Here is a 56,490-nt window from a genome sequence, read left to right as displayed (position 1 = left end):
GCCGCAATTCCGGTTCCACAGAACGCACGACTGGAGATGAAGATGGAAGCCAATACAGGAACCACTACGGATATAGCGGCGTGCATGACCGGCGACGGAAAGGCATGGCGCCGTTTCGTGTCTGTCTACGCCCCGGTGATCCACAAGGCCGTGCACTATACCCTTCAGTGGAACGGCGGGGATGCCGCCGGGCTCGACGCGCAGGACGTGACGCAGGAGGTCTTCTGCCGTCTCGTCGGCGACGGGTTTCACCTGTTGTCCACCTACGACCCCGCCCGGGCGGGGCTTGCCACTTGGCTGACCGTGGTGGCGCGGTCCACCGCGCTCGATTGCCTGCGTGCGCGGCGCACCGAACGGATGGGGCGGCAGGTGCCCTATACCCCGGAGCTGGAGGAAGAGCTGGCCGGGCGGCTGTGGGCCGAGGCCCCGGCATCGGTCTCGGATGACCGTGGCATGCTGGACCTGCCCCCGGGACTGCTGAGCAGGCGCCAAGGCACGGTGTTGCGGCTGCTGTTCCAGGATGACCTCGATACCGATGAAGTGGCGCGCACGCTGGACATACATCCCAAAACCGTGCGCAGTCTGAAGCAGAACGCCCTTGCGCGGCTGCGCCATCACTTCTGCCTGTGATGCGCGCCGTGCAATGCAAAGGCCCGGAACATTCCGGGCCTTTTCTTTGTGCCAAAGGAAGGCGCCACAGGCAATGCAAAGTAATGCAAAGATACTGTTATGAACGTTAATTGCGTGGTCTTGCGCATGCTTATGGAAAATTGAAAATTAAGAGATCGGATCAGCGATGTCGATAAGGTCAACAAGCATGCGCTGCATGCATGGCAGAGGCACACAAGGATAGTGTATTTTTCATGGAGGAAAACTCATGTCTCTCGTCGTCAACAACAACTTCACGGCACTCACCACGGCCAATACGCTGAACGCAACCTACAGCAAGCTTGAAAAGTCCACCCAGCGCCTTTCGTCCGGCCTGCGCATCAATTCTGCGGCAGACGATGCCGCCGGTCTTGCCATTCGCGAACTGATGCGTTCCGACATCACGGCACTGAACCAGGGCGTGCGCAACGCCAACGACGCCATCTCGCTGATCCAGACGGCGGACGGCGCCATGGAAACCATCGACGAAAAGCTCATCCGCATGAAGGAACTGGCGGAACAGGCCGCCACCGGTACCTACAACTCGGATCAGCGCCTGATCATCGATTCGGAATACCAGGCCATGGCCTCGGAAATCACCCGAATCGCCAATGCCACCGACTTCAACGGCATCTCGCTGCTGAACGGCAACCTGTCCGGTTCGTCCTACGACGGTTCCGGCCTGACGGCCACGGGCCAGTTGCACATCCACTTCGGTTCGGGCAACGACAGCGCGCAGGACTACTACGAAATCCGCATCGGCTCGGTGTCGGCCAAGTCCCTGGGCCTTGGCAACACCGCCAGCGGCAACGGGTCCAGCATCTCTACCCAGCAGGCTGCCCAGGATGCCCTGGAAGCCATCGACAACGCCATCATTTCCAAGGACCAGATCCGCGCCTCGCTGGGTGCCATGCAGAACCGACTGGAAGCCACCATCACCAACCTCGAGACCCAGTCCGAGAACCTTTCCGCCGCCGAATCGCGCATTTCGGACGTGGACGTCTCCATGGAAATGACCGAGTACACCAAGCAGCAGGTGCTGGCGCAGACCGCCGTGGCCATGCTGTCGCAGGCCAACTCGCTGCCGCAGATGGCGCTTTCGCTGATCGGCGGTTAACCCGGACCTTTCGGGGAGCGAGCCGGAGCAGGACGGAACGGTCCACTCTCCGGTTCTGGAGCAACTGGCGGACACACCAACGGCAAGGGGCCGGGCATATGCCCGGCCTCTTTTGCGTGCGCGCACGGGGGCTTGAACAGTCGAACGGCGATCAGCCGGACAGGTTGCAGCCGGGCGGGCAGGCACGCGAAATGCGCAGGAAAAGCCTCGCGAAGGAGGCTTTTCCTGCGCATTTGCGCACGTCCCGGCGGCAGCGGGTGGTCGTGGGCGCCGCCCGCTAGTCTTCCAGCGAGGCCAGCAGGGAATCGATGGTGGTCGACAGGTTGTCGTAGCTGGTGAGCAGGGTTTCCAGGTTGGAATAGCGGGTGCGCAGGCGGCTTTCCACCAGGTCCAGCCGGTCCTCCTCATTGGAGATGGATTCGGCCAGTTGGTCCAGCACACTCTGGTAGCTGTCCTCCATGATCTGGAGGGTGCCTTCGGTGCTGGTCATGTCCTCCAGCGAGTCGACGAGCTGCCCTATCTTGCCCTGCTTCAGGGACACGGTGCCGGAGTATGTGCCATCCGCCGTGTTGTCCACGGTGATGGCCAGGCCCGATTCGTCCTCTCCCGATGCCCCGGTAAGGGTCCAGCCGGAGATGGAGGCGGCGTTGCCGTTGATGTACGCCTCCACGATCTCGCCGTTTTCGATGCGGTACGAGACGTCGTAGTCCCCGGCCTTGGTGGTGCCCGAAATGGCGCTGTCGAAGGAAAAGTCTTCGGAATCGGTGGTGCCCGTCGCGTCGGCGGACAGCAGGTCGGCCACGGCCTCCGGGTCTTCTTCGATGGCCTCGTCCAGTTCGTCGTAGTCGATGACCAAAAGGCCGAAGGTTTCCGAATCCTCGTCGGCGTCGGTGGAGATGCCGATGGTGGACAGGCTGGTGAACAGGTCGCCCGTCTCGGCAGTGGAGTCGTAGTAGGAAAAGCCCACCCCCTTGGTGGCCAGGATGTTCTTCAGGTTGCTCTGGATGAGGTCGAGGCTGGAGTTGCTGGCCAGTACAGACGCCTCGCTGTCATCGTCGTCGTCATCATCGTCGTCGTCGGAATCCGATGCCGTAGCCGTGGAGGTCGAGTCGGACACGGTTCCTTGGTCCTGCAAGTCCATGAGCAGTTGCAGGATGGTATTGATGCTGCTGACCACGGTCTCTATGGCCTCGACCATGGCGTCGGTGTCCAGTTCCACGGTCACCGTGGCGCCGTCATCGTCGGTGGTGGACTTGAGTTGCAGGGTCATCCCGTCGATGACGTCGTCGATGGTGTTGGTGCTGCGCTCTATCCATTCGTCGTCGGCGGCGGGAAAGCCGTCCACCTTGATCTGGGCGTTCTGGGCCTGCTGGGTGTTGGTGAAGGCGTCCGGACCCATGGCGTCGAAGCCGGTGTCCTCGATGGTCACGGTGTTGTCCGCGCCAAGGTCCATGCCGCGGATTTGCAGGTGGTAGGCGCTGCCCTCGTTGATGACGCTGGCACGCACGTCGCTGTTGTTGCCGCTGGCGTTGTTGATGAGGCTGGCGAATTCCGAAAGGGTGGTGCCGGCCGGTACGTCGATGGTGTACGTCTCGTCGTTGTAGGTGAACGAGAAGGTCTGGTCGGTGTCGGTGATGGAGGTGTCGGTGGATGCGTACCCGTCGTCGCTGCTCCAGATGTCGTTCTGGGCCAGCTGGTTGATGACCACGCTGTGCGACCCCGCCTCTGCGTCGTTGTCCACCGAGACGGTCAGGCTGGATTCGTCGGACGAGGTGCCGGACTTGGTGAGGAAGTCGGAGGCGGAGTCGTACTCTTGCAGGGTCTGGTACAGCGTGGTCATCTGGGTTTCCAGATCCTCCACCGCCGCCAGTTTCTCCTCGTACGCGGTCTCCTTCTCGGTCATGCTGTTGTAGCGGTATTCCTCCACGGCCATCTGGGCCTCGATGATCTCGTCCCAGTCGGTGCCGGTGTTCAGGCCGGTGAAGGTGATGGAGCCGGACCAGTAATCGGACATGAGGGCCTCCGTGGCTGCCGGGGGTCTGGAGCGGAGTGGCGCCGGGCGGTACGGGCGGACGCCTGCTAGGGACTGCCTGGATATGAACTACAGGTAGTCGAGCAGGCTCAGCTTCATGACGGCGGACTGGGTGCTCAGCACCGCTTCGTAGATGGTGGTGAGCTTTGAAAGTTCGGTGGCCAGTTCGGTGGTGTCGGCGTCCACCACGTTGCTCACGGCATTCTCGGCCGTGGAGGTGAGCAGGGTGTTGGCCGTTTCGATGTGTTCCAGGCGTATTTCGCGCGCCCCGATGTCGCTGGCGGCGGAAAGCATCTTGGCCTGGCCCGCGGTGATGGCCTCCAGGCTTTCGGCGATGCCTTCCTCGTTGTTGGTCTCCAGATAGCCGATGAAGTCGCCGATGGCCTCGAACAGGTCGTCGTCGCCGGTGCCGGTGTAACTTTCACCATCCGCGCTGTAGAGCCCGCCGAAGACGTCCAGCCCGCAGCTGTTGATGGCGATGCTGGTGGAGGTGGACACGCGGACGTTGAGGTCTGTTGCGTCGGACGTGATGGTGAAGGTGTCGCCCGCCGCAAGGGCGTTGCCGCCGCCCGCGGAAAGTTCCAGGGTGCCGCCGGGCACGGTCAGGGTGCCGGTGTCCGAACTCTGCACGTCCGACCAGTTGAGCCCCCCGTCGGTCGAATAGCTGTACGAAACGGGACCGGCCACCGTGGTGTCGCCCTCTATGCGCACCACCACCGAGCTGTCGAAGGTGCCGGTGGGCGTGGCGGTGACATCGGTGTTGCTCTGGGCGGTCACCTGCGCGCCGTCGTCGGCATCGCCGGTGTAGATGGCTGCCGGGCGCACGGTGATGCGCGTTCCCGCGCTGGTGTCGTCATCCGATACGGCGGTGACGCCGGTGCCGTCCTGCATGTTCACCGTAACCCCGTCGCAGGACAGGGTGGTTTCGCCTGCGGCCAGGGTGGCATCTGTCCAGGTGTCGCCGCCGTCCGTGGAGTAGCGGTAGGTGATGGCGTCCGTCCCCACGGTGCCGTCGCTGGTGAATTCGACGCTGACGCTCTGGTCCGCCTCGCCGTCCACCGACAGTACCGCGCTGCCCGCGCCCGAGGCCAGGGTGGCGCCGGTTACCGTGGCCCCCAGGCCCAGGGTGTAGGCCGTACCCCCGGAATCGCGCCCGGCGAAGATGGACTGCCCGTTGTACTGGGTGTTGGCATACGTGATGAGCTGCTCGTACAGCCCCCGCGCCTCTTCGGCGATGGCCTCGCGGTTGGCGTCGGTCAGGGTGCCGGTGGCGGCCTGTTCGGCCAGTTCGATGAGGCTGGTGAGCGCCGTGCTGGCATCGCCCAGGGTGTCGTCCGCCAGCGAAAGCCAGCCCTTGGCCGTGTCCACGTTGCTCTGGTACTGGGTAAGCTGGCTGATCAGCGTGGAATTGGTCAGGGCCACCTCGCTTCCGTACGGGTCGTCCGAGGGGCAGTTGATACGCTGCTGCGTGGCCATCTGGATGGTCGTGCGGTTGATCTCCGATTGCAGCCTGGTCATGTATTTCAGGGAATTGTCGTACGTCATGCTTGTTGAAATGCGCATGGTGAACTCCTGGAAGGAATGGCGGAGCGTGCCCGGCTAATCCCGCAGCGAAAGAATGGTGTCGAACATCTCGTTGGCCACCTGGATGAGCTGCGCGGCCACGCTGTAGGCCTGCTGGTACTTGGTGAGGTTGATCAGTTCCTCGTCGGTGTTCACGCCGGAAAGGGACTGTTGCAGGGTGTCGGCGTTTTCGGCCAACGCGCTGTAGTAGGTGTACTTGCGGGCAGAGGTGTCCACGTCGGTGCCCACGTCGCCCACCAGCGCGGCCAGGTGCTCGCTGAGGGTCTGCGAGGTGGATGAGCCGTACGTGTCCAGGGTGACGTCGGTATCGGCCAGCGCGGCAAGATTGTTGGCGCAGGTGGAATCGCCGGAAAGCACCTCGCCCGAGGCGTCCACCACGGCGGCATTGACGCGATTGGGGTCGTTCAGCACCGTGTCGGATACGGCGATGTTTCCCGCGTCGTCGCCCGAGAAGAAGGTGTTGATGCCCAGTGCGGCAAGCAGGCCCGAGGTGTCGCCCGCGAACTGGAACGACATGCCGTCCGCCGCCGCGATGCTGAGCTGCCCGTTGCTGATGCTGGCCGTGAGCTGGCCGGAAAAGGTGGTGTTGATGGCGTCGGCCACGTCTTCCAGGCTGTCGGACGCGGGATCGATGGCGATGGAGGAGAGGGTTTCCACCTCGCCGGTGTCGTCGTCGTACACCGAGATGGACAGGGTGCCCGAGGTCAGCCGGTCGGCGTAGGCAAGGCTGCTGTCGCCGAGTGCTTCCGTGGTGTCGTCCACGGAATTTTCTGCGGTGGCGGACGAGAAGTTGGTCAGCCCCGCGCCCTGGCTGTGCACGTAGTTGACCTGCCAGGCCAGTTCCTCGGCCAGGGCGTCCAGTTCGTCCAGATACTCGCCCACGTACTGGTCGCGCGTGGCCAGCAGCCCGGCCAGGCTCCCGCCCGTGAGACGGTTGTTGCTGTCCGATGCGGTGACGTCGATGGGGGTGATGTTCACCTTGCTGGAGGTGGTCTCGTACCAGTACACCCCCGATTTCGCCATGACCGTGAAGTCGTCGCCCACGGCCAGCGTGCCGCCTGCCGTCGCAGTGGAATCCGTTGCCGAACCGAACCAGATGGATACCCCGTCCACGGTCACCTTGTCGTCCGCACCCGATGCCGTGAACAGCAGGGTGTTGCCGTCGTCGTCGGTGAGCCAGGTTTCCCCGCCGTCCAGAGATACCTTGTAGGTGGCGGCGCTGGCCGAACCGTCCGCCGAGCCGGAGGTGACGAACTCTATGGCGATCTCGTTGCTGCTCTCGCCCTCGAAATAGACCTGCCCGTCGAAGGTGGAGGCGGATGTCAGCGACTGGGTGGCCTGCGGCCCTTCATAGGCCAGCGTGTAGGTCACGTCGTTCTGCACCAGGGTCTGCCCCGCCGCAGTATATACGGTGGCCTGCCCGTCATCGCCGTAGACCACCGAAAGGTCGAGATAGGTGGAAAGTTCGCGCAGGGTGGTGGCCTGGCTGTCCATCAGGGTGGCGTTTTCCGGGTCTGCGGCCAGCTGCGAGTTGAGGTCGGCCAGGGTGTCCAGCAGGTCGTTGATGTCGTCCACCTGGGTTTCGATCTGGTCGTTCAGGTCGTCCTGCACCGCTTCCAGGCTTTCACTGGTGGAATTGATGAGCGTGGTCAGCGTTTCGGCGTAGCCGGTCAGTTCGGTGCGCGCGGCTTCGCTTTCCGGGTCTGCGGCCAGCGCGTCAAGGCTGGTCCAGAAGGCGTCCAGCGCGGTGGACAGGTCGTAGCCTTCGTCGTCGCTGTCGTCGAACAGCGACTCGATGGACGAGAGCGAGGAGGTGATGGTCTCCCACATGGAAGAATCGGAACTGTACGACAGGTACTGCGATTCCACGGTGTAGCTGAAGTGCCGGGTGATCTCGGAAACTTCCGCCCCGGAACCGTAGGTGATGCCCCCGCTGCTGGTGGTGGGGCCCGTGGTGTACTGCACCGTCTGGCGCGAATAGCCCTCGACATCGGCGTTCGAGATGTTGTTGCTGGTGACGGAAATGCCGATCTGGGCGTTGGAAAGCGCGCTGGAGCCGATGTTGAAGATGGAACTGAGCGAGGACATGGCGCGTCCTTACGGGCAGGCGGGCAGGCCCGTGCGTTGCGGTGTTGGCCCCCCGGCCCCCCCGGACGGAGACGGGCGGTGCCGGGGGGCCTGCCCTGCGAACGGCACGTCAAGGCTCGACGACGCCTTGGCGCGTGCCGCTTGGGCCAGGGGCTGTTTTCCAAAGCAGGGATTTCGTCCGTTGGCGAGGAAAACAAGCCAGCCATGAGGGAGCATACTCTTCTCGTATTCGACCGATATGGCGGGCGAAGTTTGACGACGCCAACGGGCGAAAGGACAATTTGGAAAACAGCCCCTAGCGCTTCAGGCCAAGGGCAGTCTGGAGCATTTCGTCAACGGTGGTGATGACCTTGCTGTTGGCCTGGTAGGCGCGCTGCATCACGATGAGGTCGACCATCTCCGTAGAGACGTCCACGTTGGATTCCTCCAGCTTTTCACCGTAGATGCTGCCATAGATGCCCTGCCCTGCCCGGCCGATGTTGGCCGTGCCCGATTCGCTGGTGGCCGAGTACAGGTTGCCGCCTTCCAGTTGCAGGCCTTGGTCGCTGTCGAAGCTGGCCAAGGCCACGATGAACAGCGCCTGGGTCTGGCCGTTGGAGTAGGTGCCGTAGATCACCCCGCCCTCGTCCACGTAGTAGCTGGTCAGGTAGCCGGTGGCGTAGCCGTCCTGGCTGGAGTTGTCGGTGCTGTTGGCCGAATCGTTGCTGGAGGTGCGGTCGGTGTCGTAGGCCGTGGAGGTGAACCCGAACAGCAGCGTGCTGTCCGTGCCGATGTCCGCCGCGCTGGTGACGGTGGTGTCCCAGCTGTCGGTGATGGATTTGGCCGACAGGCCGAAGTCCAGTTCTATCTGGATGGCGTCCGCCTCGTCGGTGGTGCTGGCGTTGTCCGAGCCGGAGAAGTTGCAGGCGAACACCGGCAGGCCGTCGGTGGAAAGCTCCGCCAGGGTCCAGTTGGAAAGGTCGGTCAGGTCGCCGGTGGCCGTGGAGTCGAGCGTGAAGGCCGTCTGCGAGACCAGCGCGCCGGTGGAATCGAAGGTCAGCGTGCCCGCCATCAGCAGCCCGGCGGCGGATGTGCCCGACACGCTCTGGCCGTTGATGGTGCGCACGTCCTCGCTGGGGTCCATGGTGACGATGTATTCCCAGGTCGTGGAACCGCTGGTGGAGTCTTCCACCTGGTCGAAGTACACGGTCAGCTCATGGGCGGACCCGGCCTCGTCGTACACGGTGATGGTGGTCTGGTACTCGTACTTGGTGGTGCCCAGCGGGTCGTCGGCGCTGCCGTCCCATTCGGTGAGCAGCGAGAAGTACGGGTCGGTGGTGGAGGTGGAGTTGTCGTCGCCGTCCGAGTCCAGGTTCACCACCAGCGAGACGTTGGTGGTGGCGGAGGCGGGCGAGGTGCGGCTTTCCAGCTGGATGTCGCCCAGGGCGCCGGTGGTTGACGGGTCGCTGGTGGTGGCCGTGTCCGGGTCAACCGCCCAGCCCTGCACCTGATAGCCTGAGGAGTTCGTCAGATAGCCTTCGTCGTCGAAGGTGAAGTCGCCCGCGCGGGTGTAGAATATCTGGCCGTCGTTCTGGGGGTCTTCGACGATGAAATATCCTTCACCCGCGATGGCCATGTTCATGGCTTCGGAGGTGTCTTCGTACGAGCCCTGCGAAAAGTCGGTGGCAATGGCGGAGATGGCGGAGCCGTTGCCGATCTGGTCGATGCCGCCGGACGTGGTGATGGAGGAATAGAACACGTCCTCGAACAGCATGGACATGGACTTGTAGCCCGTGGTGCTGGAGTTGGCGAGGTTGTTGCCGATGACGCTGATGGACTCGGCGGTGCTCAGCAGCCCCGAGACGCTGGAATACATGGAGGAGGAAAGGCCCATGGGGTGCTCCCGCGACAGTGCGCGTGCTGGTTGTTATGCGTCGGAGGAGACGACGCTGTAGACGTCCTCAAGGTTCACCGTGCGGCCATCGGACAGGGTGAGCACCGTGGTGCCGTCCTCCACCGAGACGCCGGAAACCGTACCCGCCACCATGGTGGAGACTTCCAGGCTGTCGCCGTCCTCGTCGTAGGCCTCGAACACCACGTTGTAGGTGCCGTTGGACACTTCGGTGCCGGTGTAGTTGGTGCCGTCCCAGGAGAAGGTGTAGGTGCCGCTGTCCGTGGCGCCGAGTGAGACGGAGTTGATGATGGTGCCGTCGGAGTCGTAGACGTGCGCGGTAAGGGTTTCCGCGTCCGATTCCAGGGTGAAGGAGACCACGGTGGTGGCGTCGTCGGTCTTGGAGATGTCGTCGCCCTCGGCCAGCACGGACTGCCCGATGAAGCTCACGGCGGAGTTCAGGCTCATGGCCGTCAGCGAGTCGTAGATGGACGTGGCCGTGTCGTTGAGGGCTGTCAGCTGCTCCACCGTGGAGAACGAGGCGATCTGGTTGATCATCTCGGTGGAATCGGTGGGGTTGGTGGGGTCCTGGTTCTGCAGTTCCGCGATGAGCAGTTGCAGAAAGGCGTCGGAGTCCAGCGTGGTGCCGCTGCTGGTGGTCGACGATGTGCTGGTGGAGCTAGCCAAGGATGAGATAGTGGTCATTGCCGTCCTCCGTACCCTGATCCGTTCCGTGACCCGTGACCGGCTCCGTTTCGTGCTGGCTGCCGAGCGCCAATGCCGCCTCAACGACCTCGAACGGTGTCTTCACTTCCGTTGCCTTCAGAATCTTGCGCAGCTCCAGAAGGTCTTCCCTGCATGCCCTGCACGACGCAAAATGCGATTCAAGGCGTTTTCTATCTGCCGGTGTGGCCGTCTTTTCCAGGTAGCAGGCGATCATATTTGCGCCAGGACATGGAGTGTTGTCCGTGCACAATCCTTCTTCGATGGAGTGGAGCACCGTCATGTGGTGCCGTTGCTGTCTCATGGGCTGAACTTCCGTGCTGAGGTGTGAAGGCCCTGTTGTCCGTATGTACGGATTCGGCGGCACGAAATGCCCATCAAGAGACGGAAAGAGATGTAAAGTCTGCTTTACGAAGAGGGACAGCAGGGGGGCGGCAGGGGTGCGGTGCGGGAATAGCGGGATATCGGGCGCCGGACGATCGTGGCCGGGCCGTTGGGAGTGGGGCGCGCACACGGCGGGCGCGGAAACGACAAAGGGCCGGAACATGTCCGGCCCTTTGTGGCGTATGCGGGGGTAGGGAACTGGTGGGGGGGCGCGGTGGCGGGGCCCCCCGGCGCTCACCGGCCAGCGCGGGAGGCGATGCGGGCGGTCGGTCAGCGCAGCATGGGCAGCGCGCCGCACAGTCCGTCCACGGCGCTGCGTTCGCCCACGATGGCAATGCCCACGAAGCAGAGGTCGTCGTGGGCGGTGGCGGCCATGCGTTGCATGTAGGCGTCGTAGCTGCGGGCGGTGCGCGCCGTGTGGGTAAAGCCCACGCAGAACAGCCCGCGTTCCTCGGCCTTGCGGCGCAGGTCGGGCAGGGCCTCGGGCGCGGCGCGCAGTACGGGGATGGGCAACTGGGTAATGCCGGGGTGCTCGTCCCCGTTGCCGTCGGTGACGGCGGGGCCGACGATTTCCGGAAAGGCGCGGCCCACGGACAGGGACAGCACGGCGGCGGCGTTGGCCGCCACGCCGCCCGGCAGGCCGCCGTCGAGCACGATGGCGAACTTGGTGGCATCGAGGTTCATGCGCGATCTCCCATGGGGTGCGGCATGCGCCGTTCGGCAGGCGCGGTCGAAGGGCACGGCTTTGGCCTGTCCTGGCCGGTTCCGGGTGGATCGGCATCGGATGACCGGGGGCCTTCGGGTGTGCCTGCGGACGGGCATTCCGCGTTGGTGGATGACGGTTGACGGCGTGCGGGCACGCCGGACCATCCACTAGCATCGGGGGGCGCTGGCGTATGGAAGGATTTTGCGATGCCGGGGGGCGTGAAGGTCCGTTGGGGGCGGTGCGGGGTCAGGCTTTGGTGCCGGTGCTGTCGGTGCCGCCGGGCGCGGCGTCGTCGGCCCCGTTGGACCCGCCCTGCTGGTACTGGCGTGGGGTGGCCCCGGTCAGGTCGCGGAATACGCGCGAGAAGTGGCTTTGGTCGGAAAAGCCGGTTTCCGCCGCCACCTGGGTGATGGCATGCCCGGCAGCCAGAAGCCCCTTTGCCGCCTCTACCCGCAACTGGGTCTGGTAGGCGTGCGGGGGCAGCCCCGTGACCTGCTGGAACATGCGCAGCAGGTGGCAGCGGCTGCGCCCGGCAAGGCGGGCCAGGTCGTCCAGGCGCACCGGGTCGGCCACGTGGTCGCACAGGTGGCGGCGTACGGCCTCCACTATGGCGACCGCATCGGCGGTGTCCGTCGGGGGGGCGGATTCGGCGGGCCGGGATGGCGCGCATGCCTCGGCGGGAACCGTGAGATTCATGGCTGGGCACGCGCCGGAAGCGGGCAGGCAGTGCCGGGCCAGCAGCAGTTCTGCCGCCTGCACCAGCAGCGACTGCTTTTCCAGCACCGAGCCGCCGTGCGTTACCGCATCGTACAGGGCCGACCACGCGGCCATGGTTTGCGGGCAGTCCACCACCGGCGCGCGGAAGCGGGGCAGCGGGGCCGGGTGGTCGCAACAGCCGGGGGGGCCGGAAGTGCGGAATACCCCCCGTTCACCGGGTTTATCCTGTTCGCAGGCGGGGGCGGAGCAGGGCGGGGTTTCTGAGGAGGGTGTCCGCTCGGCCCGTTCAGTCCGTTCAGCCTGATCGGCAAGTTCCGCCAGCCATGCCGGGTCCACGTAAAACATGCGGTAGGCGAAGAAGGTGTCTCGGTCGGGATTGCAGGCGTGCACCCTGTCCGGCTCGATGAGCACCAGTTGTCCGGCCACGGCCCGGTGCGGCGCGCCTTCGAGCATGAACGAGGCGGCCCCGCCGTCCATGAGCCCGATGGAATAGGCGGCGTGGGTGTGGCGGCGGAAGGTTTCCTCGTTGTAGCTCGATCGGCGCACCTCCACTTCGGGCAGGTCCGGGTCGCGCCAGAAGCGGACGGCGGCATGGCGTGGGGTGCGGCTCATGCGGGGAGTATCGGGATGGCTGCCCGGCGCGTCAAGTGGGGATGCGCCGGAGGGGAGGTGTGTCAGATGGGGGGAGACGGGGTGCACCGGGCAGTGGGCGGCACCGGGGCGCGGACCGGGGCCGGAGCATGAAAAACCGGGGCAGCGCTGGCTGCCCCGGTTTCGCTTTCGGTACAGGTGCCGCCCGGTGCTACTTGCCGAACGGGCACTTGGGATACGTGCAGCTCTTGCATTCCATGCACAGGCCGCCGTCGCCCAGCTTCGCCAGGTCGCGCCGGGTGATTTGCACCCCGGCCAGCAGGCGCGGCAGCAGGATGTCCAGCGCGGTGGTCTTGAAGAACAGCGCGCAGGCGGGTACGCCCACCACCTGCACGGGGTGGGGGGCCTGCTCGCTGGTGATGCGCCCCACAAGGCTCATGGTGCCGGGCAGCATGGGCAGGCCGTACAGCATGTCGGTAAGGCCCGCGTCCAGCAGCCCCTTGCGGGTCACGTCGTCGGGGTCCACGGACAGCCCGGCGGTGGTCACCACCAGGTCCGCCCCGGCGGCGATCAGGTCGCGCACGCCCTGGGTGATCAGGGCCGCGTCGTCGGGGGCGAACACGGTCTTCACCACCTCGCAGTTCAGGCGCTGGGCCTTCTGGGTGATGATGGGCGCAAACTTGTCCTGGATCAGCCCCTGGAATACCTCGGTGCCGGTGACCAGAATGCCGATTTTCGCGGCGCGCATGGGCAGCACCCGCAGCAGCGGGCCGTCCTGGAGCATGGCCGTGGCCTTGATGAAGTTCTCGCGCGAGAGATACAGCGGGATGGCCCGCGTGCCCGCCACCTTGGCCCCCGCCAGCACCATGCTGTAGCCCTGGCGGGTGGCGCACATCACGTCGGGCACCAGGTTGAAGCGTTCCAGCCGTTCGGTGTCCACCATCAGCAGGCCGTCGCGGGTGGCGACAAGGTTGGCCTTGCCCTCGCGCGGGTCCTCGCGCATGGCGATGCCCTCGCCCGCCAGCATGGCGGCGAAGGTCTTGGCGGCCTCGTCCTCGTGCACCCAGGCATCATCGGAATCGGCGGCGTCCTGCACGTAGATGGAGTTGCGCCCCATCATCTGAAGGCGGCAGATGTCCCCGGCGGTCAGTTCCTGCCCGGCGGTGAATTCCGCGTCCTTGTGCTCGCCGGGCACGATGCGGGTCATGTCGTGCAGGGCGCGCTTGCCCACGGCCTCGGCCACGGGTACGGCGCGCAGGGCGGGCTGGCCCTCGAAGGCCAGGCCCGGCCCGGCGTGGTAGGGCGATTCGCCCTGGCACGAACGACAGATGCCGCCCGAGGACACCGGATAGTATTCGCCGCACAGCGGGCAGCGGCCCACCAGCCCCTTGCCCTTGTGGCCCAGCCGGTCGGGCCGGATGGTGATGGGCCGGGCGGTCAGGATGTCCGGCCCCGCCTCCTTGATCTGCGCCTGCAACAGCGGCGTGTCCTGGTCCTTCTTGGATTTCAGCTTCAGGAACCAGGTGCGGATTTCGCCCCACGGGCCCATCTTGTCCACGTCCAGATGCACGCGCACCCCTTCGCCGGTGCGCTTGTCGAACAGCGAGACGGCGTAGATGCCGAAGTTCATGATGCGCAGCCAGCCGTTGCCCACCGTGCAGGGGGTAAGCAGTTGCACCGCGTCGGGCAGACACTGTTCGGTCTCGGAAATGGCGTCGAACAGCACGCCTTCCGGCAGGCCCTGGCGGGCCAGTTCGACCATGTAGCCGCCGATGATCAGGCCGGGGGCCGGGTAGCCGTGAAAATTGCGCGCAACGTCCATGAATTCGTCGTGGGTGTGGGGACCGATGAGCATGTGGTGGTTCTCGTGAAGGCAAGGGTTGCGTGAACGGCGCGGCGGCGGGAGCCGACCGGAAAGGCCTGCGTCGAACGGCGTTCGCGCGCATGCCATTCCCGTTGTTGCGGGTGCGTGTCCGCGCGCAGTCGCATTGGCGTATTAGCCCAAAATACCAGTGTGTTGCAGTAAAAACCCGCCCTGCGGCAGGACACTAGCAGGTTTTGGCGCGGCAGTCACGGAAGTGTGACTTGGCGTGACATTGGCACAGGATGCTGTGCCGGGTGGTGTGTTTGGCATCCCGCAGTGCGCATGGAATGCGTGCGGATGGCCCCTGTCTGGTGATGTCACCTTCAAAAGGGTGTTCATTCCGGCGCGCCCTGTCCCCCGTCCAGCGCGGCCAGACGCCTGCGCGCCTTCCTTTCCAGTCGTTCCAGCCGTTCGATGCGCCCTTGCAGCGAGGTAAGGCGGACATGCTGGTGGTGGACGCACTGCATGAGCATGGTGGTCACCTCTTGTGCGGTCAGGTCGCGGTCGGGCCACCAGGGTGCCTCCGGGTCTGGAGCTTCGCGGAACAGCACGCCGTCCCGGTGGCCGGGGATGCGCCTGGCCAGTCGTTCGTTGCAAGGGGCGTAGTGAGCCAGCACCTTGGCGCGCATGCCGGGCGACAGCAGCCCCACGTGCCCGAAAGGGGCAGCGGCGGCACGGGGCAGCGCATCGTACAGCATTTCATAGGGACCGTTGTCGAACACCCCGCCGAACATGGAGCGTACCGTGCGCAGCAGCTTGATGGCCTGCGGCGTGAAGCCGTGGTTGGTGTTGAAGTTGGTGGCGGGCGGCGAGGGCAGGTGGGCGATGGAGCCCACCCCCAGCAGGCCCAGCAGGTCGGCCACCACGTCGCCGCATTGCAGGGCGGAGCGCTCGTAGGGGCGCACCACCACGTCGGCGGGGTCCATGGAGCCCCACACCTCGTCCAGCCAGGCATGCTCCAACACCGAAACGGCGGCGCGAAAGAACACGTCGTCCAGCGCCCGGTCCATGAGCGCCTGGGCGAAGGTGTCCGCCGTGGGGTACTGGTCGTACTTCAGTCCCCACTGCTTCCAGGCATCCTCCATCCAGGTGTCCTGCCTGCGCACGTAGCACACGGCCACGGACCGCAGGCCCGTGCGCTCCGTATGGCGGCGCACCATGTCCGCGTAGGCGGGCAGGCTGGGAGCCTCCAGGCTCAGCAGCAGGATGGGGGTGCCGGCCGCACGGCAGACGGCTGTCGCCCGGTCCAGGTAGTCGTCCTGTGCGTCGGGCTGCATGCCCATGATGACGGCCCCGTGGTGCGGCAGCTCAAGGTTCGGATCGCCGGGAATTTCGGGTCGCGTTGCGTCAGGCACGCGGTCAGGGTTCAGCGTGGGATAGAGAATGCCGTGCTGGCGGAACAGCGCGGTGCGGTTGTGGTCGCAGAAGGCCTGTATGGCGCTGCTGCCGGTCTTGGGTCCGCCAAGGTGGGCGACAAGCAGCGGTCCCTTCGCGGGGTCGGGCGTGATGGCGGCGCCGAGTTGGGCGGATGGGGCGTGTTCGGGCATGGCTGCGTCTCCGGTTTGGTATGGCGCGGGGGACGGAGAAGACGGAGAGGTTGTGCCCCGCGCGGACGCGCCCATGCTAGGGGAAGGGTGCGGGGGCTGTCGAGCGCGTCTCGCCTTTGCAAGCGTAAAAAATCCCCCGGTCCCGTTGTGCGGGGCCGGGGGATTCGTGTTGCAGAGGTCGGAAGCCAAGGCTCCGTCGGTGGTTTTCAGGGGCTTGTTTCCAACCCTAGCCGAAGAGGGCCATGCCCGCCTTGACCGCCCTCTCGAACAGCGGCGAAGGCACGATGCCCAGCACCAGCGTGGCGGCGGCCAGCGCCACCGCGCCGCCCAGGCTGAACGCGCTCTGGTCGGGCGCGGGCAGCGAGGTGTTTTCGTCAGGCTCGGTATAGGCGTGGCGCACCAGCGACAGGTAGTAGTAGATGGCAATGGCGCTGTTCAGGGCCAGGGCGATGACCAGCCAGTTGTAGCCGTGGTTCCACGCCGCCGTGATCAGGAACAGCTTGCCCATGAAGCCCGCCGTGGGCGGCAGGCCCACCAGGGCGAAGGCGCCCACCCCAAGGGCAAAGGCCAGCACCGGGGATCTGCGGTGCAGCCCGTTGAGGTCGGACAGGGCCAGGTTGCGCCCGTCCACGGCCACGCGGGCCACCACCCAGAAGCACAGCAGGTTCATGACCACGTACACCAGCGCGTAGAACGCGGCGGCGGCAAGGCCCTCTGCCGTGCCGGACACGAGGCCCACGGTCACGTAGCCCGCGTGCGCCACGGACGAGAAGCCCAGCATGCGCTTCACGTCCTTCTGCACCAGGGCGCACAGGTTGCCGAAGGTCATGGAAAGAACGCCCAGCCAGGCGATGGCCGTGGTTATTTCCAGGCCGGGGTGCAGCACGGCGGCCAGGCGCACCAGCACCACCACCGCGCCCAGCTTGGGCAGGGTGGCCACGTAGGCCGCCGTTTCGTTGCTGGCGCCCTGATACACGTCGGGGCACCAGAAGTGGAACGGAAACAGGGCCAGCTTGTAGAACATGCCGCACAGGAACAGCGACAGGCCGACAACGGCAGTGGGACTTGCCGCCCACGACCAGTCGCGCGCGGCCAGTGCCGCGATGTACGTGGTCTGGTGCGCGGCCATGATGTACGACAGCCCGTACAGCGAAATGGCCGTGGCCGCCGCGCCGAACAGGATGTACTTGACGCCTGCCTCTGCCCCCTCACGGGTACGCCCGCGCAGGGGAATGAGCACGTACAGACTGTACGACGACAGTTCCAGCGCAAGGTACAGGGTCACCAGTTCTGCGGACGAGGCCAGCAGCATCAGGCCCCACGCCGATACCCCCAGGAACAGGAAGTAGTCGGCGCGTTTGCCTTCCTCCAGCGTGGGCTGGCGGGTGGCGTTGAGCACGGCGATGCAGAAGCCGCCCGCCACGCACAGCTTGAAGAACTGCGAGAGGGCGTCCACCTTGTAGGCATCCCACAGCAGCAGACCTTCGGCGGGGAGAGCCACCACGGATGCGGCCGTTACCGCCAGCGCGCCCAGGGGCAGCCAGCGGTGGGCCGCCACCGAGGCAGGCCCTGCGGACAGTGCCTGCACGAACAGCACGGCCACCACCAGCAGCATGGCGCACTCGGGAACAAGCAGGGCAAGGTCGAGGTTCACTGGCGCACCTCCTTGGCGATGGCGGCGGATGCGAGGATGGCGGGCGGTTCATGCCGCACCGCGTCGGCGTGATTGAGGGCCAGCGGCGCTTCCTTCACCGGGGCGCGCCCGCGCAGGTCGGCCAGCAGCCGGTCAACGGAAGGGTCGATCAGCCGCAGGAAGGGCGCGGGGGCAAGGCCTATCCACAGCACCAGCACGGCGGGCAGCAGCAGGTAGGTCCATTCGCGGCAGTTCAGGTCGTTCCAGGTCTTGGCCGTGGACGGGCTGCCCCAGGCCATGCGCAGGCTGACCCGGAACATGTACGCCGCCGCCAGCAGGGCGCCGGGCACGATCAGCGCGCCCACGGTCAGGCTTTGCTGGAAGGCGGCCACGAACACCAGCACTTCGCCCACAAAGCCGTTGGTGCCGGGAAAGCCGAACGAGGCCAGGGCATACAGCCCCCAGAAGAACATGAACGCGGGCAGGTACTTGCCAAGGCCCATGTTGTCCGCCACCTCGCGGCTGTGGCTGCGTTCGTACAGTGCGCCGATCATCATGAACATGGCGCCGGTGACGATGCCGTGGTTCAGCATCTGCAGCAGCGCGCCCTGCACGCCGCTTTTCTGGAACAGGAAGATGCCCAGCGTCACGAAGCCCATGTGGGCCACCGACGAATAGGCGACCAGCTTCTTGATGTCGGTCTGCCCAAGGGCCACCGCCCCCCCGTACAGGATGGACACCACCGAGACGCCGATCATCAGCGGGGCAAAGTGCACGCTGGCTTCCGGCGTCAGCGGCAGGCAGAAGCGCAGGAACCCGTAGGTGCCCATCTTCAGCAGCACGGCGGCAAGGATGACGCTGCCTGCGGACGGTGCCTGCACGTGGGCGGCGGGCAGCCAGGTGTGGAACGGGAACATGGGCACCTTGATGGCAAAGGCCAGGGCCATGGCCAGAAAGGCCCAGTACTGGAAGCGGAACCCGAAGGTCTGCTGCATCAGGTCCGGGATGGAGAAGGTGCCCCCGGCGATGCGGAAGGCCACGATGGCCACCAGCAGCAGGGTGGACCCGGCAAGGGTGTACAGGAAGAACTTGATGGACGCGTAGCGCCGCTCTGCCCCGCCCCATACCGCGATGAGCAGGTACATGGGGATGAGCATGGCTTCCCAGAACACGTAGAACAGCACGAGGTCCATGGAGGTGAACACGCCGATACAGGCGGAGGTCATCAGCAGCAGGCAGACGTGGAATTCCTTCACCCGCTTGCCGATGTACGTCCACGAGCACAGCACGCACAGCGGCAGGGTGAACAAGGTCAGCCACACCATCAGGATGCTGATGCCGTCCACGGCCAGGTGATATTCAAGGCCCCAGCGGGCCACCCAGGTCATGCGTTCGACGAACTGGAAGCCGGCGTCGGGGTTGAAGGCGATAAGCGGCCACCCCGCCGCAAGGCCGATGAGCGACGCCGCCAGCGACACGCGGCGCACGGTCTCGTCGTCGCGCAGGGGCAGCAGCAGCGCCGCCGCCACCAGCGGCAGGAAGATCAGGATGCTGAGGACCGGTATGTCAGGATACACAGGCGTCTCCGTTTTTTGTGGGTCCCGTTGCGGCTAACCGAGATACCATACGAGTCCGAACACACACAGCGCGAAGAAGGCGGCCAGTCCCAGATAATCCTGGAGACTGCCGTTCTGCGTGCGTGCGCCCAGCCCGCCGATGCCCCGCACCGTGCGTGCGCTGCCGTCCACCACGCCGTCGATGGCCCGCCGGTCGAACCACACGGAGCCGAGGGCAATGCCCATCAGCCCGCGCAGGCCACCCGTGCGGTAGGCCTCGGTCCAGCGGTCGTCCAGGAAGGCCAGCGGGCGGCACACGAAGCGCAGCGCCCCGGTACCCACCGCGCGGTAGGCAATGTCCACGTCCAGGTTCAGCCCCTCGTGCGGGGTGATCACCTTGCGCAGCAGGTAGAAGGCCAGGCCCGAGAAGCCCAGCAGCAGCAAGGACTGCAACACGTGCCACACGGACCACGGCACGTAGGGGTGTTCCACCTCGAAGGGCAGGTAGGCGTACAGGATGGACGGGGCCACGCCCTGCAGGATGCACAGCACGGCCAGCACGGACATGCCCGCGTACATGTTCCACGGGATGGGGGCCAGCACACGGTCGTTGTCCGTGGGCTTGCCGCCCCAGAAGGCGAAGTAGGGCAGCTTGATGCCCACCGAGATGAACGTGCCCACGGCCGCGATTTCAAGGCCCAGGGCAACCAGTGTCCGGTGCGCTTCCGCCGCGCCGGTGATGGTCATGGTCTTGGAGATGAACCCGTTGAACACCGGCATGCCCGAGATGGACAGGGCCGCCACCATGTACAGCACCATGACCCACGGCAGCCGCGCGGCCAGGCCGCCCAGCTTGTCCAGCTTGGCCGTGCCCGCCGCGTACAGCAGGCAGCCGGTGCCCATGAACAGGAGGCCCTTGTACAGGATGTGCGCGTAGGCATGGGCCACCGCGCCGTTCAGCGTCATGGCCGTGCCCACGCCGATGCCCGCCACCATGTACCCCACCTGCGAAACGATGTGGTACGACAGGATGCGTCGTGCGTTGTTTTCTATGCACGCGTACAGCACGCCGTACACCGCCATCACCGTGCCCGCCGCCGCCAGGATCTCCCACCCGGCAAAGCCGCGCGCCAGCACGTACACCGCCGTCTTGGTGGTGTAGGCGCACATGAATACGGAGCCGGTCACCGTCCCGCGCGGGTAGGCGTCGGGCAGCCATGCGTGCAGCGGCACCACGGCGGCGTTGACGCAGAACCCGGCCAGGATCAGCCATTCGTACAGGTGGGCGCTGCCGGGTGCCATGGGCGTGAATTCCCACGTGCCCAGGGCCTTGTAGCGGATCAGCAGCCCCGCCAGCAGCAGCAGGCCCCCGGCGGTGTGGTAGAGAAAGTAGCGAAAGCCCGCCAGCACCGACTCGCGCGTGCGGTTCAGCAGCACGAGGAAGGTGGAGCCGATGGACATCAGTTCCCAGAACACGAACAGGGTCAGGTAGTCGCCCGCGAACACGCAGCCGAACCCGCCCGACACGTACAGGGCGGCGGCAATGTGCTGCCCCCGGTCCTTGACGTGCATGGCGTACAGCATGCCCGCCACCGACATGACGGCGAATACCTGGGCGAAGACCAGCGACAGCTTGTCCACGCGGCCCAGCAGCAGGGTTTGCCCCAGCCAGTTCAGGGTCAGGTGGTCGCCCGGCGTCATGGTGAACACGGCAAACACGGCCAGCACCGCAGGCGCGGGCAGCAGCCAGTTCCACCATTTGCCCCGCAGGAAGGGCAGCACCGCCGCCAGGGCCAGGAACCCTATGGCGGGGTGGATGAAGCTAGATGTCTCCATAGTGGTCCTCCCTGCGCACGATGACGGGCTGCACCACGCGCTTCATGATCACCACCATCAGCACGCCCACCACAAGGCCGAACAGCGCCCAGAAGCCGGGGTAGGCATCAAGGCCGAAGTGCGGTTCGTGCGGGCCGACGAACAGGTTCAGCAACACGAGGGCGGCCAGCACCCCGTACAGCGCCTTCAGCCATGCGCCGCGCAGTTCGCGCTGGCGTTCAAGGAATGCTCCGAGTCCGTTCATGGTGCGCTCCTAGAAGTGGCCGAACGCCTGGATGAAGTTCAGGAACACCTGCGGGTACAGGCCCAGCAGCAGCGATATGGCCCCGGTCAGGCACAGCGGTATGACCATGGTTGCGGGGGCTTCGCCGTACTGTTCGATGTTGGCGTCCGGAGCGGGCGGCAGCATGAACGCCCGGTAGAAGATGGGCACGAAGTAGCCCGCGTTGAGCAGGGTGGACAGCAAGAGGGCCACCAGCAGGGCGGTCTGCCCGGCCTGGAGCGAACCGTTGACGATGTACCACTTGGAGACGAAGCCGCACACCGGCGGCATGCCGATCATGGAAAGGGACGCCAGGGCAAACGCCCCAAAGGTCCACGGCATGCGGCGGCCAAGGCCGTTCATCTGGCTGATCTTCTTGATGTGCGTGGCCACGTAGATGGCCCCGGCGCCGAAGAACAGGGTGATCTTGGAGAAGGCGTGGTGGGGGATGTGCATCAGCCCGCCCTGCACGGCGGACGGCGTCAGCAGGGCCACCCCGATGATCACGTACGAGAGCTGGCTGACCGTGGAATAGGCCAGCCGGGCCTTGATGTCGTCCTTGGTCAGGGCGATGAGCGAGGCCCCGATGATGGTGAAGGCCGCCAGCCACGCCGTGGGCAGGCCAAGGCCCAGCGTGTCCATGGCCTGCACCCCGAAGCCGGAAAGGATGATCCGGCTCACGGAGAACACCCCCGCCTTGACCACGGCCACCGCGTGCAGCAGGGCCGAGACGGGCGTGGGGGCCACCATGGCCGAGGGCAGCCAGTTGTGGAACGGGGCCAGGGCCGCCTTGGCCAGGCCCGCGATGTACAGCACGTAGGTCACCCGCACCAGGTTGGGATGCGCGGCGATGACGTCGGGCGGGAACATGCCGTTCAGCACGTCGCCAAGGCGCATGTCCAGCGTGCCGGTAAGCACGTAGGTCAGGATCATGGCGGGCAGCAGGAACAGCTTGGAGGTGCCCATGAGGTACACGAGGTACTTGCGCGCCCCGGCAAAGCCCTCCGCGTCTTGGTGGTGCGCGACGAGCGGGTAGGTGAAGACGGTGATCACCTCGTAGAACAGGTACAGGGTGAACACCGTGGCCGAGAAGGCCACGCCCACCGCGCCGAAGATGGCCACCGCGAAACAGGTGTAGTAGCGCGTCTGGGCGTGTTCGTTCAGCCCGCGCATGTACCCGATGTTGTAGCTGGTGGCGAAGCCCCACAGGAAGGTGGCGATGAGCGCGAAGATCATGCCCAGGCCGTCGGCGCACAGGGTCAGGCTGACGCCGGGCAAGATGGTGGTGACGGTGTAGGTGTAGATGACCCCGGAAAGCACCCCCGGCGCCAGTTGCAGCACCGAAACGAAGGTGAGCGCGGCGGCGATGAACGACACGGCCTCGCGCCGGTTGGCGTTGCCGCGCGCCAGCATGATGGCGAAGGGCGCGACCAGGGTGATCAGCAGCGGAATGAGCAGGCTTGCGGATTCTATGGTGTTGGGCACGGTCATCACTGCTGCTCCCTCAGGGTTGCCAGGGCGTCGGTGCGGGTGGTGCCGAAACGGCGGAACACCACGACGATGGCGGCCAGGGCCACGGTGGCTTCAGCGGCGGCAAGGCCCATGACCAGCAGCGTGGCCAGTTGGCCGAGGGTGGCGTCGGCCCCGGTGAGCTGGGTGGCGGCCACGATGGACAGCCCCGCGCCGTTGAGCATCAGCTCCACGGCAATGAGCATGCCCACCAGGGTGCGCCGCTTGACCAGCCCCGCTAGGCCCGCGCCCAGCAGCACGAGGGAGGCCAGTTGGTAGAGCACGAGCGGTTTCACTTGTCCCTCCTTTCCCAGACGAGCAGCACGGCCCCGGCCATGGAGATGAGCAGGACCACCGAGATCAGTTCGAAGGGCAGCACGTAGTCCTCCATCAGCCTGCGGCCAAGCTCGGCCAGCGGAACCTCTGCCGGAACCAGCCTTGATGCCGTGGGGTGCAGCATCAGGATGGGGGCCAGCAGCGCGCCGGGCAGCATGGCCGCCAGCACGCCCTTGAAGGTGCGCGCGGCAGGGGCGGGGTCCGCCTCGTCGCCGCCCGCGTCGGCCCGGGCCAGCATCAGCGCGAAGAAGATCAGCACGCAGATGGCGCCCACGTAGATGAGGATCTGCATGAAGGCCATGAACGGCGCGTTGAGCAGCAGGTACATGCCCGCCACGCCCAGCAGCGTGGCCACAAGGCCCACCAGGGCCCGCACCAGGCTGGCGCAGCCCACGGCCATGAAACAGCCGACCACGATGACCAGGAAGTAGAAACCGAAGGCGAGGATTGCCAATGTTTCCATGTCACGCCTCGCTTGCGGGGGTTGCGGTGCCGGGTTCGGAGGGCGCGGCGACGGGTGCGGCCGGTGCCGTGGCCGCCTCGGGCGCGGCCTTCGCGGCGGGCTTCGGTTCCGGCTTGCGGGCCGCCGCCTTGCGGGCAAGGCGCGCCAACTGGTCGAACACGAAGTCCTCGCGTTTGGTCCCCACCATGTAGATGTCGTGCGAGAAGCCGATGGAATCCACCGGGCACGCCTCCACGCAGCTGCCGCACAGGCTGCACAGCGAGAAGTCGTAGGCCCAGGTGCCGGGCGCCTTGGGCGGCGCGGGCTTCTTGGGCTTTTCGCCGCGCGCTTCCGCCTCTGCCATGGCCTTCAGTTCCTCGGGCGTGGGCTTGGGGGTGGGAGCGCGGGTGACGGTTATGCAGTTGCTGGGGCAGGCCGACACGCACAGCATGCAGGCGATGCACTTGGGCTTTGCCGGGTCCTTGTCCAGCCCGATGAGTTCTATGGGCCCCCGGAACGAGGCGGCCGCTTCCGGCGTTACCTCTGCCCGGGGATAGTGCACGGTGACGCCGGGCTTGCAGAATTCCTTGCCGGTGATGCCAAGGCCCACCACAAGGCTCCACAGGTCGGCGATGGTGCGGAAGATCGATGCCATTGGGCGATTCCCCCTTTCCTACAGCTTCATGACGAACGCGGTCGCCAGCAGGTTCAGCACGCCGAGGGGCAGCAGCCACCGCCAGTTCAGGTTCAGCAGCTGGTCGAAGCGCACGCGCGGGTACGTCCAGCGGAACCACATCATGGACAGCAGCAGGCCGTACACCTTGGCCAGGAACCACCACGCGCCGTCCAGGAACGGGCCTTTCCACCCGCCCAGGAACAGCACGGTGCACACGCTGCACGCCACGATCATGTTGGCGTACTCGGCCAGGAAGAACATGCCGAAGCCCATGCCCGAATATTCGGTGTGGAAGCCTGCGGTCAGTTCCGATTCGGCCTCGGGCAGGTCGAAGGGGGCGCGGTTGGTCTCGCCAAGCGCGCTGACGAAGAAGATCAGGAACGCCAGCGGCTGCACGGCGATGTTCCACTGCCACGGCATGCCGCCCTGCCCGCCCACGATGGCGGAAAGGCTCAGCGTGCCTTCCTGGAAGGCGATGGCCAGCACGGCCAGCAGCAGGGGGATTTCATAGGCCACGGACTGGGCCACGGCGCGGGCCGCGCCGAGCAGGCCGTACTTGTTGTTGGAACCCCACCCCGCAAGCAACAGGGCCAGCACGTTGAACCCGGCAAAGGCGAGGATGAGCAGCAGGCCGAGGTTCACGTCCCACCCGGTGAGCAGCGGGCTGAAGGGAATGGGCAGAAACAGCAGCAGCACGGGAAAGAAGGCCAGTACCGGGGCCATCCAGAACAGCAGCGGGTCTGCCCTGTCCGGGCGTACCAGTTGCTTGCCGATCAGCTTCAGGGCGTCGGCCACGGCCTGCAATATGCCTTGCGGCCCCACTTCGTAGGGGCCGGGGCGGCGCTGGATGAAGCCCGCCACCTTGCGTTCGGCGTAGACGAGCAGAAGCCCGTTCAGCCCCACGAAGACGGCCACGCCCACCAGCGCGAGCACCACGTGCAGCACGGAATCGAAGGAGATGGTTGCATTCATGGCGGCCTACCTGTCGATTTCGGGGATGACCATGTCGAGGCTGCCAAGGATGGCAACGGCGTCGGCCAGCAGGGTGCCCCGCGCGCATTCGGCGAACAGGGCCAGGTTGGAGAAGCCCGGCGCGCGCAGCTTGACGCGATAGGGCGTCTTGCCGCCGTCGCTGGCGATCCATACGCCGATCTTGCCGCGTGCCCCTTCCACCGCGAAGTACGATTCGCCGGCGGGCAGCTTGAAGCTGGGCTTGGGGGCCTTGGGGTGCATGTGCTCGCCATCGGGCAGGCTTTCGACGGCCTGCTCGATGATGCGCAGGCTCTGCTCGATCTCGGCCATGCGCACCATGTACCGGGCCATGGAGCATTCCTCGTGGCGCAAGGGAATCTCGTAGTCGAAGCGGTCGTACACCGAGTACGGTTCCGCCCGGCGCACGTCGTAGGCAATGCCGCTGCCGCGCGCCACCGGGCCGCTGGCCCCGTAGCGGGCGACCATGTCCTGCGGGATGACGCCCACTTCTTCTATGCGGCGGCGCAGGATGATGTTTTCCGTCACCAGCGCGGTGTACATGGGCAGGCGCGAACGCAGGTGCGGGACGAACTGGCGCACCCCCTGCACGAAGGCGGGGCTGGCGTCGGTGTACACCCCGCCGAAGCGGAACGAACTGTACGTCAGGCGCGAGCCGGTCATGAGCTGCAACAGGTCCAGCAGCATTTCGCGGTCGTCGAAGGCGTACATGATGGGGGTGAAGGCCCCCAGGTCCAGCAGGTAGGCGCCCCACCACAGAAGGTGCGACGAGATGCGGTTCAGCTCGCAGGTGATTACCCGCAGGTACTCGGCCCGTTCGGGAATCTCGATGCCCGCCAGTTTTTCCACCGCGCCCACGTAGGCCCAGTTCCAGGCCAGGGCGTGCAGGTAGTCCACCCGGCCCATGTTGGGCATGAACTGGGCGGGGGTTTTCACCTCGGCCATCTTCTCGTGCATGCGGTGCAGGTAGCCAAGGACAGGCTCGGCCCGGACGATGTATTCGCCGTCCAGTTCCAGAAGCACGCGCAGCACGCCGTGGGTGGACGGGTGCTGCGGCCCCATGTTCAGGATGAGCGATTCCGGGCGGGCCCCCTGCTCGAAGTGGCAGGTGTAGCCGTCGCCCGCGATCTGGTCGTCGGCGCAGCCTCCGTCCGCCGAGGCGGCGGGACAGGCGGGACCGTGCGACCGAAGGGTCTCGGTGCTATGCATTGTCTGCGCCCTCCTCGGTTGCGGCGGCCTTTGCCTTGGCCGGTTTGGCGGGCTTGGCGTCCTCTGCCGGTTCCAGCAGGGTGAACCCCTCGGCCTTGCGCAGCACGGTGTCCTCGCGGCCTTGCGCGGCCAGCAGGGCGGCCAGCGGCGCGCGGGCGGCGGCGTCCTTCAGCAGGGGGTGGCCCTGCATGCCTTCGGGCAGCAGCAGCGGCATGGAGTTGGGATTGCCGGTGAAGGCGATGCCGTAGAAGTCGGCGGTTTCCCGCTCGTGCCATTCCGCGCCCTGGTAGATGTCGGCAATGGAGGGCAGCACCGGGGTTTCGCGGTCCGCCAGCACCCGGATGGCCAGGCGGCCCGGGGATGTCATGCGGTCGAAGTGGTACACCGCCATCAGCCCTTCGCGCACGTCTAGGCCACAGATGTCCTCCAGGTGCCAGCCCGCTTCCAGCAGCAAGGCTGCGGCGCGGGGCAGGGCGTCTGCGGACAGGAAGGCGGACCAGCGCAGGCCGGTGCGGGCCGGGTTTTCATCGGCAAGGTAGGCGGGGTCCAGCGGGGCCAGCAGCACGTCGGGGGTGACGGAAGCCGTATCGGGCGTCATGCGCCACCCCCCATGGATCCGGAGATTTCGGCGGGCACGGGCCACCAGCGGCGACCGGTGATCTTGTGCTGGATCTGGAACAATCCTTCCAGCAGCGCTTCCGGTCGGGGCGGGCAGCCGGGCACGTACACGTCCACGGGCACCAGGTTGTCCACGCCTTCGACGATGGCGTACTGCCCCTCGAAGTTGAACGGCCCGCCGGAGATGGCGCAGTTGCCCAGCGCCATGACATAGCGCGGCGCGGGCATCTGTTCATACAGGCGCACCAGCGCCGGGGCCATCTTGCGGGTGACGGTGCCCGCCACGATCATCAGGTCCGACTGGCGCGGCGAGGGGCGGAACACTTCGGCCCCGAAGCGCGAGATGTCGAACCGGGCCATGCCCACCGCCATCATTTCGATGGCGCAGCAGGCCAGGCCGAAGGTCATGGGCCACAGCGACATGGCCCGGCACACGTCCAGGATTTTCTGCACCGGCGCCACGTTGACGATGGGTGCATCAATTCCGCCCGTGGCCGGCGCGATGAGCGGGGGCCTTACAGGGCAATCTTGCGCGGCCATGTGAACACCCCCTTGGCGCGGAAATAGACCAGGGCAAGCACGAGGAAGAACAGGAAGACGCAGATTTCGACGAAGGCGGCCCAGCCCACGGTGGTGTGGTAGTGGGCGGCGGCGGGGAACAGGTACAGCACGTCCACGTCGAAGGCGATGAACAGCAGGGCGTAGACGTAGTAGTTGATGCCGAAGCGGGTCCAGGCGTTACCATGGGGGCGCATGCCGCATTCGTAGGACATGCCCAGGTCGCCGCCGCGCGCCCGTGGAGCCACGAGCAGGGCGAGGATGAGCGGGCCGCCCGCGAACGCGAGCCCCGCGATGAGGAAGAGAATGATAGCAAGATGCAGGATGTCGAAAACCATCGGTCACCTCCGGAAACCAGTGAAACCGCGGCGCGGCCGCGGCATTGGAATGCCCGTTGCGTGCGCATGCCATGTCAGGAGCGCCTGACATGCGGTGCGCGCCGGCGGCGACCGTGTCCGCCGGGTTGGCGTTTGCCCGTCGATGGAGGACGGAAACGCGGAGGAAGTGGAGTTCTGGTGGGTTACCTCACGGTGTTACGTTTGTAAAATTGGTGTTACCGATCAGATCCCAATGCTACGATTGGCATTTCACGCGTGTCGTGCCCCCAATCGCTGTCGAAAAAGGCCCGGCGGCGTCGGTCTGCGGCGGTGCGGGGCCTGCCGCTGCCTGCATGCCCGATTCCGTCGCCGATGAACATGACCGGCGTCACGGACCACGTCCTGACACCGTCACTCCCCTTCGCCTCCGCCACCCCCCCCGTCATCCAGACGGGAGCCGACGCAAAAAGGCCCGCCCGGCGAGGGGCGTGGGCAGGTTCGCGTATCGAACAGACTAATGGTCTATCATCCGTATATCACCCAATGTCAGTAACCGCTACCATGTTTGGAAATTCACGTGGAAATATTTGCGCTTCGCCGGAGGGCCATGCGGCGCCGCGCAAAAAACCGGGCCAAACGGCGAAAACCGGGGGTCTGCGCGTGGTGGGGGTAAAACTGTCTGGGCAGCCAATCGCATTGGTTGAACGGCGAAAGAAGTTATTGCAGAACGTTCCGGCAATACTGACTTTTTGAATCTGGATGCGGGGGGCGTCCGCTGGCCATGACGAAGTGCCGGGCCGACGGGAAACGGTGGGCGCGGGGCGAAGGGGGGCTGACAGGAAGGAGCGGGCAGGACGTGAGCGCGGGCAGGAAGCGGCGCGGGCTATTCGGCGGACTGCTCGGCGTCGAGCATGGCGTCCATCCACAGCCCGGCCACGATGTCGCCGCCCGCGTCGGTGAAGTGGCATCCGTCGCGACGGAAGGGCAGGCCCACCTCGTCGGTGTCCGGCCCCAGGGTCACGTTGGGCACCTGGAGGGCCAGTTCCTGCTGCGCCTGGCGCACCGATTCGCTGCCGAAGCGGCGGCACAGCGAGGTTTGCGAGACCAGCACCGGGTTGTCGATGCCGAAGGTGCGCAGGGTGCCCACGAGGTCGAGGAAATCGTACTTGTACAGCAGGCGCGGCAGGGAATTGAGGGCGTCCGATTCGCCGTGGAACCAGAACACGTAGTCCGGCCGGATGGGCAATTGCTGGATGGCCCGCAGCCGTTCCTCCAGCTTGGGGCGCACCGGGCCGCCGGGCAGCCAGTAGGACAGCGGCGAGCCGCCCTCGGCGATGACCGACAGCACCACGTACCGCCAGCGGCCCGTGGCCAGGGCCAGCCGCGCGAAGCGCGACCACACCGAGCCCCGCTCGCCCGTGCCGCCCAGCATGGGATCCTCGGCGGGGTACAGGGTGCCGTCATACTCGATGAACACGTTTTCCAGTTCATCGGAGGGCAGGGGGGTATCCACCTCGTTGGCGGCGTTGGATTGCCCCATGACCAGCACGTACAGGGTATTGCCGTCGGCCAGGCGTTCCAGGGGCACCGACTCGCGGGCGGAGACATCGGTGACCAGGTCGGAATCGTCGAACAGGCGGTAGTCGTACAGCCGGGCCTTGGCATAGCGGGCCAGGCCCACCAGGCCGTGGCGCAAGGGGGGATGGGCCAGCAGCACCACCGCCAGCAGGGCTGGCAGGACAAGGAGACGGAACAGGCGGGAGCGGCGCGGCATGGGTGGCGTTTCGGCGGAGGTACCGGGGTTGGGGAGCGGGCTTTGCAGGACTGCGGGCGGTTCTTGCCGGGTTGCGAATGGTTCTTGCTGGGTTGCGGACGGTTCTTGCCGGGTTGCGGACGGTTCTGGCTGGATGCCTTCTAGAACCGCCGGGGGCGGATGGCAAGGGGCAAATGGTAACGGCATGCAACCGCCCCGGAGAGCCCCGGGCGGGCGGTGCGACGGCACAGCCACAGCCGGGGCGGGTTGCAGCAGGATGCGCGGTTTGCCATGCCCCCCGCCGGGGTGTACGGTGCCGCACAATCCCCTCCCCAGACCGTGCCTGCTCCGAAAGGGGCAAGGAACCCGCGCGGCCCGGAGCCACCCCCGCAGCCTGTTCGCCAACTGGGGGACGGCTTGCCCGCGAAGCTGTTCACGGTGCCTTCATGTCCCATACGCCCTGCGTGGGCTGCGGCTGGTGCTGCCTGTCCGACCAGTGCCAGGTTTCGCACCGGCTGCACGGCTACCTGCCGCGTTGCCCGGAACTGCTCTGGGACGCCGCGCGCGGTCGTTATCTGTGCCTGCTCATGGCGCCGCCCCGCGCGGCATCAGCCCTGTCACCGGATATGCCTGGTCCAGACCCGTCCGGCCCAAATACGTCAGGCCCAGCCACGTTCGGCCCATACACGTCCGGTCCGGACCTGACGGAACTGCGCCAGGGCCTTGGCTGCTGCGCCCCGCTGTGTTCGTGGCGGTGCGACGTGCGCGACCGGGGATAGGGGGGTAAGGGGCCAGGCCGATCCTACGCTTCCCAGACGTCCAGGCGGTCCTCGGGTATGGCGTGCTCGGACAGGAAGGCCCAGGCCACGTCCTCTTCGCCTTCGGGCACGATGAGTACCAGATGGCCCTTGATGGCTTCCGCGTGGCGGGCGAAGGCCAGCAGCCGTTCCGCCAGTTCCTGTGTGGCGAATGCCTCGCGCGGGCAGATCTCGAAGATGCAGGCCACGCCCTTGGCGTTGGTGGCGGTCAGGTCGGGCATGTGCCCTTCCACCGGGGCGGGTTCGGGCATGTCCTCGTAGCCGCTCACCAGAAGGCCGGTGAAGCCGCTTTCTTCCAGCGCCTCGTAGGCTGCCTCGAACAGGTAGTCGTAGCCGTCGTCTTCTTCTTGGTTGGCCATGGAAACCTCTTTTGCGCCTGGTGGCGGAAATGTGCGCGGGAAGGGGTGCCGCGTGGTGCTTCATGCCCTAGACGGGGCCGCGCCCGGCGTCAAGCGCAAGGCACGGGGCCATGGCGGCTGGCCTGTCATCCGTTGCCCTGGGGCACGCAAAGGGCCGCCCCGAAGGGCGGCCCGTGTCATTGCATGTCTGCCGTCCGGCAGGGCGCGGGCCCTACTTGATGAACAGCATTTCCTGGTAGCTGGGCAGGGCCCACAGGTCGTCGGCCACCACGGCTTCCAGCGCGTCGGCGTATTCGCGCACCTTCAGCATGGCGGGCAGGATCACGTCGCACATGTGCTTGGCTTCGGCGTGGGTGCCAGCGGCCTCGTGTTCCATCTTCTTTTCCAGTTCGCCCACGGCGGCCTGCATGGCGCGCAGCTTGGCGGTCACGTCTTCAAGGGCGACCACCTTGTAGTCGTGCCCGGCGGCCTTCAGGTTGGCGCAGGTGGCGGCCAGTTCGCCCTGGTAGCGCATGGCGGCGGGGAAGATGATGGTGCGGGCCATGCGGATGACCAGGTTGGCTTCGGTGGCAACGGTCTTGCAGTACTGCTCGAGGTAGATTTCCTCGCGCGACTTCACTTCCGCTTCGCTGAACACGCCGTAAGAGGTGAACAGCTTCACCACTTCGGGGCTGCTCAGCACGGGCAGGGCGTCGGGCGTGGTCTTCAGGTTGGGCAGGCCGCGCTTGGCCGCTTCCTTGTGCCATTCCTCGGAGTAGCCGTCGCCGTTGAAGATGACCTTGTCGTGCTCCTTCATGATCTTCTGGAGCAGCTTCTGCACGGCCTCGTTGAGCTTCGTGGGGTCGCCCTTGGTGGCCTTTTCCAGTTCGGTGGCGATGTAGTCCAGCGACTCGGCCATCATGGTGTTCAGGGCAACCTGGGGACCGGCGATGGACATGGACGAGCCCACGGCGCGGAATTCGAAGCGGTTGCCGGTGAAGGCGAAGGGGCTGGTGCGGTTGCGGTCGCCCGGATCCATGGGCAGCGGCGGCAGCACGTCCACGCCGATGTTCATGACGCAGGCCTTCTTGCAGCCGTTGACCTTGCCGGTCTTGATCTGCTCGAACACGTCGGCCAGCTGTTCGCCGAGGTACACGGACATGATGGCCGGCGGGGCTTCGTTGGCGCCCAGGCGATGGTCGTTGGAGGCGGAGGCCACGGTGGCGCGCAGCAGGGCGCCGTACTTGTGCACGGCGCGGATGGCGGCGGCGCAGAACACCAGGAACTGGGCGTTTTCATGCGGGCTGTCGCCGGGATCGAACAGGCTGCCGAGGTCGGCGTTGCCGATGGAGTAGTTGAGGTGCTTGCCCGAGCCGTTGATGCCCGCGAAGGGCTTTTCGTGCAGCAGGCAGACCATGCCGTAGCGCTTGGCCACGCTGCGCATCACGGTCATGATCAGCTGGTTGTGGTCGGTGGCCAGGTTGCTGGTCTCGAAGATGGGGGCGATTTCGTACTGGCTGGGGGCCACTTCGTTGTGGCGGGTCTTCACCGGCACGCCGAGCTTGAACAGCTCGCGCTCCACTTCCATCATGAAGGACAGCACGCGGCGGGGAATGACGCCGAAGTACTGGTCTTCGAATTCCTGGCCCTTGGCGGGCTTGGCGCCGAACAGGGTGCGACCGCAGATGTGCAGGTCGGGCCGGGCGAAGGCGAAGTTGCGGTCGATGAGGAAGTATTCCTGTTCGGGACCGGCAAACGAGACCAAGGGCAGCTTGGTTTCGGTGCCGAACAGCTTCAGCACGCGCTGGGCCTGCTTGTTCAGGGCCTGGTTGGCGCGCAGCAGCGGGGTCTTCTTGTCCAGGGCCTCGCCGGTCCACGAAACGAACGCGGTGGGGATGCACAGGAAGGTGCCGTTGGGATTTTCAAGGATGTAGGCAGGGCTGGTCACGTCCCACGCGGTGTAGCCGCGTGCTTCGAAGGTGGCGCGCAGGCCGCCCGAGGGGAAGCTGGAGGCGTCGGGTTCGCCCTGGATCAGCAGCTTGCCGCTGAATTCGGCCAGGGCGCCGCCCTTGCCATCGGGCACCAGGAAGGCGTCGTGCTTTTCGGCGGTCAGGCCGGTGAGCGGGTAGAAGACGTGGGTGAAGTGGGTGGCGCCCTTTTCGATGGCCCAGTCCTTCATGGCGTTGGCGACCACGTCGGCGATGGAGGGGTCGAGCTTTTCGCCAAGTTCCACGGTCTTCTTCAGCGACTTGTAGACGGCCTTGGGCAGGCGGTCCTTCATGACCTTGTCGTTGAAGACGTTGCAGCCGAACAGCTCGGTGGGCTTGGTTTCGGCGAAGTTCATGGGGGCCGCGCTCGGCGTGTAGTTGGTGATGGCCGAGATCGCGTTCAGACGGGCCTGGATTCCGCTCATGGACGTTCTCCTGAAAGGGGGTTGCGGTAATCGCGATGCTTACAAATTTGTCGCATGTTGTTCCGGCGCGACCAGCTCGCGTCGGTGTCCCTGTTCACGTGGTTCACGTGGTCGCCCTGCCGGGATGCGGCGGCGTGCCGGGTCCGCCGCGTGCCACGTGGCGGGGGTCGGCGCGGTGCGACGCAAAAATCAAAAGCAAGAAGCGGTCCACCAAAAAAAGGCCCGGTGTTCCGTGCAGTTGGCAATTCGGCCTGCGCACGGGGCCGGAGAAAAAGCCGTAAAAATTACAAATTCGTGCAAACTGTGGGGCGGCATGCACCCGCAATTTTTGCAAACTTGTAACAGTAGCGGCTTTTGGAGGCAAGCGGGAAAGCCGGGGGAAGGCGGCAGGGGAGGGGAAGCATGCGGGCGCGTTGCGCGGCGGCCCCCTTCCCGCCCGGCGTGGCGGCCACGGGGCGCGCACCCGGCCCGTTCGTATATGTTGATGCGGCGGGCAACGCAAAAGGGCCGGGATCGTTTCCCGGCCCTTATGCATTCGGTGCGGTGCAGCGCCTACAGCGCGTGCACCAGGTGGAACGGGCTCTTTCCGATGTCCTCCACCAGTCCGTCCCAGTCGCCCTCGCCCCTGGTGCGCAGCACCACGTAGCGGGTGCCGGGGGCGGCCTTTTCGTTGGTGGACATGATGCTTTGCAGGCGGAAGCCGCGTGCCCGCACCAGGTCGCCCGCCTCCTTGATGGAGCCGGGCCGGTCGGGCAGCACCAGCGCCAGCCGGTGGCCACCGCCGCGCACGCCGGTGATGTCCACCATGACCCGGAACAGGTCATTGTCCGAGATGATGCCCGCCACCCGCTGGCCGCCGGGGGCGGGCTCCGTCACCGGCAGGCAGCCGAAGTCGCGGTCGTGCATGATCATGGCCGCGTCCTCGATGGGCGTTTCCGCGGGTATGGAAACCACCGGGCGGGTCATGGCCTGACTGACCTTGGTCTTGGCCAGCAGGTAGTTGATTTCGTAGATATCCAGCGATGTGCCCTTGGAGGGCAGGTAGGCCTTGATGTCGCGGTCGGACAGCATGCCCACCAGCAGATCGTTTTCGACCACGGGCAGGTGCTTCACGTTGCGCTCGCGCATCAGGGCCGCCGCGGACGAGATGGAATCGTCGGGCGTCACCGTGTAGACGTGGGTGGTCATCCAGTCCTTGACCAGCATGGGAACCTCCGTTGGGAAATGGCGGGGCGGCGCGGTGCGCTACACCCCGAGATACGCGGCCTTCACGTGGGGGTCGCGCAGCAGGTCGGCCCCGGCCCCTTCCTGGGTGATGCGTCCGTTCTCCAGCACGTAGGCCCTGTCGCACAGGGCCAGCGTCTGCCGCACGTTCTGCTCCACGATGAGCACGGTCATGCCCTCGTCGCGCACCGTGCGGATGACATTGAAGATATCCTGTACCAGGATGGGCGCAAGCCCTAGTGACGGCTCGTCGAACATGATCAGCCGGGGCAGGGCCATCAGCCCCCGGCCTATGGCCAGCATCTGCTGTTCGCCGCCGGACAGGGTACCGGATGCCTGCCTGCGCCGTTCGGACAGGCGCGGGAAGATGGAGAACACCCGCTCCTTGGTGCGTGCCCTCTCCTTGCGGGCCTGCCCGCGCAACGATCCCATGTCCAGGTTTTCCTCCACGCTCATTTCGGGAAACAGCCGCCGCGCCTCGGGCACGTGGGCCAGCCCCTTTTCGATGAGGGTGTACGGTTCCACGGTGTGGATGGCCTCGCCCGCCAGCAGTATCTCGCCCTTGCCGGGGCGCAGCACGCCCGACACGGTGCGCATGATGGTGGACTTGCCCGCGCCGTTGGCGCCGATCATGGCCACTATCTCGCCCTTGCCCACCCGGAACGAGACGTCCCAGATCACCTGCACGTCGCCGTAGGCGACATCGATGTTGCGTACCTCAAGCACCGTGCTCCTCCCCCAGGTATGCTTCAACGACCTGCTTGTCGGCGCTGATTTCCGCAGGCGTGCCCTCGGCGATCTTCTGGCCGAAGTTCAGCACCACGATGCGGTCCGAAATGGCCATGATCACCTTCATGTGGTGCTCGATGATCATGACGGTGATGCCCTGCTGCCTGATGCCCCGGATGATGTCGATGGACACGTCCAGTTCCGCCGGGTTCAGCCCCGCGAACGATTCGTCCAGCAGCAGGAATTCCGGCTGGGTGGCCAGCGCGCGGGCAATTTCCAGCCGCTTGCGCTTGCCCAGCGGCAGCCCCTTGGACAACTGGTCCCGGTCTTCCCACAGCCCGGTGAAGTGCAGCACCTCATCGGCCACGTCCTGCGCGCCCTTGCGGGTGGGGTTGCGCAGGAAGGACGACGCCAGCACGTTGTCGAACACGCTCATGCGCGACAGCGGCTTGACCACCTGGAAGGTGCGGGCAATGCCCAACTGGCAGACCTTGTGCGGCTTCAGCCCGGTGATGGGGCTGCCCTTGAACAGCACCTGCCCTTCCGACGGGGTGTAGAAGCCGTTCACGCAGTTGAACAGGGTGGTCTTGCCCGCGCCGTTGGGGCCGATGAGGGCCAGTATCTCGCCCTGGCGCACGTCGAAGTTCACGTCGTGCAGGGCGGCCAGCCCGCCGAAGAACATGGACAGCTTGCGGATTTCGAGCATGCTCATGCCGTGGCCCCCCCGCGCAGCAGCTTGCGCCGGAGCACCGGCCAGTCGCCCACCAGCCCGTTGGGCAGGTAGATGATGATCACGATGAGCAGCACGCCGAACATGGTCTGGTAGGCCACCCCGATGAGCGGCAGCGAGCGGATGTATTCCGCCAGGATGACCATGATGCCCGCGCCCAGCGCCGGGCCCCATTGCGTGGCCACCCCGCCCACCATGACCACCATGATGATCAGGATGGAAATTTCGCCCAGCGAGAACACCACCCCCGGATCGATGTACCCCATGTAGTTGGTGTAGAACGCCCCGGCGAGCCCCGTGAGCATGGCGCTGACGGTCAGCGCGATGGTCTTGTAGCGCGTGGTGTCGATGCCCATGGATTCCGCGGCGTCCTGATCCTCGCGGATGGCCACGAAGTAGTAGCCCCAGCGCGAGCGCACGATGGCCCGGCATGTCACGAAGCCCAGCAGGGCCAGCCCCAGGATGATGTAGTAGTACTGGGTCTTTTCCACCCAGGTGCGGGTGATCATGATGCCGAGGGTGCCCTTGGTGAAATCGGTGAGGTTTTCGCAGGTGATGCGCAGTACTTCACCAATGGCAAGGGTTGCCAGCACGAAGTAGGGCCCGCGCAGCCGCAGCACCATCGCGCCCATGGCCAGCGCCACCAGGGCCACCACCGGCAGGCAGGCCAGAAAGCCCCACCAGGGCGACAGCCCCAGATGCAGGTGGATGAGGCCCGCGCTGTACGCGCCCATGCCGAAGAACGCGGCATGCCCGAACGAGACCTGGCCGCAGTACCCGCCCAGCAGGTTCCAGGCCATGCCGGTGAGGGTCCACATGATGGACAGGATGAGGATGTGCATGACGTAGCTGTTCAGGCCCAGCAGCGGCAGCCCGGCCAGCACCGCCAGCACGACCAGCGGAACGAGGTTGTTTTTCATTTCGAGAGCTTCCTGGTCTTGAGGAGCGAGGCAACACCGCCCGGCAGGAACACCAGCGCGGCCACGAAGATGACGAAGCGCCCCACCGGGGCCCAGCCCATGCCCACGTAGGTGGCGGTCATGGATTCGAACACGCCCAGGATCAGCCCGCCCAGGATGGCCCCCAGCGTGGACCCCAGCCCGCCAAGGATGGTGATGACGAAGGCGATGAGCGTGAACTGCGAGCCCAGGGCGGGGAACAGGTAGTAGATGGGGATGAACAGGCACCCGGCGCAGGCCACCAGCGCGGACCCGAGGCCGAAGGTGATGACCCGCATCAGCCCCACGTTCACGCCCATGATCAGGGCGGCGTCCTTGTCCTGGGCCGTTGCGCGGATGGACTTGCCCGTGTCGGTATGGGCCAGGAAGAACCACAGCAGCACGGTGATGACCACCGAAAGCAGGAACGACACCGCCCACGGCAGCGACAGCGATATCTCTACCGGCGTGTCCGCCCACAGGTCGGACAGGTAGAAGGCGGTGGTGGCGTAGTCCACCGGAGTGGAGCGGTAGTCGGACGTGAACAGGATGGTGGCCATGTTCTGCAGCACAAGGCCGATGCCCACGGTAAGGATGACCTGGTTGTGCGGCAGGATGGATTCCACCCGCAGCACCGGGTTCACCAGCGCCTTCTGGATCAGCATGCCGAAGGCGAACATGAGCGGCGGCGCGATGAGCAGCGACACGTACGGGTCGATGCCGAACAGGGTGAACAGCCAGAAGGCGATGTACATGGCCACCATCATCAGTTGGCCATGAGTGAGGTTGATGATCTTCATGACGCCGAGGATCAGCGTCATGCCGATGCCGATGAGCGCGTACAGACCGCCGAGCAGGATACCGGCGACAAGGGTTTGCAGAAACACTTCGGCTTGCACCCACATGGGGCGTGACCTCCCTGGGTTGGTTGGCCTGAGTTGGTTGGCCTGAGTTGGCTGGCCTGAATTGACGGGCCTGGGTTGACTGGCGGCAGGGTGCCTGTGCGGCGGCGGACGGAATGCGCGACCGTGCGCGATCATGCCCGCCCGATGTTCGTGCGTGGGGGGGGGCGGGCGTTGCGTCCGGGTGCGGTCCGGGTATCGGTCCTCCGTCCTGCCGGTGCCGGGTTTGGCGAACCCGGTACCGGCAGGGGGACGGAGGGGCGGACGGGGATCAGTCCACGTTGGACGGCCCTTGGGCCGGGGTGTCGCGCCGCGGCGGGAGGCACTCCGCCGCCGCACGGTCACGTCATGGGGATGGGCGGCGCTACTTGCGTTCGCGCCACTTGGGGATGGGGAATACCGGCTTGGCGCTGGCGTAGCGTTCGGGCCAGATGGTCTCGTGCTTTCCGTGCAGCACCTGCAAGGCCAGGGTGTCGATGAAGTTCTGGTTCTGGTAGCCGTCGCGGCTTTCGAACTTCACCTGGCCGAAGGCGGTCATCATGTCCACGCCCTTCATGGCGGCGTTGATGTCTTCGGTGGTCAGGGCCTTGGCGCGTTCCATGGCGTCCTTGACCACGTACACGGAAGAGTAGGCCAGCGCGCCGTGGTACGAGGGGTAGTCGCCGTGGGCGGCCTTGTACTTTTCGGCGAACTCGCGCGCGCCGGGGTAGCTTACCTGCGGACTCCACAGGGTGGCGGTGACCACGAATTCCGCCGCGTCCTTGGCGTTGTCGATGAATTCGGGAATGGCGAACCCAGCGGCCCCGCCCGCGAACAGGCGCGCGTCGATGCGCAGTTCCTTGATCTGGCGCATCAAGAGGGCCGCATCCATGACGTAGGAGACCATGTAGATGACGTCGGGGTTCTGGGCCTTGACCTGCGAGAGCACGGGCTTGAAGTCCACCGCGCCCTTTTCGTACTTCTCCTTCATCAGCACCTTGATGCCCGCCTTTTCGGCGGACTTGGCCATCTCTTCCGCGCCGGAGGTGCCGAAGTCGGACGATTCGTACAGGATGACCATGGTCTTGGGCTTGACCACCTTGTCCATGAACGAAAGCAGGCCGGAGGCGTAGTAGGCGTTGGTGGGGTTGATGCGGTAGATGTACTTGTAATTCTGCTGGGTTATTTCATCCGCTGCGGAGGCGACCACCACGTACGGGGTCTTGCGTTCTTCCGCCACGGCGGCCACGGCCTTGGCGCAGGCCGAGGTGTATTCACCGAACAGCAGCGGCTGCTTCTGCACGTCGATGATCTTTTCGGCGATGGACCGGGCGATTTCGGGCTTGCCCTGCGAATCCTCGAAGCGCAGCACCAGCTTGCCGCCCTTCACGCCGCCCTTGGCGTTGATTTCCTCTACGGCGATGTCCATGGACTTCTTGATGATTTCGCCGAACTTGGCCTGCCCGCCGGTAAGCGGCAGCGGTACGCTGAGGGCAAGGTCCGCCGCAGAAGCGGTGGCGGGCAGGATGAGGCACAGGGAAAGACACAGGAACAGCAGCATGTTGCGCATGGTCGACCTCCGGAAAAGTGAAGGAAACGGACGCCGCCCGGTCACGGGGCCGGGTGGGGGGCATGCGCTCACGAGGCGGCGGCACGGCATGAAGGGGCGTCGGCAGCCGTCCGCGAAGGGCAGGTCTGCCTGGGCGGGACGCCCGGTCCGGCCATGCCGCGAAGTGCGGCGGGCTCCTTCTCGCGAGCCGGAAAGTTGTAATGGCGTTCCAATACGCGTGTTTGGACGAGAATGTAAACACGGCAAACAGTGGCAGGGGTGTCTTTGGTTGGGGGTAATGCTCCGGTTTGGCTGGACATCACTCATTATTAAAATTTTTTGCAATCAATACGGTTGGTTGTTCAATCCATTGAAGATGTGCGCGGTCCACATTGTGGCGCTGAACGGGGGCGGTGGGGCGGAAACGTGCCGGAGAATGGCGGCATGGTGCGACGAAATTGTCGCAAGGGGCAGTAAGCGCGGGGGGAGTGCCGGGCGGATGCGCACGTTGGTACAGGGGGCGGGGCGTGGGAGCGGGCCGGGCTGGCGCAGGGCGAGGAGCGGGGCGTGGGAGCGGGCCGGGCTGGCGCAGGGCAGGGCGAGGAGAGAGGGTGCAGGTATGGGGGGGGCGAGAGCAAAGGCCCGAAGGTGTCAGTCAGGCCGGAGCGCGGAGAGACGCGACAGGCCGACCGGGACAGGTCGACTGTGCGGACGGGGTGCCGGGGGCGGTGGGACCCGCCTTGATCAGTGCAGGCAGAGCGGGCCGGAGGTTTCCACGTATTCCGACATGGTCACGAAGGTGCAGCCCGCCTCGGCCAGTCGGTCGATGAGGCTGGGCAGCGCCTCCACCGTCTCGCGGTGGTTGTCGTGGAACAGGAATACCCCGCGCACCCCGCGCACCCCGTAGGACTTGCGCGGCAGGACGGCGGCCAGGTCGTGCTTGCGCCAGTCGCGGCTGTCCACCGACCACAGGGCGATGGTCATGCTCTGGGCGGCGGCGGCGTCGATGGTGGCGTTGTCGTACCGGCCATAGGGCGGGCGCAGGTAGCGCGGCACGATGCCCAGTTTGGCCAGTTCCTCGTTGGTGCGGATGATCTCGCTCAGTTGTTCCACGGGCTGGCGCTGGCGCAGGCTGACATGCGTGAAGGTGTGGTTGCCCACCTCGTTGCCCTCGGCCACCAGGCGTTTCAGGATTTCCGGGTACCTGTGCACGCGTGAACCCACCACGAAAAAGGTGCCCCGCACGCCCTTGTCACGCAGGATGTTCAGCAGCGCCTCCGTGGTCTGGCCGGGGCCGTCGTCGAAGGTGAGGGCGCACAGGTTGGCGCTGACCCCGCGCTGGGCCAGGACCAGGCCGTCAAGCACGGAGGGGTCGCGGGCGAACGTTGGTGCCGGATACAGCGTCAGCGCTGCAACAAGCTGGATACACAGGGAAAGCAGGAAGAATGCGGACGTGCGGCACGCAAGCGTGCCCGGGCACTGACGCGGGGCGCGTGGTGCATGCAGGGGATGCGCGGTGGTCTGGGCGAGCATGGGGGCTCCCGCTGTGGAGGTGCGGCGTGAAATCGCGTCAGTTGCTCCGGGTCGACGTGTCGGGCGTCGGTGGGGGCGCGTGAGAGCGTTCATCCGCGAAGCGGGTGCGCAGCCGGGCGGCGTAGGCGGTTGCGTCGCGCAGCAGCAGGGTGAGCTGCATGCTGTGGTCGATGGCCGGTTGTATGCAGGTGCGGCAGGGTGTGTCCTCTGCGGCATCAATATCCGTGGGGTCGAACATGTGCGTGCGTCGCACTCCTGAAAAGGACGTTCCGTCTCCGGCGTCGGGCGCTGCAAGAAATCGCCGCGCATGACGACGGTAAGCGAGTACTCTTGTATAGAGAGACGGTTCCGCATGCAAGGATTGTCTGCCTCCTGCGTGCGGATTGCGGTGCCTGCCGTGGGGGTGGGGGCGGGGGAACCGGTGGGAGGCGAGGGGACTGGAGAGAGGGGCAGGATGGGGGGGGCGCTGGCGGGTGGAAGGGTACCGGGACGCTTCGGGAAGCGTCGGGCAGGGGGGGGGCTTCGGGCGGGGGCGCGGGCTGCCTAGCGTGCGTGGCCGCCAGGCGGGCGATGTTGCCGGACATGTGCCGGACGTGTGGCGGGCGGTTGCGCGAAGGCAGATGCCGCCGGGCCTTGGCGGACGCTGTTTTGCGGGCAGACGGCACTGCCCCGGCAGGCAGGCCACGGCGTTGCGGGCAACGGGCATGGGGTTGGTTTTTGGGGTGGGGAGCGTGATGTTTTTCAGAAAAATACATGTAAGTACATTTGGTTGCATGTGCGAACCAAAAAAGTGTGCGCGCCCGGCAAAATTCCGTTGACAACTTCGGGGGGGTGAGGATAGACAGTCCTTCCTACGTGGGCAGTTAGCTCAGCTGGGAGAGCACCGCCTTCACACGGCGGGGGTCGCAGGTTCAAGCCCTGCACTGCCCACCACCACGCGGAGCCGTAGTTAAGACGGTTATAACGCCGGCCTGTCACGCCGGAGGCCGAGGGTTCGAGTCCCTTCGGCTCCGCCAGGATCCCAGAGGGGGGAGCGCAAGCTCCCCCTTTTTAAAGCCCGAATTTCCCGGCATGGAAGACCGCTTTGCGGTCGGTATCCATGTCCGGGTTTCCGCGGAGCGGTAGTTAAGACGGTTATAACGCCGGCCTGTCACGCCGGAGGCCGAGGGTTCGAGTCCCTTCCGCTCCGCCATCGAATGCACGAGGGGCGAGGTAGCAATACCTCGCCCCTTTTGCGTTTTGGGCGTGCGCAGTTGGAAACCGTGGTCATTCGATGCTTCTGGCGGGCTGTTCCTTGCCGATCCTTCCCAGGTTTTCCTCTATCCAATCCGTCAATTGCCGGACCCGCCCGCTGATTTCCCGGCCCAGCGGCGTCAGGCTGTATTCCACGTGGGGCGGCACCACGGGGTAGGCGGTGCGCAGGACGAAGCCGTCGGCCTCCAGCCGTTGCAGGGTCTGGGACAGCATTCGTTCGCTCACTCCGCCGATGCGGCGGCGCAATTCGCTGAAGCGGTGCGTGCCTTCCAGCAGGGCCACCAGGATCAGCACGCCCCAGCGGCTGGTGACATGGGTCAGGATCTGTCCTGATGGGCATTTTTCCGCGAACAGGTTGCCGCGCAATACAAGCGCGGCGGGGGACGTGAGGGCGGCAGGGGCCGTGGGGCCGGGGGCGAGCGCGGTGCCGGTTGTGGCAGTGGGCATGCCGGATTCGCCTGATGCACCATGTATGTCGGATGCGCCATGTATGTCGGATGCGCCATGTATGTCGGATGCGCCGGATGTGTCGGGTGGGCCGAAAACAGTGGGATTTCCGACGGCAGCGGATACGGTGGCAGAGTCGGGGACAATTTTCTTCATACTTACCTTCGTGTGCGTACTTACGAAAAGTGCGTGTCGGTCATATATTGGCAACTCCAACCCTGAACGTAAAGGAGTTTGACCATGATTGCCGTAACCGGAGCATCCGGCCAACTGGGCCGATTGGTAATGGAAGGGCTGCTGGCCCGCGTGCCTGCGGACAACATCGTGGCGGCGGTGCGCAGTCCGGCCAAGGTGGCGGACCTGGCCGCCCGCGGCGTTGTGGTGCGCACGGCGGACTACGCAACGCCGGAAACGCTGGATGCGGCCCTGGCGGGCGTGGACCGGCTGCTGCTGATATCTTCCAGCGAGGTGGGAGCGCGCGTGCCGCAGCACCGCAACGTCATCGAGGCCGCCAAACGCGCGGGCGTGGGGCTGGTGGTCTACACCAGCAGCCTGCATGCGGACACCACGCCGCTGGGCCTTGGCGCGGAACACCGCGAAACGGAGGCCCTGCTGCGGGCGTCCGGCCTGCCGCACGTGCTGCTGCGCAACGGCTGGTACACCGAGAATTATCTGGCCAGCCTGCCGGGCGCGCTGCAACAGGGCGCGTTCGTGGGCAGCGCGGGTGACGGGCGCATCGCCTCTGCCGCGCGGGCGGACTACGCGGCGGCCGCCGTGGCCGTGCTGACCGGCGAGGGCCACACGGGCAGGGTGTACGAACTGGCGGGCGATACCTCGTACACTTTGGCGGAACTGGCCGCCGAGGTCAGCCGCCAGACCGGCAGGCAGATCGGGTACACCAACCTGCCGCAGGCGGAGTTCCGTGCGGTGCTGGTGGGCGCGGGGCTGCCGGAGCCCATCGCGGACCTGCTGGCCGATTCCGATGCGGGCGCGGCCAGGGGCGGCCTGTTCGACGACGGGCATCAGCTTTCCGCGCTGATCGGGCGGCCCACCACGCCGCTGGCCACGCTGGTGGAGGGGGCCCTGAAAACGTTGTAGCCGGTCCGCCAGGATCACCATCTGTATGATGCACCGGGGCCGCGGCTGGGATGTCGCGGCCCTGTTGCGTCATGCGGGGGGGGGCGTGCCTCGGGACCCATCCCGGCCTGCCCGTCCTGCCCGTCCGCCGCACCATGGCTGACACTTTCCTCCTCACCTGCTATCTGACGGGCCATGCTCACCCTGCGCTGCGCGGCCTGCCGCCGCAAACTCTGGAAATACGCGAAGCTCGGCAAGGGCGAGGTGCTGCGCTGCCACAAGGATCGCATCACCCGCGTGTACGATGCACAGGAACGCGACGGGCGCATCTGGTGCGCCTGCGGGCAGGCCGTGGGCGTGGACAGGGGCGGGCACTGGGCCATGATCTCCAACGCCTTCACCTATTCGGGCACCAAGGACACCCGGCTCTGACCGCCCGGAGGCATCATGCCCCGCACGCGCGGGCGTGCTGCGGCACCGGCGGCGCGAAGGCGCAAGCGGGCCGTTGCGGACCCTGCCCGAATTTTCAGCGGCCTGCTTCACAACCGGCATCCCCCGTCACCGGAGATTCCCATGACGTGTTCTCGGCTCGAAACCGCCCCCGGCAACGTGTCCGGAACCGCACCCGGTGCCGCACCCCCCGGCGGTACCTCCGCCGGTTCTTCCGGCATGGGCAGCACCGTGCAGGAGGCTTCCGCGATGTCATCCACGGGGGGCTTCGCAGACTACGCCCCGCCCGGCGCGGACACCGCCTTCGGCCTGCCCCGCCCGGAATGCCTGCCCCTGCGCGGAGACACCCTGCGCCGGTACGAGGCGCGCATCAACCGGGTCATCGACTACATCGCGGCGGACCCCGCGCGCGACTTCACCCTGGACGAACTGGCCGGGGCCGCGCCCTTTTCGCGCTTTCATTTCCACCGCATCTTCGCCGGGCTGGTGGGCGAGACGCTGCACGCGTTCATCCGCCGCCTGCGCATGGACCGCGCGGCCAACCTGCTGGCCTTTGCCCCGACCTTGAGCGTGACCGACGTGGCCATGTACTGCGGATTTTCCTCGTCGCAGAATTTCGCCCGTGCCTTTCGTGAACGCTTCGACATGACCCCCAGCGAGTACCGCCGCCGCCGCCATTATCAGACCGGCGCGGACCGGGAAGGAGCCTACTGCCTGCTGGCCGACCCCTTTCGCGCGCATGCCGGGAATGGCAAGGCGCGAAACGCCCTGTCCGGCGGCCCGGTGTACGAACCCGTCATGCGTAATGAGGCAACTGGGCGCGACGGGGCGGTCAGCCCCACGACGCACCATCCGGAGTCGTCCGGCACCCCGGCCCTGCCGGGCACGGTTCCTCCGCACGGGGGCATGCCGTGGTTTTCGGGCGACCCGCCATACATCCGGCTGGACCCGGACAGCGCAAGGAGCGACGTCATGAACGTGGAAGTTACGGAAAAGCCCGCCTACCGCGTGGCCTACCTGCGGCACATCGGCCCTTATGCCAGCGAAACCATCGGCCCGGTGTGGGGACGCCTGATGGCCTGGGCCGGGCAGCGCGGCCTGTTGCGGCCCGGTGTGCCAGGATTCGGTGTGAGTTGGGACAATCCGGAAGTGACCCCGCCGGAAAACTGCCGCTATGACGCCTGCATCGCCATAGGGCCGGAGGCGGATGCGCTGGAACTGGCCGAGGCGGGCATCAGCGTGCAGACCCTGTCCGGCGGGCTGTACGCCGAATACCGCAGCATGATTCCCTGCGACGGATTCTTTCGGGCCTGGAACGACATGTACACCCAGTGGCTGCCCGCCAGCGGCTGGCAGTGCGACGACCGCCCCGGCTACGAACTGTACCACGACATGCTGGGGTGCCCGGCGGAAGGGCCGTGGGACGTGGGCATCTGCGTGGCGGTGCGACCGCTGTAGGCGCTTACGGGGGGGGCGCGCCGCCCGGCGTGGGCCACCCGCTTGAAGGCGCGCGCGTCGGACGATGCGCGGTGGCATGTCGCAGCGCTTCGCAGCCGTTATCGGCACTTTTTTCGTACCAACCGACCGCAGGCCACGGCCCACGGTCGGTTGGTGCGTTTCGGGGGGCGCGCTGCCCGTGTCGTGGGCATGCCGTGCCGAGCCTGCCCAAACTGCGGGTGGGCGTGTCTGGGCATCAGCGCGTCCGGGCTTCTTTGTGTCTGGGCGTCTTTGTATCCGGGCAGCGTTGCGTCAGCGGTTCACCCCCCCCCCGTGCACGCCCTGCCTGCCAGGTGAAACCGGCCAACGCCTGCGGTACGGGCCGGTCCCCATGCGCCTGGGGGGCGCCTGTGCGCGTTTGGCATGCGACAGTCTTGTATAACACTTTACAATGCGCTGAAATTGCAACGGATAACAGTTTGCTTGCCAATGCGCCGCACCGGGCGTAATGCTGCGGACTTTGGGATGCATGTTTTACTTACTGCTGAAAACGGCAGCATTGCCGCAGGTTGCGGCGCGTATCCCAGCTGACCTGCGGTCCCGTCGGGGCAAGGCATCGTGCGGCACGACCGGCGAAACGCAGGCGGTTTTCGAGAGTGAGTACGCGCGTCAATTGGGGCGTGGCGCACTCCTGACAGGGGCCGGGCGCGGTGGGCTGCCGCATCCGGCCGGGACTGACGGCGCCACCGGAGCCTGGGGTTGCATGCACCACCCCGGCGCGCGCAAGCAAGGGAGCGGTAATGGCTGGCACAGACAACATGGACGACGGCGCGACATCCTTTCTGCCGCGCACCATCACCGAACTGCGCGCCGGGTATTCGGCGCAGAAATTCATCCGCGACCTGCTGGCGGGCCTTACCGTGGGCGTGGTGGCCCTGCCGCTGGCCATGGCCTTCGCCATCGCCTCGGGCACCACGCCGGAACGCGGGCTGTTCACCGCCATAGTGGCCGGGTTTCTCATTTCGCTGCTGGGCGGCAGCCGCTACCAGATCGGCGGCCCCACCGGCGCCTTCGTGGTCATCATCTACAACGTCATCTACCGGCACGGATACGACGGCCTGGTCATCACCACCTTGCTGGCCGGGGCCCTGCTGCTGGTCTTCGGCCTGTGCCGCATCGGCGTGCTGATCAAGTACATTCCCTATCCGGTCACCACCGGTTTCACGGCGGGCATCGCCGTGCTGATCTTCTCGTCGCAGATGAAGGATTTCTTCGGCTTGCACATGGATGCCGTGCCGCCGGAATTTTTTGACAAGTGGCTGGCCTATGCCGAGCACCTGGGCACCATCAACACGACGACGCTCTGCGTGGCCGGGCTGGCCCTGGCGTGCATTCTGGCAACGCGGCGGTTCATTCCGCGCATTCCCGCGCCCGTGGTGGGGGTTGCCGTGGCCTCCCTTGCCGTGTGGGCGCTGGGCTTGCAGGTCGAAACCATCGGCAGCCGGTTCGGCGGCATCCCGCGTGAACTGCCCAGCTTCGTCTGGCCCACGTTCACCTTTGCCCGGGTGCGCGAACTCTTGCCCGACGCCATGACCATCGCCCTGCTGGCGGGCATCGAATCGCTGCTCTCGTGCGTGGTGGCCGACGGCATGACCGGCGACAAGCACAATTCCAATGTCGAGCTGACCGCACAGGGCGTGGCCAACATCGCCTCGGTGCTGTTCGGGGGCATTCCGGCCACCGGGGCCATCGCGCGCACGGTCACCAACATCCGTTCCGGCGGGCAGACCCCGGTGGCGGGCATGGTGCACGCGGCGGTGCTGGTGGCCTTCGTGCTGTTCCTGGCCCCGCTGGCCTCGTTCATTCCGCTGGCCAGCCTGGCCGCCGTGCTGATCATGGTTTCGTGGGACATGAGCGAACTGCACAAGTTCTTGCGCCTGCTGCGCGCGCCCAAGTCCGACGTGGTGGTGATGTGCCTGACCTTCGTGCTCACCGTGGTCATCGACCTGACCGTTGCGGTGTACGTGGGGGTGGTGCTGGCCTCGTTACTGTTCATGCGCCGCATGAGCGAGGTGACCGCCATCTGCTCCTGCGCCATCGACGACAAGCCGGTGATCCAGGGGCGCGAGACGGCGGAACTGGTCGTGCCCGACGGGGTGCAGGTGTACGAGATCGACGGGCCGTTCTTCTTCGGCGTGGCCGACCGTTTCCAGAGCGTGTCGCAGGCGTTGCAGAAGCAGCCGGAGGTGTTCATCCTGCGCATGCGCAAGGCGAACACCGTGGACTCCACGGGGGCCAACGCGCTGGAGGCGTTCTACCGCACCTGCCGCCGCCGGGGCACCGTGCTGCTGCTGTCCGGCGTGCGGCCCGCCGCCCGCAACATGATGCAGCGCTTCGGCACCCTGGACATGATAGGCCGCGAGAACGTGTTCGAGAACGTGGACCGGGCCATCGAGCACGCCGTGCGCCTGCTGGCCGACAAGCACGGGGTGGCCCCCACGGCACCCCAGAAGTAACCCCCGCCGCAATGGTCGGGAGAAGGCATGACGACGCCCCGCCGGCAAGTACCGGCGGGGCGTTTCGCTTGGCATGCGGGACGGGAGTTGCTGGTGGTCCAGACCGGGGAGGCAGCCCGTGCTGGACGCGGCCCGGCCGGGCGCGCTACAAGGCCACGATCATGGAACATGCAGGCAATGACGGCACGGGGCCGGAGGCGGGATGAAGGTAGCCATCGTACATTACTGGCTCGTGGGCATGCGTGGCGGCGAGAAGGTGGTCGAGGCGCTGTGCCGCATGTATCCGCAGGCCGACGTCTTTACCCACGTGGTCGACCGCACCCGCCTTTCGCGCGAACTGCTGGCGCACGACATCCGCACCACGTTCATCGGGCGTCTGCCCGGTGCGGTGCGGCATTACAAGAAGTACCTGCCGCTCATGCCCCTGGCCCTGGAGCAGTTGGACCTGCGCGGCTACGATCTGGTCATTTCCAGCGAATCGGGCCCGGCCAAGGGGGTGCTGACCCGCGCGGATACGCCCCACGTCTGCTATTGCCACAGCCCCATGCGCTACCTGTGGGATTTTTATCAGGATTACCTGGAAGAAGCGGGCTGGCTGCTGCGGGGCATGATGCGCCCGTGGTTCCATTACCTGCGCATGTGGGATGCCGTGTCGGCCATGCGGGTGGACCGCTGCGTGGCCAATTCGCGCACGGTGGCGGCGCGCATTCGCAAGCACTGGCGGCGCGACGCGGTCGTCGTAACCCCTCCTGTCGACGTGGACGCCTTTGCACCAGCCGAGCTTTCGCGGCCCGCTGATGGCGCACCCTACCTGTGCCTTGGCCAGCTTGTGGGGTACAAGCGGGTGGACTTGGCCGTGCGCGCCTGCACCGCCACCAACCGGCAACTGGTGGTGGCGGGCGACGGTGAGATGCGCCGCGCGCTGGAGACCGTGGCCGGTCCCTCGATACGCTTCGTGGGGCGGCTGGACGACGCCGCCATGCGTACCGTGTATACCCAGAGCCGGGCGCTGCTGTTCCCCGGTGAAGAGGATTTCGGCATGGTGCCGGTGGAGGCCATGGCCTGCGGGCGTCCGGTGATTGCCTATGGGCGGGGTGGGGCGCTGGAAACGGTGGTGGACGGCGAGACGGGGTTGTTCTTCGGCACGCAGGACGTGGAGGCGCTGGTGGCCGCGCTGGACCGCTACGAACGGGAGGAGCAGCGGTTCGACCCCCTGCGCATCGCCGCGCATGCCCGGAATTTCGGCGAGGAACGATTCCGGACGGAGTTCGGCGCGGTGGTGGAAGAAGCCTTGCACGAGGTGGCGGGGCAGGGGATGATGCAGAGGCCAGAACGCTGACGGGGGGCCGCATGACCCGCAGGGCGGCGCATGCGTTGACCGCACACGCAGGAAGGCCGGGAGCATGCTCCCGGTCTTCCTGCGTGTGCGGCATGGTTCAGGGGGCCTCTCGCAAGGCCCGCAGGCCTAGTAGGCCCCGTTGCGCTGCAACACCACGGGCACGGTCTTGGCGAGAATCCAGAGGTCGAACCACACCGACCAGTTGCAGATGTAGTAGCGGTCCATTTCCACCCGTTGTGGATAGCTTACGTCGTTGCGGCCGGAAACCTGCCACAACCCGGTGATGCCCGGCTTGACGCGGGTGTACAGGTCGAACACCTCGCCGTACTTGTCCACCTCGTCCTGCACGATGGGGCGCGGCCCCACAAGGCTCATCTCGCCCCGCAGCACGTTCCACAACTGGGGCAACTCGTCCAGGCTGGTCTTGCGCAGGAAGGCCCCGGCCCGGGTTACGCGCGGGTCGTATTTCAGCTTCTGGTCGCGTTCCCATTCGGCGCGCAGCGCGGGGTCGGCACTCAGGCAGTCGCGCAGCGCGCATTCGGCGTCGCGGACCATGGTGCGGAATTTCAGTATGCGTATCTCGCGGCCATTCTGGCCGATGCGGCGTTGGGTGAAGAAGGGAGAGCCGGGGCTGTCCATGCGGATCCACGCGGCAATGGCCAGGATCAGCGGCAGGACGAGTATGGCGCTGGACAGTGTAAGCAGAAGATCTATGGCCCGCTTCAGGCGTACCCGGTTGTCGTCCAGCAGGTTCTGGCGCACCAGCAGGCCCAGTAGCCCGCCGATGTCCATGGCGCTGACCCACAAACGAGCCCCGCCCGTGGAAAAGGGAGGCAGGATCAGCACGTTGCGGAACCGTGCCGTGGCCTCGACGATGCGGTGCCGCGCCTCGCTGTCCGAGAAGCTGTCGAGCAGCAGCAGGGCGTAGGCGTGGGGGTACCGCCGTACCGCCTCTTCGTCGTTGGCGCAGCAGGCAAGGCCGCACCCTTCGGCGAAAAGCTCCGGGCTGCCATCCGGCACCACGCAGGCCACGGGGCGCAGGCCCAGCAAGGGGCGCTCGCGCAGGGTGCGCACAACCTCCTCTGCGGCGACCCCGTTGCCAATGATGACGGCGGGCGCACCCCACCAGGCACGGCGGACAAGGCGGGTACGCAGCCAGTGGCGGCACAGCGGCAGGGCCACGGTGCACCCCAGCCAGGCCAGCAGGAAGGCCACGCGCGAATAGCGTTCGCCGCCCTTGGCGAAGAAGATGAACGAACCGGCGCACAAAAAGGCCATGGTGGCGCCAAGGGTGAGCTTTTTCAGCTCTTGCGGGGGGGGCAGCGTGATGCCCGCATACAACCCGAGCGCTGCATTGAACAACGGCAGCAGCAGCAGGAAGGGCAGCAACTGCGGATAGAAGTCCCACTGAATGCTGTTGCCCGCAAGGTCGCGGAGCAGGGTTGCCGCCAGCGTGACGCAGAGGATGACGGCGGTATCCGCCAGCACCAGCAGCAGGGTGGTTCGCCAGGGCGCGGTCTGGACGGAGCAAAGTGTCATGGGCATCAGGCGCGGTGCCGGTTTGTTCTGGACATCGTTCCATGGTCCGTGCGGCGCACGGAAGTCTTGTGCCGGGCTGCCTGTATAAAGGAAAACGACGCGGTGCCGCAACCGGTGCGGCACCGCGCAGTGCATCGTTGCCGGATGCTCAGGACCGCAGGCCCTTGCCGGCCGAGAATGCCTTGGCCAGGAATTCGCCCACGGCGTAGTATTCGCGCGAAACCGGCGCGAAGATTACCGGGTCCACCTTGTTGATGTCTGGCAGGCCGTCGTCGCGCAGGCAGGATTCGTCCACCTTCACGTCCATGATTTCACCGATGAACTGGGTATGCAGCCCTATTTCGATCTGGTGGATCAGCTTGAGTTCGATGGCCATGGGAAATTCGCCCACGTAGGGCGCGTCCACATGCTCGCCCGGTACGGGGGTGAGCCCCAGCGAGGCGAACTTGTCCTCGTTCTCGCCGGAGTAGATGCCCGCGTAGTCCGCCTGGCGCACGTAGGCGCGCGAGGGGATGGAGATGGTGAACGCCCCGCGCTCGGTGATGGACCGGTAGGTATAGGTGGCCTTGCGCAGTGAAACGGCGATGCTCGGCGGCTGCGAGCAGCAGATGCCCGCCCACGCCGCCGCCATGATGTTGGGGCGGGCGTCGCGGTCGTAGGTGCCCACGAGAAAAAGCGGAGTGGGATAGGCAAGGGTGCGCGCACCCAGGGATTTCATCATGTCCGACCTCGTTTGGGGGTGATGGCGCCGCCCGTGCCGGACGGCGAGGTCCGGGTGCGGCTGGCACCGGGGGCAAGTTTGGCAGACTTTGTCCCTCGCGGCAAGGCAAGTGGCGACGCAATTGTCAAAATCACGCGGGGGGCGCTTGCGTGGGCAATCCGTTTCTGGTAGCGAAATGAAGAAATTTAGCTTTTCCGGCATGTTCGCATGGCGGTATGCGTGGCCGGTATGCGTGCCGGGGACGGACCCCCGCGCGTGGGCGTGGTGAAGCAACGGTTCAACGAACGAGAGGAAGCACAAGCATGTTCAGAATGACCACCCTTGTGGCGGCCCTGGCCCTGGTCCTGGCGCTTGGCGGCGTGGCCTTTGCCGAGAAGACCTACATCAACGGCATCGACGCCAACTACCCCCCCTTCGCCTACGTGGACAAGAGCGGCAAGCCCGCCGGTTTCGACGTGGAATCCATGGACTGGATCGCCAAGAAGATGGGCTTCAAGGTCACCCATCAGCCCATGGACTGGGACGGCATCATCCCCAACCTGCTGGCCAAGAAGATCGACATGGTCTGCTCGGGCATGTCCATCACCGAAGAACGCCGCGAGAAGGTCAATTTCTCGAACCCCTACTGGAACGTGAAGCAGGTCTTCATCGCCAAGAAGGGGGCCGCCCTCACCGCCGACCAGATCCTGAAGGGCAAGATGAAGCTGGGCGTGCAGCGCGGCACCTCCGAGGCCGAAGCGCTGCAAAAGGACAAGGAAGCCAAGGGCTACGGCTATGACCTGCGCTTCTACGATTCCGCCCCGCTGGCCATCGAGGACGTGCTGAACGGCCGCATCGACGCCGCCACCATGGACAACCTGCCCGCCGACGACGCTGCCGCCAAGGGCAAGGCCATTCAGGTCGTGGGCGTGTACGGCGATTCCGAAGACTTCGGCGTGGCCACCCGCAAGGAAGACGCCGAACTGCTGAAGCTGATCAACGACGGCTACAAGCTGCTCATGGCCGACCCCTACTGGGAACAGCTGAAGCAGAAGCACCTGGCCAAGAAGTAATCCGGCCGAGGGCTGCCGGGCGCTGCCGCGTCCGGTCCCGGTCGTGGCCGCGCATGCGCGGTCGCGGCCAGCCAGAGCATGTCCGTCCGGAGGGCGCGGGAAATATCCTGTCGCCTTCCGGACCTTTTTTGGGTATGCAACCCGTTGCGCCCCGGCGCGCCACAGCAAAAAAAGGGGGGGCCGTACGGCCCGCGTTCATGCTTGAAAGCATCACCACCATCATAGAGGCCCTGCCGTACATTCTGGAAGGCACCCTCGTCACCGTCGCCACCGTGTTCGGGGCCATGGCGCTGGGGCTGCTGCTCGGCGTGCCCATGTCCGTGGCCCAGGTGTACGGGACGCTGCCCGTGCGGCTTGCCGTGGGGTTCTACGTCTGGTTCTTTCGGGGCATGCCCATTCTGGTGCTGCTGCTGCTGTTCTATTTCGGGCTGTTCCAGCTCATCGGGCTGAACCTTTCCGCCTTTGCCGCCTCGTGCCTGGTGCTGGGCATGACCAGCGCGGCCTACCAGTCGCAGATATTCCGGGGGGCCATCCAGGGCTTGCCGCAGGGCCAACTGCGCGCCGCGCGCGCCCTGGGCATGAGCGACGGCACTGCCATCCGGTCCATTGTCCTGCCGCAGGCCCTGCGCCTGTCCATACCCGGCTGGTCCAACGAATATTCCATCCTGCTCAAGGATTCGGCGCTGGCCTTCGTGCTCGGCACGCCCGAGATCATGGCCCGCACCCACTTCGTGGCCTCGCGCACCTACGAGCACCTGCCGCTGTACATGACGGCGGGGGCGCTCTACTTCGTCATCACCCTGATAGGGCTCAAGGTGCTGCGCCGTCTCGAACACAAGCTGCACATTCCGGGCTATGCCAGCCACGGACCGTTATAAGGATATACCATGGCCACGCCCGAAAGCGTTTCCACGTCCGGCACTCCCATCCTGCGCCTCGAGAACATCGGCAAGACCCTTGGCGGCAAGCGCATCCTGTCCGACATTTCCATGGATGTGGACAAGGGCGAACTGAAGGTGCTCATCGGTCCTTCCGGCGCGGGCAAGAGCACGCTGCTCCAGTGTATCAACTACCTCATCCCGCCGGACGAGGGGCACATCCGCCTGGAAGGCCGGGTGGTGGACGCCGCGCGCAAGTCGGAGTTGTACGCCTTTCGCCAGCAGGTGGGGATGATCTTTCAGGATTTCAACCTGTTCGACCATCTTGACGCGCTGAACAACGTGTCCATCGCCCTGCGCAAGGTGCGCGGCATGAGCCGCAAGGCCGCCGCCGAACGGGCCATGGCCGAACTGGAACGGGTGGGCCTGGCCAACCGCGCCACCCTGTACCCGGCACAGCTTTCCGGCGGCCAGAAGCAGCGCGTGGCCATTGCCCGCGCCCTGGCCATGGACCCGAAGGTGATGCTGCTGGACGAGCCGACCTCTGCCCTCGACCCCGAACTTGTGGGCGAAGTGCTGGCGGTCATCCGCGATCTGGCCCGTGGCGGCATGACCATGGTCATGGCCTCGCACCAGATGGACTTCACCCGCGCCCTGGCCCACGAAATCCTGTTCATGGAGCGGGGCAGCATCATCGAGCGCGGGTCTCCGGCGGAACTGCTGGCCCCCGGCTCCGGCACCCGCACCGCCGACTTTTGCAGCCGCCTGACCGACCTGTGCGAGGAGTGCAGCTAGTGCTCGACGTCGATTTCCTCGTCGACCGGGTGTTCCCCCAACTGAACGCCGGGCTGTGGATGAGCGTGAAGCTTATCGTGCCCTCCGCCGTGTTCGGCCTGCTGTTCGGGGTGATCATCGGGATCGTGCGGGTGTTCGGCAAGCCGTGGATGCAGCGCATGGCCAACGCCTACACCGCCACCTTCCGGGGCGTGCCGCTGCTGGTGCAGTTGTTCATCCTCTATTTCGGGCTGCCCAACATCGGCATCTACCTCGAACCGTACGCCGCATCCGTGCTGGGTTTCATCCTGTGCAGCGCGGCCTACAACTCGGAATACGTGCGCGGCGCGCTGCTCTCCATCCGGCAGGGGCAGCTCAGCGCGGCGCAGGCGCTGGGCTTCAGCACCATGCAGACCCTCGTTTCCATCGTGGTGCCCCAGGCCGTGCGGCGCGCGCTGCCGGGCTGCGGCAACGAGATCGTCTACCTCATCAAGTACTCGTCCCTCGCCTACGTGATCACGTGTATCGAACTCACGGGCGAGGCCAAGGTGCTCGCGTCCCGCACCTTCCGCTTCACCGAGGTGTTCCTGGTGGTGGGCGCGTACTACCTGTTCCTTGTCACCGTGGCTTCGTGGCTGCTCCACAAGGTGGAGGAGCGCTTCCACATTCCCGGGTTCGGCCGCCCGCGCCAGTAGCGCGCCGCGCGCCGGTTTTCCCCTCCGGCCTCGCCCGGTGGCGGAACCCGGCGGCGCACGCCACCAGCCGTGCTGCCGGGCCAGCGTGCCCCACATGTCTGACCAGACGTCCCCCTGCATCCCCGGTGCCGATACCGGCGCCTCTCCCCGTTTCGTGCTCACCGACGCCCACCGCGCCGCCATCGTGGCTGCCGTGGGCGAAGCCGCCGTGCTGCACGCCCCCGGCCAGCCCTACGACCGCGACGCCTCGGAACTGCGCGCCCCCGCCGACCTGGTGGTGCTGCCGGAAACCGTGGAACAGGTGCAGGCGCTGCTGCGTTGCGCCAGCGCCCATTCCATCCCGGTCATTCCGCGCGGCGGCGGCACCGGCCTTGCGGGTGGCTGCCTTGCCGTGCGCGGAGGGGTGGTGCTGTCGCTGGAGCGCATGAACCGCATCCGCGCCATCGATCCCCGCAATCTGGTGGCCGAGGTGGAGGCGGGCGTCATCTCGCAGCGCGTGCGCGATGCCGCTGCCCAACAGGGCCTGTACTACCCGCCGGACCCGGCGGGCATGGACCGTTCCACCATCGGCGGCAACGTGGCCACCAATGCGGGCGGTCCCGCCTGCGTGAAGTACGGCGTCACCCGCGACTACGTGCTGGGCGTGGAGGCCGTGCTGCCCGACGGCGAACTGCTGCGCGCCGGGGTGCGCACCCGCAAGGGTGTGGTGGGCTACGACATGGCCCACCTGCTGTGCGGATCGGAAGGCACCTTGGGCGTCATCACCGCCCTGACCCTGAAGCTGGTGCCCCTGCCGCCCGCCACCGTGAGCATGGCCGTGGCCTTCCCGGACATGGCCGCCGCCATGCGCGGCGTGGCCGCCGTGCTGGGGGGCGGGCACCTGCCCTCGGCCATCGAATTCCTGGACCACCGCTGCATCCGCCTGCTGGGCGAACTGCTGCCCATCCCCGTGCCCGGCGACAAGCCCTCGCTGCTGATCATCGAACTGGACGGGGCGCGCGAGCAGATCGTGCCCGAGCTTGATCTGGTGGCCGCCATCTGCCGCCAGCAGGGCGCCACCCACGTACTGCCCGCCGCTGACGAGGAAACCCGCGCCCGCGTGTGGGGCGCGCGCCGCCAGGTGTCGCTGCGCATCCACGACTACGCCGCCCTGTACATGTCCGAGGACGTGGCCGTGCCCCTTGGGGCCATTGCCGAACTGGTGGCCGCGCTGCCGGAGTATGAGCGGCGCTACGGCATGGAGATCTTCGCCTTCGGCCACGCGGGTGACGGCAACATCCACCTCAACGTCACCGCCCCCACCCGCGATACCCGCGACGTGGTGGAGCAGGGCATCGTGGCGCTGGTGGGCAAGGTGCTGGAGCTTGGCGGGACCATCTCCGGCGAGCATGGCATAGGCGAAGCCAAGAAGCACCTGCTGCCCCTGGAACTTTCCCCCGCCTCCATCCGGTTGCAGCAGGGCATTCGCAAGGTGTTCGACCCCAAGGACATCATGAACCCCGGCAAGGTGTTCGGGTAGAGAAGAAAGAGCAGGAATGAAGAGAATCGGGAGGGGGGAGAAAACTTCTGAAGAAGTTTTCTCCCCCCTCCCG

The 56,490-nt window shown here is 66.2% G+C and carries 50 protein-coding genes and 3 tRNA genes; 16 read left to right on the top strand and 37 right to left on the bottom strand.

The window, feature by feature from the left end; genetic code table 11:
- Window positions 1–42 precede the first annotated feature (42 nt).
- Window positions 43–630, top strand: coding sequence for an RNA polymerase sigma factor (locus ABWO17_RS15650; protein ID WP_353120157.1), 588 nt, complete (start codon window positions 43–45; stop codon window positions 628–630).
- A 247-nt stretch (window positions 631–877) separates the two neighbouring features.
- The gene (locus tag ABWO17_RS15645) at window positions 878–1,765 is read left to right on the top strand and encodes a flagellin N-terminal helical domain-containing protein (RefSeq protein WP_353120155.1); all 888 of its coding nucleotides are present in this window, start codon (window positions 878–880) and stop codon (window positions 1,763–1,765) included.
- 277 nt (window positions 1,766–2,042) lie between these two features.
- Here ABWO17_RS15645 and fliD read toward each other — a convergent pair whose 3' ends face one another.
- The 24 genes from fliD to ABWO17_RS15525 form a co-directional block, all read right to left on the bottom strand.
- A complete protein-coding gene (fliD, locus tag ABWO17_RS15640) occupies window positions 2,043–3,779 on the bottom strand; it encodes a flagellar filament capping protein FliD (RefSeq protein ID WP_353120153.1) in 1,737 nt (578 codons plus the stop codon).
- A gap of 87 nt (window positions 3,780–3,866) precedes the next feature.
- Window positions 3,867–5,360: a flagellar hook-associated protein FlgL gene (gene flgL / locus ABWO17_RS15635; RefSeq protein ID WP_353120151.1), complete on the bottom strand. Its 1,494-nt coding sequence runs from the start codon at window positions 5,358–5,360 to the stop codon at window positions 3,867–3,869.
- Between the two features lie 36 nt (window positions 5,361–5,396).
- Window positions 5,397–7,469, bottom strand: coding sequence for a flagellar hook-associated protein FlgK (flgK, locus tag ABWO17_RS15630; RefSeq protein WP_353120149.1), 2,073 nt, complete (start codon window positions 7,467–7,469; stop codon window positions 5,397–5,399).
- A 295-nt stretch (window positions 7,470–7,764) separates the two neighbouring features.
- On the bottom strand, window positions 7,765–9,342 hold the full coding sequence (locus ABWO17_RS15625) for a flagellar hook protein FlgE (RefSeq protein ID WP_353120147.1): 1,578 nt from the start codon (window positions 9,340–9,342) through the stop codon (window positions 7,765–7,767).
- 33 nt (window positions 9,343–9,375) lie between these two features.
- Window positions 9,376–10,044, bottom strand: coding sequence for a flagellar hook assembly protein FlgD (locus ABWO17_RS15620; protein ID WP_353120145.1), 669 nt, complete (start codon window positions 10,042–10,044; stop codon window positions 9,376–9,378).
- The gene (locus ABWO17_RS15615) at window positions 10,019–10,366 is read right to left on the bottom strand and encodes a zf-HC2 domain-containing protein (protein WP_353120143.1); all 348 of its coding nucleotides are present in this window, start codon (window positions 10,364–10,366) and stop codon (window positions 10,019–10,021) included. The genes ABWO17_RS15620 and ABWO17_RS15615 overlap by 26 nt, the downstream gene beginning before the upstream one ends.
- Window positions 10,367–10,716: 350 nt before the next feature.
- Window positions 10,717–11,130: a DUF2000 domain-containing protein gene (locus ABWO17_RS15610; RefSeq protein ID WP_353120141.1), complete on the bottom strand. Its 414-nt coding sequence runs from the start codon at window positions 11,128–11,130 to the stop codon at window positions 10,717–10,719.
- A 268-nt stretch (window positions 11,131–11,398) separates the two neighbouring features.
- A complete protein-coding gene (locus ABWO17_RS15605; RefSeq protein WP_353120139.1) occupies window positions 11,399–12,481 on the bottom strand; it encodes an AraC family transcriptional regulator in 1,083 nt (360 codons plus the stop codon).
- Window positions 12,482–12,671: 190 nt separating this feature from the next.
- A complete protein-coding gene (locus ABWO17_RS15600) occupies window positions 12,672–14,315 on the bottom strand; it encodes an FmdE family protein (RefSeq protein WP_353120137.1) in 1,644 nt (547 codons plus the stop codon).
- A gap of 344 nt (window positions 14,316–14,659) precedes the next feature.
- The gene (locus ABWO17_RS15595; RefSeq protein WP_353120135.1) at window positions 14,660–15,871 is read right to left on the bottom strand and encodes a hypothetical protein; all 1,212 of its coding nucleotides are present in this window, start codon (window positions 15,869–15,871) and stop codon (window positions 14,660–14,662) included.
- A 226-nt stretch (window positions 15,872–16,097) separates the two neighbouring features.
- Window positions 16,098–17,525, bottom strand: a complete 1,428-nt coding sequence (locus tag ABWO17_RS15590) for an NADH-quinone oxidoreductase subunit N (protein ID WP_353120133.1) — start codon at window positions 17,523–17,525, stop codon at window positions 16,098–16,100.
- On the bottom strand, window positions 17,522–19,081 hold the full coding sequence (locus tag ABWO17_RS15585) for a complex I subunit 4 family protein (RefSeq protein WP_353120132.1): 1,560 nt from the start codon (window positions 19,079–19,081) through the stop codon (window positions 17,522–17,524). Before ABWO17_RS15585 ends, ABWO17_RS15590 begins: the two co-directional genes overlap by 4 nt.
- A 33-nt stretch (window positions 19,082–19,114) precedes the next feature.
- Window positions 19,115–20,896 carry a Na(+)/H(+) antiporter subunit D gene (locus ABWO17_RS15580; RefSeq protein ID WP_353120130.1) on the bottom strand — a complete coding sequence of 594 codons (1,782 nt, stop codon included), beginning with the start codon at window positions 20,894–20,896 and terminating at the stop codon, window positions 19,115–19,117.
- Window positions 20,883–21,140 (bottom strand): hypothetical protein, encoded by a 258-nt coding sequence (locus ABWO17_RS15575; RefSeq protein WP_353120128.1) that lies wholly within the window; start codon window positions 21,138–21,140, stop codon window positions 20,883–20,885. The genes ABWO17_RS15580 and ABWO17_RS15575 overlap by 14 nt, the downstream gene beginning before the upstream one ends.
- A gap of 9 nt (window positions 21,141–21,149) precedes the next feature.
- On the bottom strand, window positions 21,150–22,649 hold the full coding sequence (locus ABWO17_RS15570) for a monovalent cation/H+ antiporter subunit D family protein (protein ID WP_353120126.1): 1,500 nt from the start codon (window positions 22,647–22,649) through the stop codon (window positions 21,150–21,152).
- Window positions 22,649–22,963: an NADH-quinone oxidoreductase subunit NuoK gene (gene nuoK / locus ABWO17_RS15565; RefSeq protein ID WP_035066922.1), complete on the bottom strand. Its 315-nt coding sequence runs from the start codon at window positions 22,961–22,963 to the stop codon at window positions 22,649–22,651. Before nuoK ends, ABWO17_RS15570 begins: the two co-directional genes overlap by 1 nt.
- Complete coding sequence (locus ABWO17_RS15560; RefSeq protein ID WP_353120124.1) at window positions 22,960–23,466, bottom strand: NADH-quinone oxidoreductase subunit J family protein; 507 nt, start codon at window positions 23,464–23,466, stop codon at window positions 22,960–22,962. Before ABWO17_RS15560 ends, nuoK begins: the two co-directional genes overlap by 4 nt.
- 1 nt (window position 23,467) lies before the next feature.
- A complete protein-coding gene (locus ABWO17_RS15555) occupies window positions 23,468–24,100 on the bottom strand; it encodes a 4Fe-4S binding protein (protein ID WP_353120122.1) in 633 nt (210 codons plus the stop codon).
- Between the two features lie 18 nt (window positions 24,101–24,118).
- Window positions 24,119–25,093: an NADH-quinone oxidoreductase subunit NuoH gene (gene nuoH, locus ABWO17_RS15550; RefSeq protein ID WP_353120120.1), complete on the bottom strand. Its 975-nt coding sequence runs from the start codon at window positions 25,091–25,093 to the stop codon at window positions 24,119–24,121.
- Window positions 25,094–25,099: 6 nt separating this feature from the next.
- A complete protein-coding gene (locus tag ABWO17_RS15545) occupies window positions 25,100–26,320 on the bottom strand; it encodes an NADH-quinone oxidoreductase subunit D (RefSeq protein ID WP_353120118.1) in 1,221 nt (406 codons plus the stop codon).
- Window positions 26,313–26,918 (bottom strand): NADH-quinone oxidoreductase subunit C, encoded by a 606-nt coding sequence (locus ABWO17_RS15540; RefSeq protein WP_353120116.1) that lies wholly within the window; start codon window positions 26,916–26,918, stop codon window positions 26,313–26,315. The genes ABWO17_RS15545 and ABWO17_RS15540 overlap by 8 nt, the downstream gene beginning before the upstream one ends.
- On the bottom strand, window positions 26,915–27,478 hold the full coding sequence (locus ABWO17_RS15535) for an NADH-quinone oxidoreductase subunit B (protein WP_353120114.1): 564 nt from the start codon (window positions 27,476–27,478) through the stop codon (window positions 26,915–26,917). Before ABWO17_RS15535 ends, ABWO17_RS15540 begins: the two co-directional genes overlap by 4 nt.
- The gene (locus ABWO17_RS15530; RefSeq protein WP_353120112.1) at window positions 27,454–27,834 is read right to left on the bottom strand and encodes an NADH-quinone oxidoreductase subunit A; all 381 of its coding nucleotides are present in this window, start codon (window positions 27,832–27,834) and stop codon (window positions 27,454–27,456) included. The genes ABWO17_RS15535 and ABWO17_RS15530 overlap by 25 nt, the downstream gene beginning before the upstream one ends.
- 862 nt (window positions 27,835–28,696) lie before the next feature.
- Window positions 28,697–29,587 (bottom strand): sialate O-acetylesterase, encoded by an 891-nt coding sequence (locus tag ABWO17_RS15525; RefSeq protein WP_353120110.1) that lies wholly within the window; start codon window positions 29,585–29,587, stop codon window positions 28,697–28,699.
- Between the two features lie 425 nt (window positions 29,588–30,012).
- Here ABWO17_RS15525 and ABWO17_RS15520 point away from each other — a divergent pair, with 425 nt between their 5' ends.
- On the top strand, window positions 30,013–30,345 hold the full coding sequence (locus ABWO17_RS15520; RefSeq protein WP_353120108.1) for a hypothetical protein: 333 nt from the start codon (window positions 30,013–30,015) through the stop codon (window positions 30,343–30,345).
- Window positions 30,346–30,368: 23 nt separating this feature from the next.
- On the opposite strand, the gene ABWO17_RS15515 is transcribed toward ABWO17_RS15520, so the two are convergent.
- The 10 genes from ABWO17_RS15515 to ABWO17_RS15470 form a co-directional block, all read right to left on the bottom strand.
- Window positions 30,369–30,743 carry a hypothetical protein gene (locus ABWO17_RS15515; protein WP_309540041.1) on the bottom strand — a complete coding sequence of 125 codons (375 nt, stop codon included), beginning with the start codon at window positions 30,741–30,743 and terminating at the stop codon, window positions 30,369–30,371.
- Between the two features lie 211 nt (window positions 30,744–30,954).
- Window positions 30,955–33,135 carry a glutamine synthetase III family protein gene (locus ABWO17_RS15510; protein ID WP_353120106.1) on the bottom strand — a complete coding sequence of 727 codons (2,181 nt, stop codon included), beginning with the start codon at window positions 33,133–33,135 and terminating at the stop codon, window positions 30,955–30,957.
- A 552-nt stretch (window positions 33,136–33,687) separates the two neighbouring features.
- Window positions 33,688–34,341 carry a CBS and ACT domain-containing protein gene (locus ABWO17_RS15505; RefSeq protein ID WP_353120104.1) on the bottom strand — a complete coding sequence of 218 codons (654 nt, stop codon included), beginning with the start codon at window positions 34,339–34,341 and terminating at the stop codon, window positions 33,688–33,690.
- 39 nt (window positions 34,342–34,380) lie between these two features.
- The gene (locus ABWO17_RS15500; protein WP_353120103.1) at window positions 34,381–35,085 is read right to left on the bottom strand and encodes an ABC transporter ATP-binding protein; all 705 of its coding nucleotides are present in this window, start codon (window positions 35,083–35,085) and stop codon (window positions 34,381–34,383) included.
- Window positions 35,078–35,800 (bottom strand): ABC transporter ATP-binding protein, encoded by a 723-nt coding sequence (locus ABWO17_RS15495; RefSeq protein ID WP_353120101.1) that lies wholly within the window; start codon window positions 35,798–35,800, stop codon window positions 35,078–35,080. Before ABWO17_RS15495 ends, ABWO17_RS15500 begins: the two co-directional genes overlap by 8 nt.
- A complete protein-coding gene (locus ABWO17_RS15490; protein WP_353120099.1) occupies window positions 35,797–36,738 on the bottom strand; it encodes a branched-chain amino acid ABC transporter permease in 942 nt (313 codons plus the stop codon). Before ABWO17_RS15490 ends, ABWO17_RS15495 begins: the two co-directional genes overlap by 4 nt.
- Window positions 36,735–37,661 carry a branched-chain amino acid ABC transporter permease gene (locus tag ABWO17_RS15485; protein WP_353120097.1) on the bottom strand — a complete coding sequence of 309 codons (927 nt, stop codon included), beginning with the start codon at window positions 37,659–37,661 and terminating at the stop codon, window positions 36,735–36,737. The genes ABWO17_RS15490 and ABWO17_RS15485 overlap by 4 nt, the downstream gene beginning before the upstream one ends.
- A 361-nt stretch (window positions 37,662–38,022) precedes the next feature.
- The gene (locus ABWO17_RS15480) at window positions 38,023–39,207 is read right to left on the bottom strand and encodes an ABC transporter substrate-binding protein (RefSeq protein ID WP_353120095.1); all 1,185 of its coding nucleotides are present in this window, start codon (window positions 39,205–39,207) and stop codon (window positions 38,023–38,025) included.
- 723 nt (window positions 39,208–39,930) lie between these two features.
- A complete protein-coding gene (locus tag ABWO17_RS15475) occupies window positions 39,931–40,719 on the bottom strand; it encodes a polysaccharide deacetylase family protein (protein ID WP_353120094.1) in 789 nt (262 codons plus the stop codon).
- A 37-nt stretch (window positions 40,720–40,756) separates the two neighbouring features.
- Entirely contained in the window at window positions 40,757–40,957 is a 201-nt protein-coding gene (locus tag ABWO17_RS15470) for a hypothetical protein (protein WP_353120092.1), read from the bottom strand.
- 619 nt (window positions 40,958–41,576) lie between these two features.
- On the opposite strand from ABWO17_RS15470, the gene ABWO17_RS15465 reads away from it, so the two are divergent.
- The 3 genes from ABWO17_RS15465 to ABWO17_RS15455 all read left to right on the top strand — a co-directional run bounded on the left by ABWO17_RS15465 (window position 41,577) and on the right by ABWO17_RS15455 (window position 41,911).
- A tRNA-Val gene (locus ABWO17_RS15465) sits at window positions 41,577–41,652 on the top strand.
- A gap of 6 nt (window positions 41,653–41,658) precedes the next feature.
- Window positions 41,659–41,735: transfer RNA gene (locus ABWO17_RS15460), tRNA-Asp, on the top strand.
- Window positions 41,736–41,834: 99 nt separating this feature from the next.
- Window positions 41,835–41,911, top strand: a tRNA-Asp gene (locus ABWO17_RS15455).
- Between the two features lie 74 nt (window positions 41,912–41,985).
- Here ABWO17_RS15455 and ABWO17_RS15450 read toward each other — a convergent pair.
- Window positions 41,986–42,420 carry a winged helix-turn-helix transcriptional regulator gene (locus ABWO17_RS15450; RefSeq protein WP_353120090.1) on the bottom strand — a complete coding sequence of 145 codons (435 nt, stop codon included), beginning with the start codon at window positions 42,418–42,420 and terminating at the stop codon, window positions 41,986–41,988.
- A gap of 240 nt (window positions 42,421–42,660) precedes the next feature.
- Between ABWO17_RS15450 and ABWO17_RS15445 the strand changes: the two genes are divergently transcribed.
- The 5 genes from ABWO17_RS15445 (at window position 42,661) to ABWO17_RS15425 (ending at window position 49,239) form a co-directional block, all read left to right on the top strand.
- Window positions 42,661–43,518 (top strand): SDR family oxidoreductase, encoded by an 858-nt coding sequence (locus ABWO17_RS15445; protein WP_353120088.1) that lies wholly within the window; start codon window positions 42,661–42,663, stop codon window positions 43,516–43,518.
- A gap of 174 nt (window positions 43,519–43,692) precedes the next feature.
- On the top strand, window positions 43,693–43,929 hold the full coding sequence (locus tag ABWO17_RS15440; protein WP_353120086.1) for a hypothetical protein: 237 nt from the start codon (window positions 43,693–43,695) through the stop codon (window positions 43,927–43,929).
- Between the two features lie 141 nt (window positions 43,930–44,070).
- Window positions 44,071–45,405, top strand: coding sequence for an AraC family transcriptional regulator (locus tag ABWO17_RS15435; RefSeq protein WP_353120084.1), 1,335 nt, complete (start codon window positions 44,071–44,073; stop codon window positions 45,403–45,405).
- A gap of 779 nt (window positions 45,406–46,184) precedes the next feature.
- The gene (locus ABWO17_RS15430; protein ID WP_353120082.1) at window positions 46,185–47,900 is read left to right on the top strand and encodes a SulP family inorganic anion transporter; all 1,716 of its coding nucleotides are present in this window, start codon (window positions 46,185–46,187) and stop codon (window positions 47,898–47,900) included.
- A gap of 202 nt (window positions 47,901–48,102) precedes the next feature.
- Entirely contained in the window at window positions 48,103–49,239 is a 1,137-nt protein-coding gene (locus ABWO17_RS15425) for a glycosyltransferase (protein ID WP_353120080.1), read from the top strand.
- A gap of 126 nt (window positions 49,240–49,365) precedes the next feature.
- Here the strand turns inward: ABWO17_RS15425 and wbaP are convergent, their stop codons facing one another.
- Window positions 49,366–50,784, bottom strand: coding sequence for an undecaprenyl-phosphate galactose phosphotransferase WbaP (gene wbaP, locus ABWO17_RS15420; RefSeq protein ID WP_353120079.1), 1,419 nt, complete (start codon window positions 50,782–50,784; stop codon window positions 49,366–49,368).
- Between the two features lie 142 nt (window positions 50,785–50,926).
- The gene (locus ABWO17_RS15415; protein ID WP_353120077.1) at window positions 50,927–51,499 is read right to left on the bottom strand and encodes a flavin reductase family protein; all 573 of its coding nucleotides are present in this window, start codon (window positions 51,497–51,499) and stop codon (window positions 50,927–50,929) included.
- 302 nt (window positions 51,500–51,801) lie between these two features.
- On the opposite strand from ABWO17_RS15415, the gene ABWO17_RS15410 reads away from it, so the two are divergent.
- The 5 genes from ABWO17_RS15410 (at window position 51,802) to ABWO17_RS15390 (ending at window position 56,417) form a co-directional block, all read left to right on the top strand.
- A complete protein-coding gene (locus tag ABWO17_RS15410) occupies window positions 51,802–52,551 on the top strand; it encodes an ABC transporter substrate-binding protein (RefSeq protein WP_353120075.1) in 750 nt (249 codons plus the stop codon).
- Between the two features lie 197 nt (window positions 52,552–52,748).
- The gene (locus ABWO17_RS15405; RefSeq protein ID WP_196609730.1) at window positions 52,749–53,429 is read left to right on the top strand and encodes an amino acid ABC transporter permease; all 681 of its coding nucleotides are present in this window, start codon (window positions 52,749–52,751) and stop codon (window positions 53,427–53,429) included.
- Between the two features lie 9 nt (window positions 53,430–53,438).
- Entirely contained in the window at window positions 53,439–54,224 is a 786-nt protein-coding gene (locus ABWO17_RS15400) for an amino acid ABC transporter ATP-binding protein (protein ID WP_353120072.1), read from the top strand.
- Entirely contained in the window at window positions 54,224–54,898 is a 675-nt protein-coding gene (locus ABWO17_RS15395; RefSeq protein ID WP_353120070.1) for an amino acid ABC transporter permease, read from the top strand. Before ABWO17_RS15400 ends, ABWO17_RS15395 begins: the two co-directional genes overlap by 1 nt.
- A gap of 94 nt (window positions 54,899–54,992) precedes the next feature.
- Window positions 54,993–56,417, top strand: coding sequence for an FAD-binding oxidoreductase (locus tag ABWO17_RS15390; protein ID WP_353120068.1), 1,425 nt, complete (start codon window positions 54,993–54,995; stop codon window positions 56,415–56,417).
- Window positions 56,418–56,490 lie beyond the last annotated feature (73 nt).

Source organism: Nitratidesulfovibrio sp., assembly GCF_040373385.1.
GTDB lineage: Bacteria > Desulfobacterota > Desulfovibrionia > Desulfovibrionales > Desulfovibrionaceae > Cupidesulfovibrio.
The sequence above is the reverse complement of the archived record's forward strand: the minus strand, read 5'-3'. Positions and strand labels throughout refer to the sequence as shown.

Coding starts and splice junctions, on each gene's coding strand:
- ABWO17_RS15650 (WP_353120157.1), top strand. CDS start 43: ATGGAAGCCAATACAGGAACCACTACGGATATAGCGGCGTGCATGACC.
- ABWO17_RS15645 (WP_353120155.1), top strand. CDS start 878: ATGTCTCTCGTCGTCAACAACAACTTCACGGCACTCACCACGGCCAAT.
- fliD (WP_353120153.1), bottom strand. CDS start 3,779: ATGTCCGATTACTGGTCCGGCTCCATCACCTTCACCGGCCTGAACACC.
- flgL (WP_353120151.1), bottom strand. CDS start 5,360: ATGCGCATTTCAACAAGCATGACGTACGACAATTCCCTGAAATACATG.
- flgK (WP_353120149.1), bottom strand. CDS start 7,469: ATGTCCTCGCTCAGTTCCATCTTCAACATCGGCTCCAGCGCGCTTTCC.
- ABWO17_RS15625 (WP_353120147.1), bottom strand. CDS start 9,342: ATGGGCCTTTCCTCCTCCATGTATTCCAGCGTCTCGGGGCTGCTGAGC.
- ABWO17_RS15620 (WP_353120145.1), bottom strand. CDS start 10,044: ATGACCACTATCTCATCCTTGGCTAGCTCCACCAGCACATCGTCGACC.
- ABWO17_RS15615 (WP_353120143.1), bottom strand. CDS start 10,366: ATGAGACAGCAACGGCACCACATGACGGTGCTCCACTCCATCGAAGAA.
- ABWO17_RS15610 (WP_353120141.1), bottom strand. CDS start 11,130: ATGAACCTCGATGCCACCAAGTTCGCCATCGTGCTCGACGGCGGCCTG.
- ABWO17_RS15605 (WP_353120139.1), bottom strand. CDS start 12,481: ATGAGCCGCACCCCACGCCATGCCGCCGTCCGCTTCTGGCGCGACCCG.
- ABWO17_RS15600 (WP_353120137.1), bottom strand. CDS start 14,315: ATGCTCATCGGTCCCCACACCCACGACGAATTCATGGACGTTGCGCGC.
- ABWO17_RS15595 (WP_353120135.1), bottom strand. CDS start 15,871: ATGCCCGAACACGCCCCATCCGCCCAACTCGGCGCCGCCATCACGCCC.
- ABWO17_RS15580 (WP_353120130.1), bottom strand. CDS start 20,896: ATGGAGACATCTAGCTTCATCCACCCCGCCATAGGGTTCCTGGCCCTG.
- ABWO17_RS15575 (WP_353120128.1), bottom strand. CDS start 21,140: ATGAACGGACTCGGAGCATTCCTTGAACGCCAGCGCGAACTGCGCGGC.
- ABWO17_RS15570 (WP_353120126.1), bottom strand. CDS start 22,649: ATGACCGTGCCCAACACCATAGAATCCGCAAGCCTGCTCATTCCGCTG.
- ABWO17_RS15560 (WP_353120124.1), bottom strand. CDS start 23,466: ATGGAAACATTGGCAATCCTCGCCTTCGGTTTCTACTTCCTGGTCATC.
- ABWO17_RS15555 (WP_353120122.1), bottom strand. CDS start 24,100: ATGGCATCGATCTTCCGCACCATCGCCGACCTGTGGAGCCTTGTGGTG.
- nuoH (WP_353120120.1), bottom strand. CDS start 25,093: ATGAATGCAACCATCTCCTTCGATTCCGTGCTGCACGTGGTGCTCGCG.
- ABWO17_RS15545 (WP_353120118.1), bottom strand. CDS start 26,320: ATGCATAGCACCGAGACCCTTCGGTCGCACGGTCCCGCCTGTCCCGCC.
- ABWO17_RS15540 (WP_353120116.1), bottom strand. CDS start 26,918: ATGACGCCCGATACGGCTTCCGTCACCCCCGACGTGCTGCTGGCCCCG.
- ABWO17_RS15535 (WP_353120114.1), bottom strand. CDS start 27,478: ATGGCCGCGCAAGATTGCCCTGTAAGGCCCCCGCTCATCGCGCCGGCC.
- ABWO17_RS15530 (WP_353120112.1), bottom strand. CDS start 27,834: ATGGTTTTCGACATCCTGCATCTTGCTATCATTCTCTTCCTCATCGCG.
- ABWO17_RS15525 (WP_353120110.1), bottom strand. CDS start 29,587: ATGCCGCGCCGCTCCCGCCTGTTCCGTCTCCTTGTCCTGCCAGCCCTG.
- ABWO17_RS15520 (WP_353120108.1), top strand. CDS start 30,013: ATGTCCCATACGCCCTGCGTGGGCTGCGGCTGGTGCTGCCTGTCCGAC.
- ABWO17_RS15515 (WP_309540041.1), bottom strand. CDS start 30,743: ATGGCCAACCAAGAAGAAGACGACGGCTACGACTACCTGTTCGAGGCA.
- ABWO17_RS15510 (WP_353120106.1), bottom strand. CDS start 33,135: ATGAGCGGAATCCAGGCCCGTCTGAACGCGATCTCGGCCATCACCAAC.
- ABWO17_RS15505 (WP_353120104.1), bottom strand. CDS start 34,341: ATGCTGGTCAAGGACTGGATGACCACCCACGTCTACACGGTGACGCCC.
- ABWO17_RS15495 (WP_353120101.1), bottom strand. CDS start 35,800: ATGAGCATGCTCGAAATCCGCAAGCTGTCCATGTTCTTCGGCGGGCTG.
- ABWO17_RS15490 (WP_353120099.1), bottom strand. CDS start 36,738: ATGAAAAACAACCTCGTTCCGCTGGTCGTGCTGGCGGTGCTGGCCGGG.
- ABWO17_RS15485 (WP_353120097.1), bottom strand. CDS start 37,661: ATGTGGGTGCAAGCCGAAGTGTTTCTGCAAACCCTTGTCGCCGGTATC.
- ABWO17_RS15480 (WP_353120095.1), bottom strand. CDS start 39,207: ATGCGCAACATGCTGCTGTTCCTGTGTCTTTCCCTGTGCCTCATCCTG.
- ABWO17_RS15475 (WP_353120094.1), bottom strand. CDS start 40,719: ATGCTCGCCCAGACCACCGCGCATCCCCTGCATGCACCACGCGCCCCG.
- ABWO17_RS15470 (WP_353120092.1), bottom strand. CDS start 40,957: ATGTTCGACCCCACGGATATTGATGCCGCAGAGGACACACCCTGCCGC.
- ABWO17_RS15450 (WP_353120090.1), bottom strand. CDS start 42,420: ATGCCCACTGCCACAACCGGCACCGCGCTCGCCCCCGGCCCCACGGCC.
- ABWO17_RS15445 (WP_353120088.1), top strand. CDS start 42,661: ATGATTGCCGTAACCGGAGCATCCGGCCAACTGGGCCGATTGGTAATG.
- ABWO17_RS15440 (WP_353120086.1), top strand. CDS start 43,693: ATGCTCACCCTGCGCTGCGCGGCCTGCCGCCGCAAACTCTGGAAATAC.
- ABWO17_RS15435 (WP_353120084.1), top strand. CDS start 44,071: ATGACGTGTTCTCGGCTCGAAACCGCCCCCGGCAACGTGTCCGGAACC.
- ABWO17_RS15430 (WP_353120082.1), top strand. CDS start 46,185: ATGGCTGGCACAGACAACATGGACGACGGCGCGACATCCTTTCTGCCG.
- ABWO17_RS15425 (WP_353120080.1), top strand. CDS start 48,103: ATGAAGGTAGCCATCGTACATTACTGGCTCGTGGGCATGCGTGGCGGC.
- wbaP (WP_353120079.1), bottom strand. CDS start 50,784: ATGCCCATGACACTTTGCTCCGTCCAGACCGCGCCCTGGCGAACCACC.
- ABWO17_RS15415 (WP_353120077.1), bottom strand. CDS start 51,499: ATGATGAAATCCCTGGGTGCGCGCACCCTTGCCTATCCCACTCCGCTT.
- ABWO17_RS15410 (WP_353120075.1), top strand. CDS start 51,802: ATGTTCAGAATGACCACCCTTGTGGCGGCCCTGGCCCTGGTCCTGGCG.
- ABWO17_RS15405 (WP_196609730.1), top strand. CDS start 52,749: ATGCTTGAAAGCATCACCACCATCATAGAGGCCCTGCCGTACATTCTG.
- ABWO17_RS15400 (WP_353120072.1), top strand. CDS start 53,439: ATGGCCACGCCCGAAAGCGTTTCCACGTCCGGCACTCCCATCCTGCGC.
- ABWO17_RS15390 (WP_353120068.1), top strand. CDS start 54,993: ATGTCTGACCAGACGTCCCCCTGCATCCCCGGTGCCGATACCGGCGCC.